Origin of the sequence: Nocardioides dubius (genome assembly GCF_039528155.1) — a bacterium.
GTDB lineage: Bacteria > Actinomycetota > Actinomycetes > Propionibacteriales > Nocardioidaceae > Nocardioides > Nocardioides dubius.
The window spans coordinates 310,774-361,004 of sequence record NZ_BAAALG010000003.1 but is presented as its reverse complement, the minus strand read 5'-3'; the positions used below and the strand labels follow the sequence as shown (position 1 = coordinate 361,004).

The 50,231-nt window shown below is 71.0% G+C and carries 46 protein-coding genes and 1 pseudogene; 19 read left to right on the top strand and 28 right to left on the bottom strand.

Translation table 11 applies throughout. The annotated features are described in order from the left end of the window. Positions 1 to 24 precede the first annotated feature (24 nt). The 5 genes and pseudogenes from ABD151_RS05910 to ABD151_RS05890 form a co-directional block, all read right to left on the bottom strand. Positions 25 to 606, bottom strand: coding sequence for a hemerythrin domain-containing protein (locus ABD151_RS05910; protein WP_343992276.1), 582 nt, complete (start codon positions 604 to 606; stop codon positions 25 to 27). A 45-nt stretch (positions 607 to 651) separates the two neighbouring features. Beyond that, a pseudogene (locus ABD151_RS05905) lies at positions 652 to 1,323 on the bottom strand (DUF6766 family protein). Positions 1,324 to 1,407: 84 nt separating this feature from the next. Then, on the bottom strand, positions 1,408 to 1,824 hold the full coding sequence (locus tag ABD151_RS05900) for a hypothetical protein (protein WP_343992273.1): 417 nt from the start codon (positions 1,822 to 1,824) through the stop codon (positions 1,408 to 1,410). Between the two features lie 42 nt (positions 1,825 to 1,866). Continuing rightward, on the bottom strand, positions 1,867 to 2,265 hold the full coding sequence (locus ABD151_RS05895) for an Rv3103c transmembrane domain-containing protein (RefSeq protein WP_343992271.1): 399 nt from the start codon (positions 2,263 to 2,265) through the stop codon (positions 1,867 to 1,869). Continuing rightward, entirely contained in the window at positions 2,262 to 3,161 is a 900-nt protein-coding gene (locus tag ABD151_RS05890) for a mechanosensitive ion channel family protein (RefSeq protein ID WP_343992269.1), read from the bottom strand. Before ABD151_RS05890 ends, ABD151_RS05895 begins: the two co-directional genes overlap by 4 nt. Before the next feature lie 65 nt (positions 3,162 to 3,226). Here ABD151_RS05890 and ABD151_RS05885 point away from each other — a divergent pair, with 65 nt between their 5' ends. After that, entirely contained in the window at positions 3,227 to 3,664 is a 438-nt protein-coding gene (locus ABD151_RS05885) for a hypothetical protein (RefSeq protein WP_343992267.1), read from the top strand. Between the two features lie 55 nt (positions 3,665 to 3,719). Then, a complete protein-coding gene (locus ABD151_RS05880; protein ID WP_343992265.1) occupies positions 3,720 to 5,207 on the top strand; it encodes a hypothetical protein in 1,488 nt (495 codons plus the stop codon). A 9-nt stretch (positions 5,208 to 5,216) separates the two neighbouring features. On the opposite strand, the gene ABD151_RS05875 is transcribed toward ABD151_RS05880, so the two are convergent. Beyond that, a complete protein-coding gene (locus tag ABD151_RS05875; RefSeq protein ID WP_343992263.1) occupies positions 5,217 to 6,176 on the bottom strand; it encodes a PfkB family carbohydrate kinase in 960 nt (319 codons plus the stop codon). Between the two features lie 82 nt (positions 6,177 to 6,258). Between ABD151_RS05875 and ABD151_RS05870 the strand changes: the two genes are divergently transcribed. Continuing rightward, positions 6,259 to 7,824: a peptide chain release factor 3 gene (locus tag ABD151_RS05870; protein ID WP_343992261.1), complete on the top strand. Its 1,566-nt coding sequence runs from the start codon at positions 6,259 to 6,261 to the stop codon at positions 7,822 to 7,824. Positions 7,825 to 7,834: 10 nt separating this feature from the next. Here ABD151_RS05870 and ABD151_RS05865 read toward each other — a convergent pair whose 3' ends face one another. Together ABD151_RS05865 and ABD151_RS05860 are read right to left on the bottom strand one after the other, a co-directional pair. Beyond that, positions 7,835 to 8,872, bottom strand: a complete 1,038-nt coding sequence (locus tag ABD151_RS05865; RefSeq protein ID WP_343992259.1) for an MEDS domain-containing protein — start codon at positions 8,870 to 8,872, stop codon at positions 7,835 to 7,837. Positions 8,873 to 8,978: 106 nt separating this feature from the next. Beyond that, positions 8,979 to 10,517, bottom strand: coding sequence for a chitinase (locus ABD151_RS05860; protein WP_343992257.1), 1,539 nt, complete (start codon positions 10,515 to 10,517; stop codon positions 8,979 to 8,981). Positions 10,518 to 10,657: 140 nt separating this feature from the next. On the opposite strand from ABD151_RS05860, the gene ABD151_RS05855 reads away from it, so the two are divergent. Continuing rightward, complete coding sequence (locus tag ABD151_RS05855; protein WP_343992255.1) at positions 10,658 to 12,973, top strand: glycosyltransferase family 2 protein; 2,316 nt, start codon at positions 10,658 to 10,660, stop codon at positions 12,971 to 12,973. Here the strand turns inward: ABD151_RS05855 and ABD151_RS05850 are convergent. The 7 genes from ABD151_RS05850 to ABD151_RS05820 all read right to left on the bottom strand — a co-directional run bounded on the left by ABD151_RS05850 (position 12,970) and on the right by ABD151_RS05820 (position 22,169). Then, on the bottom strand, positions 12,970 to 15,030 hold the full coding sequence (locus tag ABD151_RS05850) for a catalase (RefSeq protein WP_343992253.1): 2,061 nt from the start codon (positions 15,028 to 15,030) through the stop codon (positions 12,970 to 12,972). The genes ABD151_RS05855 and ABD151_RS05850 overlap by 4 nt on opposite strands. Positions 15,031 to 15,079: 49 nt before the next feature. Further along, complete coding sequence (locus ABD151_RS05845) at positions 15,080 to 16,258, bottom strand: alcohol dehydrogenase catalytic domain-containing protein (RefSeq protein ID WP_343992251.1); 1,179 nt, start codon at positions 16,256 to 16,258, stop codon at positions 15,080 to 15,082. A 37-nt stretch (positions 16,259 to 16,295) separates the two neighbouring features. After that, complete coding sequence (gene cls / locus ABD151_RS05840; protein ID WP_343992249.1) at positions 16,296 to 17,777, bottom strand: cardiolipin synthase; 1,482 nt, start codon at positions 17,775 to 17,777, stop codon at positions 16,296 to 16,298. After that, positions 17,774 to 18,280 carry a hypothetical protein gene (locus tag ABD151_RS05835; RefSeq protein WP_343992247.1) on the bottom strand — a complete coding sequence of 169 codons (507 nt, stop codon included), beginning with the start codon at positions 18,278 to 18,280 and terminating at the stop codon, positions 17,774 to 17,776. Before ABD151_RS05835 ends, cls begins: the two co-directional genes overlap by 4 nt. Before the next feature lie 15 nt (positions 18,281 to 18,295). Continuing rightward, positions 18,296 to 18,673, bottom strand: coding sequence for a PLDc N-terminal domain-containing protein (locus ABD151_RS05830; protein WP_343992245.1), 378 nt, complete (start codon positions 18,671 to 18,673; stop codon positions 18,296 to 18,298). Positions 18,674 to 18,783: 110 nt separating this feature from the next. Then, entirely contained in the window at positions 18,784 to 20,523 is a 1,740-nt protein-coding gene (locus ABD151_RS05825; RefSeq protein ID WP_343992243.1) for a SulP family inorganic anion transporter, read from the bottom strand. Beyond that, positions 20,520 to 22,169, bottom strand: coding sequence for a SulP family inorganic anion transporter (locus tag ABD151_RS05820; RefSeq protein WP_343992241.1), 1,650 nt, complete (start codon positions 22,167 to 22,169; stop codon positions 20,520 to 20,522). The genes ABD151_RS05825 and ABD151_RS05820 overlap by 4 nt, the downstream gene beginning before the upstream one ends. 209 nt (positions 22,170 to 22,378) lie before the next feature. On the opposite strand from ABD151_RS05820, the gene ABD151_RS05815 reads away from it, so the two are divergent. Genes ABD151_RS05815 through ABD151_RS05805 form a run of 3 tightly spaced genes read left to right on the top strand, consistent with a single transcriptional unit; the run spans position 22,379 to position 24,464 of the window. Then, positions 22,379 to 22,807: a hypothetical protein gene (locus ABD151_RS05815; protein ID WP_343992239.1), complete on the top strand. Its 429-nt coding sequence runs from the start codon at positions 22,379 to 22,381 to the stop codon at positions 22,805 to 22,807. 21 nt (positions 22,808 to 22,828) lie between these two features. Further along, complete coding sequence (locus tag ABD151_RS05810) at positions 22,829 to 23,791, top strand: DUF1214 domain-containing protein (protein WP_343992237.1); 963 nt, start codon at positions 22,829 to 22,831, stop codon at positions 23,789 to 23,791. A gap of 1 nt (position 23,792) precedes the next feature. Then, positions 23,793 to 24,464 carry a GAP family protein gene (locus ABD151_RS05805; protein WP_343992235.1) on the top strand — a complete coding sequence of 224 codons (672 nt, stop codon included), beginning with the start codon at positions 23,793 to 23,795 and terminating at the stop codon, positions 24,462 to 24,464. Here the strand turns inward: ABD151_RS05805 and ABD151_RS05800 are convergent. The 3 genes from ABD151_RS05800 to ABD151_RS05790 are packed head-to-tail and all read right to left on the bottom strand — an operon-like array spanning position 24,451 to position 27,535. After that, positions 24,451 to 25,491 (bottom strand): AI-2E family transporter, encoded by a 1,041-nt coding sequence (locus ABD151_RS05800; protein ID WP_343992233.1) that lies wholly within the window; start codon positions 25,489 to 25,491, stop codon positions 24,451 to 24,453. The two genes, ABD151_RS05805 and ABD151_RS05800, sit on opposite strands and share 14 nt — an antisense overlap. Then, on the bottom strand, positions 25,488 to 25,922 hold the full coding sequence (locus ABD151_RS05795; RefSeq protein ID WP_343992231.1) for a hypothetical protein: 435 nt from the start codon (positions 25,920 to 25,922) through the stop codon (positions 25,488 to 25,490). The genes ABD151_RS05800 and ABD151_RS05795 overlap by 4 nt, the downstream gene beginning before the upstream one ends. Then, positions 25,919 to 27,535, bottom strand: coding sequence for an alkyl sulfatase C-terminal domain-containing protein (locus ABD151_RS05790; protein ID WP_343992229.1), 1,617 nt, complete (start codon positions 27,533 to 27,535; stop codon positions 25,919 to 25,921). Before ABD151_RS05790 ends, ABD151_RS05795 begins: the two co-directional genes overlap by 4 nt. Positions 27,536 to 27,720: 185 nt before the next feature. Here ABD151_RS05790 and ABD151_RS05785 point away from each other — a divergent pair, with 185 nt between their 5' ends. After that, entirely contained in the window at positions 27,721 to 30,222 is a 2,502-nt protein-coding gene (locus ABD151_RS05785) for a LuxR C-terminal-related transcriptional regulator (protein ID WP_343992227.1), read from the top strand. A gap of 91 nt (positions 30,223 to 30,313) precedes the next feature. Further along, complete coding sequence (locus ABD151_RS05780) at positions 30,314 to 30,574, top strand: GlsB/YeaQ/YmgE family stress response membrane protein (RefSeq protein WP_343992225.1); 261 nt, start codon at positions 30,314 to 30,316, stop codon at positions 30,572 to 30,574. Here the strand turns inward: ABD151_RS05780 and ABD151_RS05775 are convergent. The 5 genes from ABD151_RS05775 to ABD151_RS05755 form a co-directional block, all read right to left on the bottom strand. After that, on the bottom strand, positions 30,531 to 31,511 hold the full coding sequence (locus ABD151_RS05775; protein WP_343992223.1) for an NAD(P)H-binding protein: 981 nt from the start codon (positions 31,509 to 31,511) through the stop codon (positions 30,531 to 30,533). The genes ABD151_RS05780 and ABD151_RS05775 overlap by 44 nt on opposite strands. Before the next feature lie 3 nt (positions 31,512 to 31,514). Next, a complete protein-coding gene (locus tag ABD151_RS05770; protein ID WP_343992221.1) occupies positions 31,515 to 32,132 on the bottom strand; it encodes a CPBP family glutamic-type intramembrane protease in 618 nt (205 codons plus the stop codon). Continuing rightward, the gene (locus ABD151_RS05765; RefSeq protein WP_343992218.1) at positions 32,129 to 33,493 is read right to left on the bottom strand and encodes a cryptochrome/photolyase family protein; all 1,365 of its coding nucleotides are present in this window, start codon (positions 33,491 to 33,493) and stop codon (positions 32,129 to 32,131) included. Before ABD151_RS05765 ends, ABD151_RS05770 begins: the two co-directional genes overlap by 4 nt. Further along, positions 33,490 to 34,182, bottom strand: coding sequence for a spermidine synthase (locus ABD151_RS05760; RefSeq protein WP_343992215.1), 693 nt, complete (start codon positions 34,180 to 34,182; stop codon positions 33,490 to 33,492). Before ABD151_RS05760 ends, ABD151_RS05765 begins: the two co-directional genes overlap by 4 nt. Before the next feature lie 155 nt (positions 34,183 to 34,337). Next, on the bottom strand, positions 34,338 to 35,573 hold the full coding sequence (locus ABD151_RS05755; protein ID WP_343992213.1) for a cytochrome P450: 1,236 nt from the start codon (positions 35,571 to 35,573) through the stop codon (positions 34,338 to 34,340). A gap of 207 nt (positions 35,574 to 35,780) precedes the next feature. On the opposite strand from ABD151_RS05755, the gene ABD151_RS05750 reads away from it, so the two are divergent. Continuing rightward, entirely contained in the window at positions 35,781 to 36,944 is a 1,164-nt protein-coding gene (locus tag ABD151_RS05750; RefSeq protein ID WP_343992212.1) for a steroid 3-ketoacyl-CoA thiolase, read from the top strand. 8 nt (positions 36,945 to 36,952) lie between these two features. Continuing rightward, positions 36,953 to 38,173, top strand: coding sequence for an acyl-CoA dehydrogenase family protein (locus ABD151_RS05745; RefSeq protein WP_343992211.1), 1,221 nt, complete (start codon positions 36,953 to 36,955; stop codon positions 38,171 to 38,173). Positions 38,174 to 38,286: 113 nt separating this feature from the next. On the opposite strand, the gene ABD151_RS05740 is transcribed toward ABD151_RS05745, so the two are convergent. Beyond that, entirely contained in the window at positions 38,287 to 38,880 is a 594-nt protein-coding gene (locus ABD151_RS05740; RefSeq protein WP_343992209.1) for a class I SAM-dependent methyltransferase, read from the bottom strand. A 133-nt stretch (positions 38,881 to 39,013) separates the two neighbouring features. Here ABD151_RS05740 and ABD151_RS05735 point away from each other — a divergent pair, with 133 nt between their 5' ends. Then, entirely contained in the window at positions 39,014 to 39,964 is a 951-nt protein-coding gene (locus ABD151_RS05735; protein ID WP_343992207.1) for an NAD(P)-dependent alcohol dehydrogenase, read from the top strand. Positions 39,965 to 40,033: 69 nt separating this feature from the next. On the opposite strand, the gene ABD151_RS05730 is transcribed toward ABD151_RS05735, so the two are convergent. Next, positions 40,034 to 40,912 (bottom strand): SDR family oxidoreductase, encoded by an 879-nt coding sequence (locus tag ABD151_RS05730; RefSeq protein WP_343992205.1) that lies wholly within the window; start codon positions 40,910 to 40,912, stop codon positions 40,034 to 40,036. 27 nt (positions 40,913 to 40,939) lie between these two features. Further along, positions 40,940 to 41,713, bottom strand: a complete 774-nt coding sequence (locus tag ABD151_RS05725; protein WP_343992203.1) for an SDR family oxidoreductase — start codon at positions 41,711 to 41,713, stop codon at positions 40,940 to 40,942. A 103-nt stretch (positions 41,714 to 41,816) separates the two neighbouring features. On the opposite strand from ABD151_RS05725, the gene ABD151_RS05720 reads away from it, so the two are divergent. From ABD151_RS05720 to ABD151_RS05700, 5 genes are all read left to right on the top strand, one after another. Continuing rightward, positions 41,817 to 42,587 carry an enoyl-CoA hydratase family protein gene (locus tag ABD151_RS05720; RefSeq protein ID WP_343992201.1) on the top strand — a complete coding sequence of 257 codons (771 nt, stop codon included), beginning with the start codon at positions 41,817 to 41,819 and terminating at the stop codon, positions 42,585 to 42,587. Continuing rightward, on the top strand, positions 42,584 to 43,471 hold the full coding sequence (locus tag ABD151_RS05715) for a CoA transferase subunit A (protein WP_343992199.1): 888 nt from the start codon (positions 42,584 to 42,586) through the stop codon (positions 43,469 to 43,471). Before ABD151_RS05720 ends, ABD151_RS05715 begins: the two co-directional genes overlap by 4 nt. Positions 43,472 to 43,484: 13 nt before the next feature. After that, on the top strand, positions 43,485 to 44,255 hold the full coding sequence (locus ABD151_RS05710) for a CoA-transferase subunit beta (protein ID WP_343992197.1): 771 nt from the start codon (positions 43,485 to 43,487) through the stop codon (positions 44,253 to 44,255). Positions 44,256 to 44,262: 7 nt separating this feature from the next. Continuing rightward, a complete protein-coding gene (locus tag ABD151_RS05705) occupies positions 44,263 to 45,333 on the top strand; it encodes an NAD(P)H-dependent flavin oxidoreductase (protein ID WP_343992194.1) in 1,071 nt (356 codons plus the stop codon). 98 nt (positions 45,334 to 45,431) lie between these two features. Then, a complete protein-coding gene (locus ABD151_RS05700; RefSeq protein WP_343992193.1) occupies positions 45,432 to 46,262 on the top strand; it encodes an alpha/beta fold hydrolase in 831 nt (276 codons plus the stop codon). Between the two features lie 12 nt (positions 46,263 to 46,274). On the opposite strand, the gene ABD151_RS05695 is transcribed toward ABD151_RS05700, so the two are convergent. Then, positions 46,275 to 47,159 carry a sigma-70 family RNA polymerase sigma factor gene (locus ABD151_RS05695; protein ID WP_343992191.1) on the bottom strand — a complete coding sequence of 295 codons (885 nt, stop codon included), beginning with the start codon at positions 47,157 to 47,159 and terminating at the stop codon, positions 46,275 to 46,277. Positions 47,160 to 47,235: 76 nt separating this feature from the next. Between ABD151_RS05695 and ABD151_RS05690 the strand changes: the two genes are divergently transcribed. Further along, a complete protein-coding gene (locus ABD151_RS05690; protein ID WP_343992189.1) occupies positions 47,236 to 47,616 on the top strand; it encodes a DoxX family protein in 381 nt (126 codons plus the stop codon). A 13-nt stretch (positions 47,617 to 47,629) separates the two neighbouring features. Here ABD151_RS05690 and ABD151_RS05685 read toward each other — a convergent pair whose 3' ends face one another. Then, on the bottom strand, positions 47,630 to 49,693 hold the full coding sequence (locus tag ABD151_RS05685; RefSeq protein WP_343992186.1) for a DNA gyrase/topoisomerase IV subunit B: 2,064 nt from the start codon (positions 49,691 to 49,693) through the stop codon (positions 47,630 to 47,632). 288 nt (positions 49,694 to 49,981) lie between these two features. Between ABD151_RS05685 and ABD151_RS05680 the strand changes: the two genes are divergently transcribed. Then, positions 49,982 to 50,224: a DUF7455 domain-containing protein gene (locus tag ABD151_RS05680; protein WP_343992185.1), complete on the top strand. Its 243-nt coding sequence runs from the start codon at positions 49,982 to 49,984 to the stop codon at positions 50,222 to 50,224. Positions 50,225 to 50,231 lie beyond the last annotated feature (7 nt).

The following is a 50,231-nucleotide window of genomic DNA, read 5'->3' as shown; positions in this document are numbered from 1 at the left end:
CGCGCCCGACGCCGGCGGTCCCGCCTAGCCGTCAGCCTGCTTGCGCAGCTCCTCCTGCAGGCTGGCCTTGTCCAGGCCCGACACGCCGGTGATCCCGGCGTTGTCGGCCTGGCGCCGCAGCTCGTCGCGGGTGATGTCGGCGGGCTGCTGACCCAGGTGCTCCTCCCGCGCCTTCAAGAAGGCGTCCCCGAGCTCCTCGCGGCGGCTCACATCCATCCGCTCGCGCATGTGGAGGAGGACGGTCTCCTCCTCCTCTTCGATGTGGTGGCTCACCGACTCGACGGCCTTGGCCAGGATCTCCTCGAACTCGGCCCCCTCCGGGTCGGCCTCGGCCAGCCTCTCGAGCAGCTCATCGGCCTCGATGTGCTCCTGCTGGCTGTGCTCCACGTCGTCGGCGCCACCGGCATCGGCCGCTGCCGGATAGACCTCCGACTCCTCGGCGCGGCTGTGCGCGGCGAGCAGCGTGGTGAGGACCGGGACCACCGTCGGCCGAGCCTGCGGATTGCTCTCGAGCTCGGCGAAGAGACGCTCCACCTCGCGGTGGTCCTGCATGATCAGATCGACGACGTCCGCCATCACGACCTCCTGGTTCGTAGTGTGGCCCATCTGTACCCCGCCGGGGCGCCTGGCATTCGCGCGCTTACGCGCTCATCACCCTTCGATCCCGGTGCTTTCGTGCGGGGCGCCGACCGGCTTGCTTTCCGGCGATCCGCGCTGCCGCAGATAGATCGCCAGCACCGCCATCGACCCGACTGCCAAGAACTCCGACTGCCAGTTCTGCAGAGTGCGGGACCAGAAGTCGGCGTTGCCGAGATAGTCGAGATAGGAGACCGGGTCCTGACGTCGCGCCAGGCGCTCCTCGTTGTAGGAGACCCGTCCGGCGATCGACTGGACCAGCCATGACAGCAGGAAGATCGCTCCCATGGTGAGCGTCAGCGAGTAGGAGAAGATCCGCGTCCGCCACCCTCCCGACTTGGCCCAAGCGGGACTGTCCGGCCGGGCATGGACGCCGACCATCTGGTCCTCGTCGGACTCCAGGCCGGCCTTCTCCGGCTCCTTCGACTCCGGCGATCCTCGCTGGATCAGCCAGATCGTGGCGGTGACGTAGAGAAGGAATTAGAGGTACTCGCTCTGCCAGTTCTCACTGACGTCCACCGCGAAGTCGGCCGAGACCAGGTAACGCCAGAAGGTGAGCGTGCCCAGCCCCTCCGCCGCTTGCTCCGCGTTGAAGGCGTGCCATCCCGCGCTAGCCTGACCGATCAGGCTAGCCAGGAAGATGATCCCGAAGAAGAGTCCCAGGGAATGCAGTCTCAGCCTGCCCATCAGAGCCTCCCGAGCGCGATCGCCATCAGGCATGCCAGACCGCCGAGGATCACCGCGAGGTAGGCGACGAAGATGACACGCATCTCAACCCACCTCGATGTCGCAGTCATAGGGCTTGTCGTCCGGCTGCCGAGCACAGCCAACGGCGACGACGCGCCAGCCGCTGTCGAAGCGGCTCAGGAACGCGGTGTCGTCCTCATGCCGAACCTGAGCCATCGACCCATAGCGGTGCACCTCGCCCGGACCGGGCGGTTCGGGAAGGCCAAGCTCCAGGATCGCCTCAGAGCAGGGCTTGCCCTCCTCCGACTCGAGGCTGCGCCGGGCCTCTGCGGCGAGATCCCCGCAGGCCCCCTCCCCATCGCCTGACGCGACCGCTCGATGGAAGTGCTCCAGGCGATCCGAGACCGGGTCGTCGGTCGCAGCGCCGCAGGCGACCAGGGCCAGCCCAGCGATGCTGACCAGGGCCGTCGCCGCCCGCCACGCTCTGCGCTGGTCGTTCATGCCGTGGCAGTACCCCGGCCCGCTGACCGCAAACGACGCGGCTCAAGGAGTGGCGTCGTCCTGCGGAACGGAGGTGCCCGTCGGCTCCGAGGTCGGCACCTCGCTCGGCTCCGGCTCGGGCGCCGGGTCGGTCGGGGTGGCCGACGGTGACCCACCACGGGTCGGCTGGTCGGAGGGCGACGGCGAGGGCGACGAGCCCTCGGGCTCGCTCGGCGTCGTCTCGGAGTCGGACGGCGTCGCGCTGGGGCGTTGCGACGGGCTCGGCGTCTCACTCGGCTCGGACGGCGACTCCTCCGGCTGCACCGGGCCGTACTGCTGGGTGGGCTGGGCCGGCTCGACCGGGTCCGGGCGGACGAAGAGGTAGAGCACCATCGCGGCCAGGAAGATCCCGGCCAGGACCATGGTGGAGAAGCGCGGACGCTCCAGCGTGAGCCCGTTCATCCCTCGCCTCCCGTCGTCCCCGCCTCTTCGGCCTGCACGTTGATCCCCTCCGCGCGCAGGGCGCGGGTGATCTGCATCCGCAGCGCCCGGCTCACCTCGAACTGGCGACCTGGCAGCGTCCTGGCCACCACCCGCACGGTGAACTGGTCCATCTCGATGGACTCCACGCCCATCACCGACGGCGCATCGAGCAGCAGCTCGTGCAGGGCCGGGTCCTCGTAGGCGGCCGCTCCGGCGTCACGCAGCAGCTTGCTGACCAGGTTCACGTCGAAGACGATCGGCACCGGCACGTCGATCACCGCTCGCGCCCAGTCCCGCGACAGGTTGGTCACCTGGACGATCTGGCCATTGGGCGTGATCACCACCTCGCCGGTCGGGGTGCGCAGCGAGGTGATCCGCAGGCTCACGTTCTCCACCGTGCCGAGGACCGGCGTGGCGACACCGGTCACCGAGATCCGCACCAGGTCACCGAAGCCGTACTGGCGCTCGGCGAGGACGAAGAAGCCCGCCAGCAGGTCCTGCAGGATCCGCTGCGCGCCGAAGCCGAGCGCCACGCCGGCGACCGTGGCGGCCGGGACGATCGCGCCGAGCGAGACGCCGAGGTTCTGCAGCACCGCGATGGTGGTCACGGTGTAGATCAGCACCACGATCGCCCAGGTGATCACCTGCGCGATCGCGCGCCGGTGCTTGGAGTCCTCCGAGCGCACCCGGCTGCCCCCGGGGGCACTCTCGGCACGCTCCGCGCGGGCCGAGAACTGGTCCGCCGACCACCGCACGAACCGCCCCAGCAGCATCGAGCCGGTGACCAGCATGACGATCTCCAGACCGTCGCCGCGCAGCCAACGACTCAGGTCGGTCAGAGGTTGCGTCGCCAGGACGATGACGTCGGGCGACATCGTCGATCCTCGAACGGCAGAAGGCAGGGGCATGCCCCCATCATGACCGGTGACAGGATGGAGCCGTGGCTAAGAAGCGCAGGCAGGGCAACGACGGTGCGTCCAAGCGCGGCGGCGCAGCGCCCGCGGGCAACCCGATGCTGATCCAGGTGGGGCCCGACTTCTACGACGAGGCGGCGCTGGCCGAGGCGCTGGTGATCGACGGCGCCCCGGCCGAGGTGGCCATGGTGCGGCGGCTGCGCGAGGAGGGCCGTCTGGTGGCACTCGGCACCGCGGACCAGCAGTGGATCCACCCGACCTGGCAGGTGCGCGACGGCGCGCTGCTGCCGGGCCTCGACGCCGTGTTGGCGGCCTTCGCCGGACAGCCGGCCTGGTCGGTCGCGCTCTGGCTGACCACCGCCCACGACGACCTCGACGGCGCGACGCCTGCCCAGGCGCTGGCCGACGGCATCGCGAGCGTCGCCGAGCTGGCGGCGGCGACCGCGCACCGCTGGGCGAACTGAGCCCGAGCCCCGCGGCTGCGGGGATTGTGTCGGAGGTCTGTTCGACGCTCGTCGCATGTCCTTCTCGACGCCCGACCTCGACGCCACCGCGGTGCTGCACGCCGCCGGCGCCGCGGTGGTCGAGCGACGACTGAGCGAGGTCCGTGAGCTCGAGCTGCTGGCCCAGTGGGCGGCACTCCACGGCGAGGTCGACGACGCCGGCCGTCGCCGGCGCCTGGCGATGGTGCGGCTCGGCGGCGAGGGCACCCCGCTGGTGCAGGACCACTGCCTGGGTGAGATCGCGCTGGCCCGCGGCACCCACGTGATCGCCACCAACCACGCACTCGCCGACGCGCTCGACCTCCAGCACCGGCTGCCGCTGATCTGGGGCACGGCCACCACCGGCATCGTCGACCTGTGGATCGTGCGCAAGGTCGCCAGGCTGTCCCGCCACCTCCCCCTGGCCCGGGTGGGCGTGGTCGACGCCGCGATCGCGCGGATGCTCGGCCGCGAGGGAGGCGGCCGGATCCTCGACGTCGCCGAGGCGGCGATCATCGAGGCCGACGTCGATCTCCACAACGCCCGGGTGGAGGAGGAGAAGCGGCGCCGCTACGTCGGCTTCGGCAGGACGAACGAATACGGCCTGCGTGCCCTGATCGCCCAGATCGACGCCGGCGACGCCGCCTGGATCGACGCCACCCTCACCCGCGTGGTCGCGATCCTGCAGAGCCGCGACGACGTGGAGCGGTGCCGGGACGAGTGGCGCGCCGTCGCCCTGGGCTACCTCGCCAGGCCCGCGGAGCTGCTGACGCTGCTCGCCGAGGAGGTCGCCGAGGAGGTCGCCGAGCAGCCCTCGAGCGACGCCGCCGCCGACGACGACGAGCAGGCCCCAGCCCCGTGCGCGTGCGGCCTCAACCGGGCGATCGCCTTCCCGCAGGAGCTTCTGGGCCACCTGCGCGCCATCGACTGGACGAGGCTCCGCCCCAAGGCCGTCCTCTACCTCCACCTGCACGAGGCCGCGCTCACCGGCCAGGCGGCGGGCGTCGCCCGGGCCGAGCCCACCGGCAACCACGGGCTGCGCGCACACACGCTCACTCAGCTGCACCGGCTGCTGCACCGCACGAAGGTCACCGTCAAGCCGGTGATCGACCTCAACAACCGGGTCCGCACCACCGCCTACGAGCACCCCGAGGCGCTCAAGGAGCGGGTCTACCTCCAGACCTGTGGCGACTACTGGCCCTATGCCGCCGCCACCAGCCGCAACGTCGACTACGACCACGTCACCCCCTATCGCAGCACCGGGCCCCCAGGCCCCCACCTCCACGACGAGCAGACCGGCACTCACAACTCCGGCCCGCTGGGGCGCACCCATCACCGCTGGAAGACCCACGCCGGCTACCAGGCTCGACAGGTGGGCGAGGGCCGCTACCTGTGGACGACGCCGCACGGTCTGGCCTTCCTCGTCGACCACACCGGCACCAGGCGGATCTCCCCCGAGGTCGCCGAGATGATCCGCCAGGCACCGCTCGGCGTGGACGTCTATCCGGGTCCGGTCAGCTACTGAGTCTCGCGCCTAGAGCTCGTCCGCCGACGGCGGATCGGCACCGTGCCGGGAGACCGTCACCGCCGCGGCCCGGACGGCGAAGGCCAGCGCGGCGCGCCACTGTTCGGCCTCCAGCCCGGCGAGCCTGGGTCCAGCTCCCGCGCCCAGGTGCGGCCACAGCCGGTCGATCAGCGCGGCGCTGAAGGTGTCGCCCGCCCCGATCGTGTCGACCACCACGACCGGCACGCCGGCCACGCTGCCGGCGCCGGAGGTCCCTGCCGCGCGCGTGTGCCAGCTCGCGCCCGCCGCACCCCGGGTGACGACCACCGCCGCCGCACCGGCCGCCAGCAGGCGCCACACGCCGCCCTCGACGCCGTCGGTCGGCCACAGGGCCGCCAGATCCTCGTCGGAGGCCTTCACCAGATCGGCCATCGCCGCCATCCGCTGCACCGCGGCGACCACCTCGGGCCCGGCCCCGGTGACCGCCGGGCGCAGGTTGACGTCGTAGCTCACCGCGCAGTGCGGCCTTAGCCGCTGCACCAGCTCCAGCACCTGCGCGGCACCCGGCGCCAGGAGCGGCGCGAAGGAGGTCACATGCACCACCCGGGGGCCGGTTCCCGCCGCCGACGACGACAACGCCGACAGCAACCCCGACAACACCGGCAGCCGCCAGTCGACGGTGATCTCGTAGTGCGCCGCGCCGGAGGCGTCGATCACCGCATCGGCTCGCGCAGTGCTCGCCACCACGTGGGGGTCGCCGGCGAGCGCCACGCCCGCACCCGCCAGATGGCGGACGATCTCGCGGCCACCGGCGTCGTCGGCGTAGCAGGTGGCCAGCCGGGTCGACCGGCCCAACCGCGCCAGCGCGACCGCGGTGTTGACCGCCGAGCCACCCGGGCGACTGCTCGGCGCAGCGTCCGGCACCCGCACCACGTCGAGCACCGACTCCCCCACCACCAACGCCGCGTCCGCCCACTCCGTGTCCCGCACGGCACCACTCTGCCCGTCACGGTGGGGCTCGGACCAGCCCGCGACTGTGTCCGCAGCCCCGACCCCGGGTAGATTCAGCACAGTGTCTGACACTCGCCCACGCCGCACCTTCGCCGTCATCAGCCACCCCGACGCCGGCAAGTCCACACTGACCGAGGCCCTCGCACTGCACGCTCGTGCGATCAACGAGGCCGGTGCCGTGCACGGCAAGGGCGACCGCAAGGCGACGGTGTCGGACTGGATGGCGATGGAGAAGGCCCGCGGCATCTCGATCACCTCCGCCGCGCTGCAGTTCGAGTACCGCGACCACGTCGTCAACCTCGTCGACACCCCCGGTCACAGCGACTTCTCCGAGGACACCTACCGGGTGCTTTCGGCCGTCGACTCCGCGGTGATGCTGGTCGACGCCGGAAAGGGCCTCGAGCCGCAGACCCTCAAGCTGTTCCGGGTCTGCGCCCTGCGTGGCATCCCGGTGATCACCGTGATCAACAAGTGGGACCGCCCCGGCCTCTCCGCGCTCGAGCTGATGGACAAGATCGAGCAGCAGATCAAGATCCGGCCCACCCCGCTGACCTGGCCGGTCGGCGAGGCCGGCGACTTCCGCGGCGTGCTGGACCGCCGCACCGGCGAGTTCATCAAGTACACCCGCACGGCCGGCGGCGCGACCCGTGCCCCCGAGCGGCGGATGGACGCCGACGCGGTGGAGGAGAACGACCGGCAGGTCTGGGCCGCCGCCGTCGAGGAGCATGAGCTGCTGGAGCTCGACGACGCCGACCACGACCAGGAGCGCTTCCTCACCGGCGAGACCACCCCGGTGATGTTCGCCTCCGCCCTGCAGAACTTCGGCGTCGCCCAGCTGCTCGACCTGCTCCTCGAGCTGGCCCCGGCGCCCGGGTCCACAGAGGGCGTGGACGGCTCCAGCCGTGAGCCGGGCGGCGAGTTCAGCGCGTTCGTGTTCAAGGTGCAGTCCGGCATGAACAGCTCGCACCGCGACCGGCTCGCCTACGCCCGGATCGTCTCCGGCGAGTTCGAGCGCGGCATGGTCGTCACCCACGCGGGCAGCGGCCGGCCGTTCGCCACCAAGTTCGCGCAGACCGTCTTCGGTCGCGAGACCACCTCGGTGGAGCACGCCTACCCCGGCGACATCATCGGCCTGGTCAACGCCAACGCGCTGCGGGTGGGCGACACGATCTACACCGGCAAGGCGATCGAGTACCCGCCGGTGCCGAGCTTCGCACCCGAGCACTTCATGGCTGCCTCGGCCGGCGACATCGGCCGCTACAAGCAGTTCCGCAAGGGCATCGAGCAGCTCGACCAGGAAGGCGTGGTGCAGGTCCTGCGCTCCGACCTGCGCGGCGACCAGAGCCCGGTGCTCGCGGCCGTCGGCCCGCTGCAGTTCGAGGTTGTCGAGGACCGGATGCTGCACGAGTTCAACTCGCCGATCCGGTTCAGCCGGCTCGACTACCAGGTCGCCCGGATCACTGACGCCGCCGGCGCCGCAGCACTGGCGGGCAAGCGCGGCATCGAGGTCCTGCAGCGCAGCGACGGCACGCACATGGCGCTCTTCGTCGACCAGTGGCGGGCCCAGGTCACCGCACGCGACAACCCGGAGATCATGCTGGAGGCCCTGCCGGCAGGCGGAGCCTGAGGCAGCATCCTCAGACCAGCGCTTCCGAGCGCACGTCGAGGTCGGCGCGCAGCCGCACGGTGAATCCGTCGGGGTCGTGGCGGAAGCTGAGGTCGTCGGTGAACTGCCGCGCGAGCCACAGGCCCTCGTGCTGATGGGCGACGCCGGACGCCGACGCGGTGGTGAACCCGCGGAACGGGTCGTCGAAGCCCGCACCGGAGTCGGTGACGGTGGTGATCACGTGGTCGTGGTCGACCCACATCCGCAAGGCGACCGGATCGGTGCCGTGGCGCACGGCGTTGGCGAGCACGGCGTCCACCGCGAGCACGTACTCATCGACCTCGATCAGCGCCGGGTCGGCCGGGAAGAGCAGGCCCGCGTAGGACTGCAGCGCCGTGTCCATGCTGGAGAGGACGTCGGCCAGGTGTTGGCCGGCGCGCTCCGCAGCCGGCTGGTCGGCGATGCCCCGTATCTCCAGCACCGGCCGCTCTGACTCCGCGGCGAGCACGGGCGGCGCCGACCATTCGCGCAGCAGCTCTGCGGGGTCGCGGTACTCGGGGTTCACCCGGGTTGCGCCGTCCCGGTACAGGTGGGCGTGCGTCTGGCGCACCGCGCGCAGGAGCTTCGGGTCGGCGCGCCGGGTGTCGTAGGTGCAGAGTGCGTCGAACGGCTGGTCGGCGAAGACGTGGTTGACCGCTGCCTCGTAGCGCGACCAGCGCGGCCAGCTCCTGGGCACGTCGTAGGTGCGGTCGGGCAGCGCCCCGACCACACAGAGCCCGGCACCGCCGTCGTCGCCGGCCTGGCGCACCTGCTCGGCGTAGAACTCGAGGGTCTCGCCGCAACTGAGGTAGGCGTCCGACTCGCCGAGCATCGCGATGCGCGGCAGCTCCGGGACGGCGTCACGGATCGCCCGGTTGCGTTGCGGCGCGCAGGCAAGCATGAGGGTCTGTCCGCGTTCGGCACCGGCACGCAGGTGCTGCGCCGCCGCTTCGATGAGGAGATCGTCATCGGCGTAGAGCACGGCGTCGTGGCATCCGCTTGCGCGGCTGTCCCTCTGCCGGTCGGTCATGCCTGAACCACGTCCTCTGGTCTGACGGCCCCTGCTGCTCCGTGCCGCCACGAGATGATCACAGCCTGGGTACCCGGTCACGCCCCAGGCAAACGGTCCGTCGGCCTCAGCTGCCCGCCTTCGCGCGGGCCTCCTTGAGCTCGGCGCCCTCGAGGCGCTTCCACGGGGACGGCGAGTCCTGGGTGGACGGCGCGTCGGGGCTGTTGCCCTGCGTCCACCACTTCGCGACGTAGGCGAGATCGCCGAGCTGCACGACGTCCCCGGCGACATAGGCGGCACCCGGGCGCCACTTCGCGAAGGTACCGGGCGCGACCGTGGGCAGCGGCTCCGGCTTCTCGCCCGGCAGCACCGGCCCGATCAGGCGCCACGGCGCCGAGTCGTCGGCCACGGTCGGGTCGTCCGGAACGTCCCCGCTGGTCCACCACTTGGCGACGTAGACGTTGCGGCGCCAGACCACCCGCTCGCCGGCCTGGTAGGCCTGCTCGGCGTTCCACACCTGGTACGGGCTGGTGGCGGGGTCGTCCTCGTCGACGGCGGTCGGCTCGTCGGTGGCCTCCGGCTCCGCGGTGACGCCGGGGCCGCTCTCCAGCTTCGCGCCCAGCAGCTGGGCGAAGGCGCCGGTCGCCTGGTTCAGGCCGCTGCAGGAGGTCGAGACCTTGGTGATGTCCGGCCAGTTGCCGCTGCAGGCCCGGTCCCGGTTCAGCGACCACATCGAGAGCCGGCCCAGCTTCTGCGCGGCGGCGAACTCCTTCAGCTCGGCGGCGTCGTCGAGCGAGAAGACCTCCCCCAGCACGTCGTTCTGGCCGAGCATCGGGGTCGCCCCGATCAGCCGCCACAGCTGGGCCGCGGTGCGCCGGTCGCCGACGCCGCGGTAGAGGTCGTCGAGCTGAGTGTGGGTCGCCTCCAGGGCCTTGATCGAGGCCTCAGCCATCGAGTCGCCCGGCTCCTTGCTGTCGGAGTAGTTCATCGTCATCACGTTGACGCCGCGCAGCCGGACCCCGGCCTCCAGCATCCCGGTGACCAGTTCGAGGCCCTCGTCGGTGAGCCCGTGCGGCGCGACCGGGAGGGTCACCCAGACCTCGGTGCCCTCCTCCTTCTGCAGCTGCGCGACCGCCTGCGCCCGTCGCTGGTTGGCCGCGTCGTCGGAGAGCGCCTCGCCCTCGACGTCGAGGTCGATCACGCCGATCTCGTAGCGCTGAACGACGTCGCGGTAGGCGTCGGTTAGCTCCTCGACGTCGTCACAGGCCACCGCGAGCTCGGTGTTGGCCTGACCGCCGAAGGAGATCATCGGAGCTCCGCCGAGCTGGCGCAGCCGGGCAACCCGACGGTCGAGGTCGAGCTGGTCGCGCGCCTCGTCGAGGGTGTAGGCACCGCCCCACGCAGGTGCGCACTCCTGGTCCGGGTCGGCGACCACGAAGGCGAGCACGGCGCTGTTGCCGGCGCCGGGCTCCGGGTCCTCGAACTCGTAGGAGGGCGTCGCGGTGACGTCGACGTAGCCGGCGAACCAGGACGGCTCGCCGACCTTGACCCGCGAGTCCTGGAACCACTGCCAGCCGCGCAGCGAGGTGAAGACGATCCCGGCCAGTGCGAGGACCACGACGCCAAGCCGGATCCACGAGAGCCGTCGTCCCGCTACCAAAGCCATCCCCGCAACTCCCTCAAGTTGTCCATCTGTGCACCCCCGGCAAGCGAGTAGCCTACGAGGGCTCTACCGTCGTCCTTGCAAAGTGTCCAAATTTGACCGGCCTCCAAACCTGGAGCATCCGGTGGCCGGGGAGGGAAACCGTGGCGACAACAGAGCTCGATGCGCGCCGTCGACGGCAATGGGGAGCCGAGCGGCGCAGCGAGCCGATGCCGATCGTGCACCCCCGGCCGACCCTCGCCAAGCTGACCTGGGGCCGGATCGCGATCACCGCCACCGTCCTCTTCTGGCTGGCCTACCTGATCACCACGGTGGCCCGGCACTTCCTCAACAACGCCGGCGGCTTCCGGTTCACCATGGAGGCGATCAGCTACGTCGCCGTGGTCACGATGCTGACCTTCTCCGCGCTGATGTACCTGATCGCGCGGCAGGGCGCGCTGCGCCGTTTCCGCGAGCACCAGCGGGTGCCACGCGGCCTGCTCGACGAGCACTACGCCACCTCCGGGCGACCGATGACGGTGCTGATCCCCTCCTACGCCGAGGAGCCGGACATCGTCCGGCTGACCCTGTGGAGCGCGGCGCTCCAGGAGTACCCGGACCTCCGCGTGGTGCTGCTGCTCGACGATCCGCCGTTCCCCACCGACCCGGACGACGCCGAGCGGCTCGAGGCCACCCGCGCCCTGGCCGGCCAGATCGAGACCGCGCTCGCCGTCCCGCTGCGCCGTGCCCAGGACACCTACGACGCCGCGGTGCTCGCCCTGGCCGAGTCGCCGCACGCCCCGATCGAGGTGGTCGCCTCCCTCGCCGACGAGTACCGCCGGGCCGCCGAGTGGCTGGAGGAGATGGCCGACACCGAGACCGTCAGCGACCACGTCTCGGAGTTCTTCGTGGACCAGGTGCTGATGGCCCTGGCCAGCGAGCTCCGGCTCAGCCTGCTGGCGCTGGAGGCGGCCGTCGAGCAGGACGCGCAGATCGACAGCGAACGGGTCCGCCAGCTCGGCCGGCGCCTGATCTGGATCTTCTCCGCGACGATGGAGAACTTCGAGCGCAAGCGCTACGCCTCGCTCTCCCAGGAGGCCAACAAGGCGATGAACATCAATTCCTACCTGGGGTTGATGGGCGGCACCTGGCGGCCGGTGGAGACCGCCGAGGGCACCGTGCTGCAACGGCTCTCCCCCGACGCCGCCGCCGCACCCGACGACCTGGTGATCCCCGACCCCGAGTACCTGCTCACCCTGGACGCCGACTCGCAGCTGCTGCGCGACTACTGCCTGCGCCTGGTCTACTTCCTCGAGCAGCCCGAGAACAGCGACGTCGCGATCACCCAGACGCCGTACTCCTCCTACCGCGGCGCCCCCACCCGGATCGAGCGGATCGCGGGTGCGACCACCGACATCCAGCACATCCTGCACCAGGGCATGACCCACTACGACGCCACCTTCTGGGTCGGCGCGAACGCGGTGATCCGCCGGCCCGCGCTGGAGGACATCGTCGAGGTGGAGACCGTCGGCGGCCACGAGATCCGCACCTACGTCCAGGACCGCACGGTGATCGAGGACACCGAGTCCAGCATCGACATCGCGGCGGCCGGCTGGCGGCTGGTCAACTACCCCGAGCGGCTCAGCTACAGCGCGACGCCGCCCGACTTCGGCTCGCTGATCGTGCAGCGCCGCCGCTGGGCCAACGGCGGCCTGCTGATCTTCCCGAAGTTCTGGCAGCAGCGCGGTCCGCGGGCCCGCGCCGGACGGCCGATCCGGCTCGGCGAATTCTGCCTGCGGCTCAACTACATGGTCTCGATCGCCTGGGCCAGCCTGGCGCTCTTGCTGCTGCTCTTCTACCCCTACGACAACCGGCTGCTCAGCCCGCTGGTGCTCGGTGCGGCGCTGCCCTACTTCCTGTGCATGGCCAGCGACCTGTACGCCTGCGGCCACCGGCGCCTCGACGTGTTCCGGATCTACGGCTTCAACCTGGTGCTGCTGCCGGTGAACCTGGCCGGCGTGCTCAAGTCGATCCAGCAGGCCTTCACCGGCGAGAAGATCCCCTTCGCCCGCACGCCCAAGGTCCGCAACCGCACCGCTGCGCCAGGCTGGCACGTCTTCGTGCCCTACGTGATCGTCATCTACTCGCTGATCACCGCCTGGCGCAGCTACCACCACGAGGACTGGGGCAACCTCTTCTTCGCCGTCTTCAATGCGGTGCTGGCCGCGATCGCGATCCGCGCCTACATCGGCATCACCAGCTCGCTGGTGGACATGGCGATGGGCGTCGTGAACTGGCTCTTCGTGCCCGTGCGCGCCCCCAAGGCGGCCGCACCCACGCCCGATCCGAACGCGCCGATCGACTGGGACGGCATCCTGTACCACGGCGACCGCCGCCTCAACCGCGACCTGCGCGGCAAGCGCGACCGGCGCCGGCGTGCGGCGGCCACCAGCGGGGGCAGCAAGGCGAAGGCGTCCTAGCCGGCCGCTCCCAGCCGCGCCCACACCCGGTGCTCGGCGAGTGCGGCGACCAACGCCTCGACCAGGTCGGCAGGCTCGGACCCGACGAACACCCCGGGCCCGTCCGGCTCGCCGAGGCCAGCCGCGTGGACGGCGTCGGCCCCCGCCTCGCCCCAGGCGGCGATCGCCTTGGCGTGCCGCCAGCTCTCCTGGACCATCAGGCTGATCCGCGGGTCGAGTGTCGGCGCTCCGTCGGCTCCCGCCTTCTCGTCGCGGCGCGGCAGCGCATCGGCCGCCGGCCGCGGGCAGCCCAGGAGGAGCAGTGCGTCGAACTCCACCGAGCGCGCGGTGGCGAAGGTGCCGTCGACGGCGACGCCCGCCACCTCGCCACCGTGGGGAGCGATCAGCTTCGGGGTCAGCCCGGCGTCGGTGACCGCATCGCGCGCCGTCTGCACGGCGTCGGTGTCGCCGTCGGGGTCGACGACGATTCCCACCACGCGTCCCGTGGTCGGCCAGCTCTCCCCCAGTTGCGAGAGCGCGGGGCTCGGCTCGACGTCGGCCAGCTCCTCGCTCGGCGCGGGGGCGTCCAGGCCGAGCGCCGTGGCGACCTCGCTGCAGAGCTCGGGGTCGATGTTCGCCAGGCACTGCAGCTGGCGCTCCTTGACCGAAGGATCGAGGCACTTGCCCAGCTCGAAGGAGTAGGCGCGGATGATGTGCTGGCGCTCGAGCGCGGACATGCTCAGCCAGAACAGGCGCGCCTGGCTGAAGTGGTCCTCGAAGGTGGCCGGGTTGGCGCGCACCTTCGTCGACTCGGCGATCGTCACCGCCGCCTCCTCGAACGCCCTGTCCTCGGCACCGGCGAAGAACGGACAACCGCCGTCGAGGGAGTTCTCCTGGTAGGGAGCGACACCCTCGTGCACCCGGTGCTGGTGGAAGCCGTCGCGGAACATGTCGTTGACCGGGGCGTGCGGCTGGTTGATCGGGAGCTGGGAGAAGTTCGGCCCCGCCAGCCGGGTGAGCTGTGTGTCCAGGTAGGAGAACAGCCGCGCGGCCAGCAGCGGATCGTCGGTGACGTCGATGCCCGGCGGGAGGTGACCGGGGTGGAAGGCGACCTGCTCGGTCTCGGCGAAGTAGTTGCTGGGGTTGGCGTCCAGCGTCAGCCGGCCGATGGGCTGCACCTCGGCCAGCTCCTCGGGGACCAGCTTCGTCGGGTCGAGCAGATCGATCCCCGCGAACATCTGCTCGGGGTTGTCCTCGAACACCTGGACGCCGAGCTCCCACTGCGGGAAGGCACCGGCCTCGATGGCATCGGCGAGATCGCGCCGATGGAAGTCCGGGTCCAGACCGCCGAGCAGCTGCGCCTCCTCCCAGGTCAGCGAGTGCACGCCGAGCAACGGCTTCCAGTGGAACTTGACCAGGGAGGTCTCGCCCTCGGCGTTGGTGAGCCGGAAGGTGTGCACCCCGAAGCCCTCCATCATCCGGTAGGAGCGTGGGATCCCCCGATCCGACATGTTCCAGATCGTGTGGTGCTGCGCCTCGGTCTGCAGCGAGACGAAGTCCCAGAAGGTGTCGTGCGCGCTCTGCGCCTGCGGGATCTCGCGATCGGGGTGGGGCTTGCCGGCGTGGATGATGTCGGGGAACTTGATGCCGTCCTGGATGAAGAAGACCGGCATGTTGTTGCCGACCAGGTCGAAGGTGCCCTCGGCGGTGTAGAACTTGGTCGCGAAGCCGCGGGTGTCGCGCACGGTGTCGGCCGACCCCCGGGAGCCGAGCACCGTGGAGAACCTGGTGAAGACCGGCGTCTGCACGCCCTTGCCCAGGAACGCGGCATGGGTGAGCGGGGTCGCCGTGCCATAGCCCTCGAAGACGCCATGGGCACCCGCCCCGCGGGCATGCACCACCCGCTCCGGGATCCGCTCGTGGTCGAAGTGGGTGATCTTCTCCCGCAGGTGGTGGTCCTGCAGCAGGGTGGGGCCGCGCTCGCCGGCCTTCAGGGAATGGTCGCTGTCACGCAGTCGCGCACCCTGCGCGGTGGTCAGGAAGTCGCCCTCCTGGCTCGTCGTCCGCTTGTCGTCCATGACGTCGCCTCCTCGGCTATGGGTCGTGTAGTCCGGGCTCGCGGTCGACTCAGGGCCGGAAGACCACCTTCACCGTGTTGTTCGCCTTCTGCTGGAAGTCCGCGTAGGCCTGCGGCGCTGCGTCGAGATCGAGGTGGTGCGTGGCGAACTGCTCGACGCCCAGCGGGTCGTCGTCCACCAGCAGCGGCAGGATGTCGCCGGCCCAGCGGTGCACGTTGGCCTGCCCCATGTGCAGGGCGATCTGCTTGTCGAAGAGGGTGAGCATCGGCATCGGGTCGGCCTGGCCCCCGTAGACGCCGGAGAGTGAGATGGTGCCGCCGCGGCGAACGGCGTCGATGGCGGTGTAGAGCGCGGCGAGACGATCCACACCGGCGCGCTGGATCATCGCCTGAGCCAACGGCTTGGGCATCATGCCGGCCGCCCGCTGGGCCAGGGCGGCCATCGGTGATCCGTGCGCCTCCATGCCGACCGCGTCGATCACCGAGTCCGCGCCGCGGCCCCAGGTCTTGCTGCGCACCTCCTCGGCGACGTCATCGACCTCGCGCAGGTCGATCACCTCGGCGCCGCGCGCGAACGCTCGCTCCAGGCGCTCGGTGACCAGGTCGACGGCGATCACCCGCACCCCGCGATGCAGCGCGATCCGGGTGGCCATCTCGCCGATCGGGCCGAGCCCGAGCACGAGCAGCGTGCCGTCGTGAGGGATCTGGGCGTACTCGACCCCCTGCCACGCAGTGGGCAGCACGTCGGAGAGGAAGAGGAAGCGGTCGTCCTCGGGGCCGTGCGGCACCTTGATCGGGCCGAAGTCGGCGTGCGGCACCCGCAGGTACTCGGCCTGGGCTCCGGCGACGGCGCCGTAGAGCTTGCTGTAGCCGAAGAGCGCGGCTCCGCTGCCGTGCTCGGTGACCTGGGTGGTCTCGCACTGGGTGTGCAGGCCGCGCTCGCACATCCAGCAGTGCCCGCAGGCGATCTGGAACGGGACCACCACCCGGTCGCCGACGGCGAGGTTCTGGGCGCCCGGGCCGACCTCGACGACCTCGCCGAGCGGCTCGTGGCCGACGATGTCGCCGGCCGTCATGAACGGGGTCAGGGTCTCGTACAGATGCAGGTCCGAGCCGCACAACCCCGACGAGGTGACCTTGATGATGGCGTCGTTGGGCTGTTCGATCTTGGGGTCGTCAACCTCTTCGACGCTGACCTTGCGATGTCCTTGCCAGGTAACTGCCTTCATGTCGCAGGCGGTACCCGGGGCCCGTGATCGCAAACGGCTACTGCAGCGCCGCCGTCAACCGCATCACGTTGTCGACGAACCTCAGCCGCGCCGGGCGCTGGCTCCACTCGGCCAGGGTCAGCTCGCTGCAGATCTTGCGGTAGTCGTCCTCGACCCGGCGCAGCTCGCCGACGATCGGCGCGCCGAGCATCATCAAGGAGACCTCGTAGTTGAGCGCGAACGAGCGCATGTCCATGTTGCTGGAGCCGATCACCGCGACGTCGTCGTCGATGGTGAAGTGCTTGGCGTGCAGGACGTACGGCGCGGGGTAGCGGTAGATCCGCACCCCGGCCTCGAGCAGCGCGCGGTAGTAGGAGGCCTGGGCATGTCCGACCATGAACTGGTCGGAGATCTCGCTGACGAAGAGCTCGATCTCGATCCCGCGCTGCGCGGCCGTGGTGACGGCGTAGAGCAATGACTCGTCCGGCACGAAGTAGGGGCTGGTCAACGAGATCCGGCGCTGGGCCGAGTAGATCAGCGTGGTGAACAGGCGCAGGTTGTTCTCGGTGACGTACCCGGGCCCGCTGGGCACCACCTGGCAGCGCACCTCGCGCACCGGCGAGCCGGTGGCGACCTCGGGTGCCCGGTACCCCTCGACGCCGTGCAGCTCGCCGGTCTCGGCGTACCAGTCGCCGACGAAGACCGCGTCCAGCTCAGCCACCGCCGGACCCTCGATCCGCACCATCAGCTCGACCCACTCGCGGCCCAGCTGGTGGTTCTTGGGCTTGTTGTAGCCGGGCTCGGTGAGGTTCTGCGAGCCCGCGAAGCCGACCTCGCCGTCGACGACGACGAGCTTGCGGTGGTTGCGCAGGTCCGGCCTGCGGAAGCGCCCGCGCAACGGCATGATCGGCAGCATCGGGTGCCACGCGACCTCGGTGCCCGCCAACCGCGCCTTCAGGTCGCGATAGCCCGGGATGCCGCGCGATCCGAGGTGGTCGAAGAGCAGCCGCACCGCCACGCCACGTTCGGCCGCACGTGCCATCGCCTCCAGCAGCGGAGCGGTGACGGCGTCCCACGCGGTGATGTAGAACTCCACGTGCACGTAGCGCTGGGCGCCGTCGACTGCCTCGGCCATCGCCTGGATCGACCGCACGTAGTCCGGCTCGATGGTGACGTCGTTGCCCGCGACCAGCGGCAGCGCGCCGAGCCGGTCGTTGAGCTGGACCACCGAGCTCAGGTAGGCCGGGGCGTCGTCGCCGACCTGCTGCGGCAGCTCACCGGCGCGCTCCAGGATCCGCGCGTTCACCTCGCGCTGCAGCTCGTGGCGCCGGCGTCCGACCCGCGCGCTGCCGAAGAGCAGGAAGATCCCGAAGCCCGGGATCGGCAGCACCACGATCAGCAGCAGCCAGGCCATCCCGGTCGACGGCTTGCGGTTGCCGGGGATCACGCCGAGTGCGATCACCCGCAGCACCAGGTCGGTCAGCACGACGGCAAGGCCGACCCAGGTGAACGGCTGGTTGAAGAACTCCTGGAAGCTCAATGCAGCAAGGCCTTCGCTGCGATCATCACGACGCCGAGCGAGCTCGCCAGCAGCCCCTCGCCGACGGCGAGTGCCAGTCCGGCACCGAGCCGGCGGGCGCCGAAGTAGCCCAGCCCGAACAGCAGGACCACGGTCACCAGCAGCGTGGTGCTGGCCGCGGTCGCTGGCTCGCCGTCGAAGAGTCCGACAAGGAGCACCACCACGAGACCGGGCAGTGCGCCGAGCACCACCCCGAACTCGCCGCGCAGCGCATCACGCAGCCGACGGCCCACCGACGACATCTGACCGGCCAGGTGGTGCGAGACGACGTGCACGTAGACGTGTGCCATCCAGTAGGTCCAGACCACGAAGGCCCAGACCGCGCAGAGCCGGCCGATCGTCTCGACGTGGAGCCCGACCGCGCCGATCGTGGCAGCCGAGACGATCGCGCCGTAGACGGCGTCGGCCGGGCTGGTGCCGGGCAGGAAGGTCCACGGGTGGCGCTTGGCCGGGCTCTGCGTCATGCGTTCCTCAGTTGCTCAGGCGAGCGCGCGTGCCTTGAGCACGGCGAACTCGTCCGAGGTGATGGCGCCCTGGTCGAGGAGCCGCTTGGCCGCCTCGATGTCGGCCGCCGGGGAGCTCGCGCCCGCGGCGTCCCTGATGTAGGCACGGGTGGCCTGCTCGACCTGCTCGGCCTGTGCACGTCCTCGCTCCGCCATCCCCTTGCCACGCACCACAAGGTAGACCAATGCGGTGATCGCGGGAACCACCAGCAGCAGGACCACCCACAGCGCCTTCTTGCCGCCCGAGGTCTCCGGGTCGCGGAGCAGGTCACCGATGATGTTGAACAGCACCATCAGGTAGGAGATGAAGAAGAAGGACCAGATCAGCAGCCACAGGACGTCCCAGAAGCTCATTGTTTTCCCCTCGTTGCGATGGCGATGGCATCGCTACGGCAGCGATCCCCATCGAGGCTATGCCGCAGGCGGCGCCCAGCGCGCCGTCCGAGGGCGGCGAGCCGGAGAAGTCACCCCCCAGGGGTGATGTCCGGGTCTGGATCGGGGCGCGAGCGCCGGCGCTCCTCGATCGCTGCCAAGGCGGTGCCGACCGAGGCACCGAGACGATCGGTGGCCGCGAAGACGTTCTCCTCGTCCAGGGCCCGCATCCCGCCGGTGACCCGCAGCTGCTCGAGGACCCGCTCCCCCACCCCGACCAGCAGCAAGGTCGCCCCGGCCGCCCGGCAGCGCTCCGCGTAGCGGGTCAGCACGCCGAGCGAGGTGGCGCCCAGGTCGTCGGAGCCACGCAGCCGCAGCACCACGAACGCGTCGTCCGCGACGGCGGCCGGCGCCGGGAGCTGTTCCTCCAGGCGGGCCGCGGCGGCGAAGAACAGGCTGCCGTAGGGCACCAGGACGACGACCTCGCCGGCGTCCAGCCGGGCCGGCGGCGGCACCTCCCGAGGCAGCACCTGCCCCTCGTCGAAGACCCAACGGACTACCGCGATCCGGTTCGACTGGCTCGTCACGTGCAACAGCACCGCGAAGGCGACGCCAGTGAGGACCGCGTACTGCAACGGGATCAGCAGGGTGAGCACGAAGGTCAGGGTGAGCACGGTGGCCTGGGTGATGCCGGTGCGCCAGACCATCAGCATGGTCGCCGGCCGCAGGGTGCGCACGCCCACGATCACCAGCAGCGCACCGAGCGCTGGCATCGCGGTCGCGGCGATCACCGGGGCAGCCAGCAGGATGGTCGCCGCCATCACCACGGCTGCCACCAGGTTCGCCAGGGCGGTCGCCGCGCCGGCGTCGCGCACCAGCGCGGTGGCCGACATCGACCCGCCGACCGGCATCCCCTGCGCGACGCCGGCGAACAGGTTGGCCACCCCCTGGCCGCGGAAGTCGGCGGAGGCGTCCGGATAGGCGCCGTCGGGGTTCGGCATCGAACCGGAGATCGCGGCTCCCTGCACCAGGCCGACCAGGGCCAGGGAGAGCGCGGGCACCAGCAGTGCCGGCACCAGGTCGAGTGCCGGCAACGCGAGGTCCGGCAACGAGTCCGGGACGGCGGCGGCGTCCGAGATCGACGCCACGTCCAAAGCCGGGATCCACCAGGCGGCAGCCGAGGCCGCGGCGACCGCGACCAGCATCGCCAGCGGGCCCAGCCGGGTCCGCTCCAGGCCCAGGGTCAGCAGCACGGTGATCGCCGCCACCGTCACCGCCGGGCCGGAGAGCTCGGCGACGTGCAGCACGGTGTCGACGGCGCGCAGGATCCTGTTGCCGGCCTCGGAGTCGAACCCGGTCACGTTGCCCAGCTGGCCCAGCACGATGTTGATCGCCACCGCGTTCACGAAGCCGACCAGCACCGCGGTGGGGATGAACCGCACCAGCGAGCCGAGGCGGGCCAGCCCGAGCCCGAGCATCACCATGCCGCTGAGCAGGGCCAGCGTGCTCAGCGCCTGGGCGCTGGTGGCGGCGTCCTGGGTCTGCGGCACGTCGGAGATCAGCACGCCCATCGCGCCGGTGGTCTGCACCGTCATGAAGACCGACCCGGTCGCCAGCGCGCCGCCGAGGGTCCCGGCCAGATAGGCGTAGAGCCCGTGCACCGGGTTGACCCCGGCCAGCAGCCCTGCAGCCAGCCCGTCGGGCACCGACTCGGTGCCGAGCACGACGCCCGCCTTGAGGTCGCGGCGCACCGTCGCCCGGCCGCCGAAGCGGCGCAGGTAGCGCCGGGTCGCCGTGCGGGCCCGGGTACGGGCGGAGAGGCGCTCGGTCATCGTGCCCGGCCGTCGCGCCCGGTCAGCGCGGCCAGCGCCGTCGGGGTGTCGCGATAGCGCGGGACGGCGTCGAAGAGCTCGAGGTGGCGCAGCCGGTCCTCGAGGGCGTCGTCGACGCGCGACAGCGCGAGCTCCAGCCCGGAGCCGGTCACCTCCGCGCCCACCCGGCGCCACCCCTCCGCTGCGGTGACGTCGATGTCGGTCACCGCGCCGAGGTCGAAGAGCACCGCCCGCGTCGCGGGCCTGTCCGCCGTGGCGGCGCCCGCCTCGGCGACAGCAGCGCGGACCGCGGTGGCGAACCCGGTGGCGTTGGCGAAGAAGACCGGCCCGGCAGGGCGGAGCACCAGCACCCCGGGCTCCGCCTGCACCAGCACGTGGGTGAGCGCCGCGCGGCGGGTCAGGTTGACCAGGGCCAGCACGAAGGCGAGCAGGATGCCGCCGATCGGCCCGATCACCAGCACGCCCAGCATTGCGATCATCGCGATCGCGAACTCGTCGCGCGAGATCCGCCAGAGCTCGCGCAGCTCGCCGACCCCGACCAGCCCGAGGACCGCGACCGCGACCGTGGCGCCGATCGCCGGCGAGGGGATGTCGGCAAGCAGGTCGGCGCCGAAGAGCAACAGCAGCAGGGATCCCAGCGCCAGGACGACCGACGGCAGCTGGGTGCGCGAGCCGGCCGCGTCCATCGCCGCGGTGCGCGAGGTGGACGAGCCGACGCTGAACGACGAGGAGAGTCCGGCACCGATGTTCGCCAGGCCGAAGGCGGTCAGGTCGCGGTCCGGGTCGTGCGGCTGGCCGTTCTGGTCGGCATAGCTGCGCCCGACCAGCAGCCCCTCCGCGACGGTGACCGCGGTCAGGGCCAGCGCGGAGGGGACCAGCGCGATCCAGACCGTGAGCGGCAGGTCGGGGACGGCGAGCTCGGGCAGCCCGGAGGGCACCGCGCCGAGCACCGCGATGCCGGCCTCGGCAGCGTCGAGTGCCATCCCGGCAGCGGTCGCCCCGACCACGACCACCAGCGCCCAGGGAACCGCCGGCAGCAGCCGCCGTCCACCGATCAGCAGGGCCAGCGAGACCGCGCTGAGCAGCGCCGACCAGCCGTGCGTCGCACCGAGGCCGCCCGCCAGCTCCACGACCCGCTCGAAGAAGCCCTCCTCAGCGAGCTTGATGCCGAGCATCTTCGCGACCTGGCTCAGCAGCACCTCCAGCGCCAGCCCGCCCACGAAGCCGATCAGGATCGGCCGGGAGAGGAAGTCGGCGAGGAAGCCCAGCCGGAGCCGGCCGCAGAGCAGGAACAGGCCGCCGCCGATCACCGCCTGGGCGGCGGCCATCGCCGGATACGCCTCCGGGCCGACCGCGCCCATCGCGCCCACCCCGGCCAGGCTGGAGGCGACCAGGGCAGCGGCAGCGGCGTCCGGCGCCACCACCACCTGCCGGGTGGAGGCGACCAGGGCGAAGAGCAGCGAGGGCACGATCAGCGCGTAGAGGCCCGCTGTGGCGGGCAACCCGGCGATCTGGGCGTAGCCGATGTTCAGCGGCACCGAGAGCGCGAGCAGGGTGACCCCTGCGCTGAGCTCGCGGGCGAGGTTGGCGCGGCTCAGGCCGGGGATCAGCCGAAGTCGCCCGGTGGGCTTCGAGGTGTCGGACACGGTGCGCTGGCCAGCCTGTCGTCGGGGGTCTGCAGCGACCCTCCCAGCGGTCACGCACGCAGGGCAAAGGACTGGGCCTCGGCTCATCCTTTGCGGGTGATTCTGGCCCTCACGCCCACAGCTGTCCTAGACACCCGCCCGGGCGCGCACGAGTCTCGGAGACGGCCGCACCCCGCGGTCCGTCCGCTCTGCTCGAAGGGAACCTCCTGATGTCGTTCACGACTCGACCGCTCGCCCTGTCCATCGCCGCCTTCGCCACCATCGGTCTCACCCTCACCGGATGCTCCGACGACGACGAGAAGGCGGCCGACAACGAGGCCAAGGCCTGTGTCGCGATCGCCGACTTCCAAGACGCCGTGAGCGAGATCAGCGGGCTGACCGCCGCCTCCACCCTCGAGGAGATCCGCGAGGTCCGCGAGGGCGTGCGCGAGGCCTACGAGGACCTGGCCGAGAAGATGGACGACGTCGCCGGTGACCGTGAGGCGGCGCTGAAGTCCTCCTACGACTCGTTCAACGACGCCGTCGACGACCTGCCCGACGACGCCACCCTGCCCGAGGCCATCGCCTCGCTGCAGGAGGAGTCGGCCGCCATCGACGCTGCCCAGGTGGCCGTCGCCGACGACCTGTCCTGCGACTGATCCGGACGAGGAGCCAGCTCCATGAGCATCCACGTCAACACCGACAACTTCACCCGGGCCGAGTCCGACCTGATGTTCTCGCGGCTGCGCTCGCAGAGCGAGGGCGTCAACACCTGGACGCACTACCGCGCCCCCTCACCGCTCGACCAGCAGCCGATCGTCCGGCAGAACCGCGACACGCTGTACAGCTCGTGCATCGCGGACCTCAGCGAGCCGGTCACCCTGGTGCTGCCGGACGCGGGTGAGCGCTACCTCTCGGTGATGGTGGTCAACCAGGACCATTACATCCCGCGGATCTTCCACGCGGCCGGCGAGTACGAGCTGACCCAGGAGGAGTTCGGCAGCCAGTACGTGCTGCTGGCCGCGCGGATCCTGGTCGACCCCGCCGACGAGGCGGACGTGGCCGAGGTGAACCGGCTCCAGGACGGGATCGAGATCCGGGCCACCCGGACCGAGGAATTCGTCCTGCCCGACTACGACGAGGCCTCGCTGACCAAGACCCGGACGGCGCTGCTCAGCCTCGCCGACGGCCTGCCGGACTTCCGCGACGCGTTCGGCACCTCCACCGAGGTCGACCCGGTCCGCCACCTGGTCGGCACCGCGGCGGGCTGGGGCGGTCTGCCCGGGTACGAGGCGCACTACCTGAACGTGGTGCCGGGGCTCCCGCTCGGCGAGTACGAGCTGCGGATGATGGACCCGCCCGTCGACGCGTTCTGGTCGATCTCGCTGTACAACGCCGACGGCTTCTTCGAGGGCAACGAGCTCGGCGTGAACAACCTCAACAGCATCACCGCGACCAAGGACCCCGACGGCGCCACCACGGTCCGCTTCGGCATCGCTCCCGACGGGCACCCGAACTACCTGCCGATCATGGACGGCTGGAACTACATGGTGCGGCTCTACCGGCCGCGTCCGGAGGTGCTCGACGGCAGCTGGGAGCCGCCGGCAGTGCGCCGGCTCGACGCGGCGGAGAGCGGCCGCTGAGGTGAACGAGGCCATCGGCGGCATCCTGCCGCTCGCTCTGGGCGTCGCGATCAGCCCGGTCCCGGTGATCGCAGCGATCCTGATGCTGCTCTCCCCCGCTGCCGGCCGGACGGGAACCAGCTTCCTGCTCGGCTGGTTGGTCGGGATCGCCGGCGCGGTGACGCTGTTCACCGCGCTCGGCGGCCTCGTCCCCGATGACGGCTCGGACTCCTCCCGTCCGGTTGTCGCCGCGATCCAGGGCGTGCTCGGCCTCGCCCTGGTCGCACTCGCGGTGCGCCAGTGGCGCAGTCGTCCCACCGGGGACGACGAGCCCGAGCTGCCCGCGTGGATGAACGGCATCGCGTCGTTCACCGCTGCCAAGGCCTTCGGGCTGGGTGCCGTCCTGGCGGCGGCGAACCCGAAGAACCTCTTCCTGGCGATCGCGGCCGGCGTCGCGGTCAGTCAGGCGGAGCTGGAGACCAGTGCCACGGTGCTGGTGCTGGTGATCTGGGTGGCCATCGCGGCCTGCTCGGTGGCGGTCCCGGTGCTGATCGCCCTGGCCGCTCCCGGCCGGGTGGCCGCACCGCTGGACCGGCTCCGCGCATGGCTCGCGGTCAACAACGCCACCGTGATGTGCGTGCTGATGCTGGTGATCGGGGTCAACCTGATCGGCAAGGCGATCAGCGCGCTGTAGCCGCGCCGTCCTCCCTGGCGGCCATCAGATGACGGGCGACGACCACCAGGGAGGCGGTCACCGGGAGTGCGGCGATCGCCCCCAGCACGCCGGCCAGCCCACCGCCGATCAGGATCGCCACGAAGGTCGTCAACGGCGACAGGTGGATCACCGAGGAGAAGACCCGCGGCGCGATGAGGTAGTTCTCCGCCAGCTGGTAGATCGCGAAGAAGACGGCCACGGCCAGGGCGGTCCCGATGCCGTCGGTCAGGCTCGCCGCGACCGCCACCACCGCGCCGAGGAAGGCGCCGATCTGCGGGATCGCGTCGAGGAACATCACGATCACCGCGAGCACCGCCGGGTAGGGCACGCCGAGGATCAGGAAGACCACGAACGAGATGCTGCCCGCGGCCACGCAGACCAGCGCCTGGCCGCTGACGTAGGCACCCACCTTGGCCAGCACGTCGTCGAGCACGGCCGCGCGCTCCGTGCCAAGGAGGACCGCTGCACGCTGCTTGAGTCGCGGCAGCGCCAGGCTCATGTAGACCGCCACCGCGGCCACGGTGCCCGCGCTGACCACGAAGCCGAGCAGCCCACCGGCTGCGTCGAAGAGCGAGCCGAAGACTCCGTCCAGGTTGGCCAGCACGGCCAGGGCCAGGTCCTTGGCCTGGGACTGGACCTCCGGGTCCTCCAGACTCGCCGCCAGCTTGGTGTCACCGACCGCGTCGGCCACCCCGTCGAGGACCTCGGGGGTGGCGTCGATCAGCCGTCCCAGCTGGTGCGCCAGCGGCACCGCGATCAGCAGCACGATGCCGGTCAGTGCGGCGAGCAGGCCGAAGGCCATCGCCACGATCACCCAGCCGCGCCGCCAGCCCCGTCGCTCGAGCCTGCTCACCCAGGGGTCGATGCCGACCGCGACGAAGGCACCGATGAAGATCAGCACCAGCACCGAGGCGATGTCGGCCACCGCCTGCATCAGCGCGATGGTGCCCACCACCAGGACCGTGGCACGCACGATCCACAGCGCCGAGGGCCACGACGGGTTCATCCCAGCACCTCCGGTGCGCGCCGGCGTCCGCCCGTCTCCTTGCTCTCGCGCAGCGCCTCGATGCCGGCCTTGACCAGCACCAGCGGCAACAGCAGCGTGGCCAGTGCGGTCACCAGCCAGACGATCACCGTGGCACCGACCCAGACCCAGAGCCCGCCGTCGATGGTCACCGCGTCGCCCCAGGCCACCGCGATCGCCAACGCGATGAACGACGCGACCAGCCCGGTGCCGCCCAGGAACGCGGTGGCGCGGGTGGCCGCCATCTTCGTGATGAACGGCGTCAGCACCGACTGCAGCACGGCGTAGACGACCACCACGGCAAGGAAGCCGACCGGCTCCACCTGGACCTGGTCCAGCAGCACGGAGGCGGCCAGGATGCCGAGTGCAGCGGAGCCGAAGTAGATGAGGATGCGCAGGACCAAGCGGATCATGGGGTCTCCTGACGGGTGGTGTCGGGTAGGGGGACGCCGCCGGTGGCGGCACAGCTCCAGGCAACGAGCAGGGAGGTGAAGCGCTCGAACAGGTGCAGGTCGCCGGTCACGCGGAGGTCGCCGGCATGCAGCGCCTGCCCGGCATCGCGGTGGCCGCAGGCGATCGCGCCCAGCACCTCGCGGCTGCTGGCCACCTCGACGTCGGCGATCGTCGTCGCTGCGTCGACCGGCACGGCGAAGAGCACGCCGTTGCGCAGCGAGAGGAGCTGCTCCTCGTCGTCGTCCACACGCCAGGGGAAGGAGAAGGCGTCCCCGGCCGCGCGCGGACCGTGCAGACGGACCGCCAGCAGATCGAACAGCTCCTCGGCCGTGCCCTCGGCGCGGCAGGGCATCAGCGGCGCGGCTGCGCGCGCGGCGGGATCTCCGGCCAGGCTGCGCGACCGCGTCGTGAAGCGCTGGTAGCGCACCAGGTTCTCCTCCTGGAAGGCCAGCTGCTGGTAGGCCTGCGCGGTGATCTCGCCCAGTGCGGGGGTGGGCTCGACGCGGAGCAGCATCTCCCCCAGCTCTGCGGCCGCCCGGTAGTCGCCCTCGTCCAGTGCCGTGCGGACGACAGAGGCCGGCTCGATCGCGCTGCCCAGGGCATGCACCAGCCGGGCCTCGCTGGCGGCGGAGAGCGCCGAGGAGCCGCTCGCCTCCTCCGCGCGCCGCGGAAGGAGCATCGCGGCATAGTCCGCGAGCGTGGCGTCGTAGCCGCGGACCTGCCACTTGGCGGTCAGGGTGGGCGGGAGCTGCAGGCCGGCCAGCACCTCCTCGACGCCGGCGCCCGCGGCGGCGAGCCGGAGCACCTCGTCGTGCAGGTAGCGCAGCAGGTCCCGTCCGTCGGCGAGGACCTGACGCGACCGGGAGCTCCCCCAGGTCGGCCAGTCCTGCGCGCCCACCACCACGCTGAGCTCGTCGCGGTAGGAGGTCAACGCGCGGTGCAGGGCCTTCGCCCGGGCCAGCGGGTCGGCGGTCCGCCCCTCGACGCTGACCGAGGGCAGGGTGTGGGCGACGGCGCCGGCGGTGTGGAGCATGCCGTGCTGGGGGAACCAGCGCAGCAGCTCCCCGTCGGGCTCCGCGCCGTCGGGGACGACCGGCAGGCTCTCGATGACGACGCCGTCGATGACGCTCATCCCGATCCCCTGCTGTGCGGCGACGGCGCTGTGCAGCACCGCCGTCACCGGCTGCGGGCCGAGCACCTCGTCGAGGAGCCGGAGAGTCGCCTCGCTCAGCCGCTGCTCGCGCGGCGGGTCGATCAACAGCCGGCCCTGATCGCCGGCGACGACGGTGACGTTGCGCCAACCGTTGCGGATCTGCCAGACCCCGGGCACCACCGCGAAGAGCCCGCGCACGGCCCGCAGGTCGCGGATCCGTTGCAGGCTGGGGTGCAGCGCCTCGTCCGGCAGGTCGGCCAGCGGAGCCGCCGGCGAGCTCAGCGCGGGCGGCAGGTCGGCGAGCCGCCCCTTGCGGACGTCGGCCCAGTCCTGCCCGTCGCGGAACGGCAGCTGGGCGAGCGCACGTTCGAAGACCAACCGGGTGTGCCGGGAGATCGCACCCCACGGAGTGTCAGTCATGGGCCGAGAGTGGCAGCCCGGGACATTCGCGAACCAGTGGACGGGGCCGAACTCATCCTTTGCGGATGACGCCGATGTCGGCTCTCTCCGTTTCGTCTGATCTTTCCGTTGGTCGTCCACCTCCACTAGGCTCCTCGACCATGGTGCAAGCGCCTCCGGGGTCCTGGGCAAGCCTGCCGTGGTTCATGGCGTCGATTCCCACGCTGCGCGTCGAGGTGATCGCCCGTCCGCGCCTGGACTCCCTGCTCGATGACGCCCAGGTGCGCAGCCCGCTGACCCTGGTCACCGCGCCGTCCGGCTACGGCAAGACCGTCGCAACCGCGATGTGGGCGCGATCGCGCGCGGACGTCGTCTGGGTCTCCGCGTCGGCGGCCACGGACAGCTTCACCATCGTCCGCGGCGCCCTGCTCGAGGCGCTGCCCGCGGACCTGCGTGGACGACTCGCCCTGCTCGACCCCGAGGAGAGCGCACCCGACCCGCTCCAGCTGATCGCCCGGATCGCCACGCCGACGACCGTGATCATCGACGACGCGCACCTGCTCGACCGCGAGGCGGTCCGGCACACCATCGCCTCCGAGCCCGCCCTCTCCTCCGGGCTGCTCCAGGTGGTGCTGATCGGCCAGCCCGCGCTGGAGACCGCCTACTCCCGCGAGCTCGGCACCGGTCTGGCCACCGCGATCACCGCCGTCGATCTGGCCTTCACCCTCGACGACGTGGAGACGCTGCTCGCCGAGCGGGACGCGCCCGCCGACCCCGAGCGCTCGCGTCGGCTGCACGCGGCCTCCGGCGGGTGGCCGGTCGGGGTGCGGATGCTGCTGCTCGGCGGCGAGAGCGACACCGAGGAGCTCGAACATGCCTGGGACGGCCGGCTCGCCGACTACGTGGAGCACGAGGTGCTGGCCCGGCTCCCCGAGGAGCTGCGCACCTTCGTGCTGGAGGCCTCGACCTGCGCGCGGGCCACGCCGTCGCTGGTCTTCCTGCTCACCGGGCGCGACGACTCGCGCGCGCTGCTCGCCCAGTGCCGCGAGCAGGGCCTGTTCATCGACGCCTACGCCGACGCCCGCGCCGACGAGCACGAGGTGATCTACCGCTGGCACGACACCTTCGTGAACCTGACCCACACGATCCGGATGCGCCAGGACCCGGACCGGGCCCGCGCCCTGCACCGGGTCGCGGCCCAGGCGCTGCGCCGCGCCTTCCCGGGTGCCGCCGTGGAGCAGGCGCTGCTCGCCGACGACCCCGACCTGGCCGCCGACGTGATCCGCTCCAGCTGGCTCGGGATGCTGCTGAGCTCGCAGACCACCAGCCTCGACCAGCTCTGTCTCTCGCTGCCCGAGGAGCTGCAGAGCCAACCCGACATCCTGCTGATCCGGGCCTGCTGCTGCGACATCCTCGGCGAGCAGAGCGCGGCCAGCGCGCTGCGCCATCGTGCGCAGAGCATGGCCGATGCGGACGGCGGCTCCGAGTTCGTGCGCCGCTTCTCCGACCTGTACCTGCACAGCGATCCGGTCGCCAAGGCCGAGGCGGCCGACCGCGCACAGGAGCTGCTGGCCGGGCTCGCCGAGGCCGGCGAGCACCCGCACGCGGTCTTCCTGCTGGGCTGGGTGGAGCTGCGGCTGCGCCGCGACCCCGAGCGTGCGGTGGAGGTGCTGGGCTCCGCGGTCCGTGCCGCCCACGCCGCCGGAGAGTCCGCCCTCGCCGCCCGCGCGCACGCCAACCGGGCGTTCGCGCTGACCTACGGCGGCCGGTTCAACGAGGCGCTGGCCGCGCTCGACACGATCGACGCCGCGAACCTCCTCGACAGCCAGTGGGAGAGCTTCGACGGTGGCCTGTCGCTCTTCTCGCGAGGCTATGCGCACTTCTACCGCGGCGAGCTGGTGCAGGCCTATGACGTCTTCGACCGGATGGTCAAGGAGGGCGGCACCGACGGCTCCTTCCTGGACCTCGGCCGGGTCTACTTCGCGTTGAGCGCCTCGGTGCTGGAACGGGCAGCCGTCTACGACGAGGCCGAGTACCACCTGAGCCGGCTCAGCAACCACGACCGGCACGGCGTACCGTGGGAGTCCTACAAGCGGCTGGCCGCAGCCCGCCTGCTGGAGGCACGCGGGAAGGCCGGCGCCGCCCTGGAGGTCGCCGAGCCGCTGCTCAACCGCGGTGGCCTGCCGGCCACCCATTCCCTGCTCGCGGAGATGTACCGGCGCCTCGACGAGCCGGCGCTCGCGAAGGTCGCCCTGCAGCGCATCGAGCGACGGGCCCGGCCCCGCTACGTCCATGTGGGGGCTCTGGTCACCACCGCCGCGCTGACCGCGGCCCAGGGCCAGAGCGAGGACGCCCACAAGTACCTCGAGCGGGCGCTGCTGGTCGCCGAGCCGGACCAGGCCTGGTACCCGTTCCTGGCCCGCGACAGCGTCGTCACCGAACTGCTCGACGCCCACCCCCGCTCGGGAAGCGCGGAGCTCCTGCTGGCCGAGATCTCCCGGCGCCGCAGCGCCTTCCACGAGGCCCCCGGCGGCACGCTGACGCCGCGCGAGCAGGAGATCCTGCACCTGCTGCGGACCACCATGACCACCCAGGAGATCGCCGCCGAGCTGCATCTTTCGCTGAACACGGTGAAGACCCACCTGCGCGCGATCTACCGCAAGCTCGGGGTGCCGAACCGGCGCAGCGCGGTGCGGTTGATGTCCTAAGCCCGGCCGCCTCATCCGTTCCGGGTGAGATCCCCGCGCGTCGGCGCCTGTCCCGCGCGCGCTGGGGCCCGCAGTGCTCTAGCGTTCGAGCATGCTCATTATCGCTCTCATCCTGTTCGGCATCGTGGCCGGCGGCGTCGCCCAGATGATCCTCGGCGCCTCGATGAAGGACGTCGACTGGACGACCGCCCTGGTCACCGGTCTGATCGGCTCCTTCGTGGGCGGCCTGGTGCTGAGCCTGGCCACCGGCAACGGCCTCGACCTGCACGCCACCGGGCTGCTCGGCTCGATCGGCGGCGCGCTGCTGGTCACCTGGGGCTGGGGTCTGTTCCAGCGCTCCCGGGCCGCCTGAGCACCACGAACCGATCCGGGCCCACCCGGGCCATCGCGGCCCGCACGGCATCGTCGTAGCCGGTGGGCTCGGGCGGCGCGCCCAGCACCTGGTCGGCGTCGTCGCGGCAGACCACCTCATGCACCAGGCTGTCGACCAGCGGGCGCGCGACCTTGGTGTCGAGCGGCGTGACCAGTCCGATCCAGCGACTCGCCAATCCTGGGGTGAGCACCGGCACGGTGATCACCCAGCGTGAGCGCAGCCCGGTGACGGCGGCGAAGCGCTGGATCATGTCGGCGTAGGTGAGCACCTCCGGGCCGCCGACGTCGAAGCTGCGGTTCACCTCGTCGGGCAGGTCGGCCGCCCGCAGCAGGTAGTGCAGCAGGTCCTCGATCCCGATCGGCTGGATCCGGTTGCGCAGCCAGCGCGGCGCCAGCATCACCGGCAGCCGGTCACTGAGGTAGCGCAGCATCTGGAACGAGATCGACCCCGCGCCGAGCACCACTGCCGCCTGCAGCACCGCGGCGGGCACCGGCGTGCGCAGGAAGATCTCGCCGACCTCCACCCGTGAGGCCAGGTGCGGCGAGAGCTCCTCGCCGTCGGGGTGCAGCCCGCCCAGGTAGACGATCCGGCGCACGCCCTCGGCGTCCGCGACCGCGGCGAAGCTGTGCGCGAGCTCGCGATCCCGGCTGGCGAAGTCACTGCCGCCGGCCATCGAGTGGATCAGGTAGTAGGCGACCTCGGCGCCACGCAGCGCCTGCTCGAGGATCTGCGGGTCGTCGGCGTCGCCCTCGACGATCTCGACCGCACTCCCCCAGGGCCGGTCGCGCAGCGACGCGGCGTTGCGAGTGATCACCCGGACCTTCCAGCCGGCGTCGAGCAGGCGTGGCACCAGCTCCCCGCCGACGTAGCCCGAGGCGCCGGTCACCAGCGCTGTGCGTTCTTCGGTTGCGGACATCGTTCACCTTCCGATCGCCAGGACGTCGGGCAGCAGCGTGATCATCGCCACCGACCAGGTCAGATGGGTGAGCACCGGGGCGAGCACGCCTCCGGTGAGTCGCCGCAGCCCGGCCGTGATCAGCCCGAGCAGGACGGCGGCGACGGTGAGCAGCAGGACGCCACTGCCCAGCGTGGTCAGGGCGTACGCGGCGGTGGTCAGCGTGATCGCGAGCCGGCGGGGCACCGCATCGTAGAGCGCACCACGGAAGAAGATCTCCTCGGCGATCGCATTGACCAGGGCCATCGCCACCACCAGCGCGGTGTCGGCGCGGGCGTGGTCGAGGACGTCGCTGGCCGGCTCGCGGAGCACCTCGACGTGCGCCACCACGAAGCCTGCCGCCAGGCAGACGCCGGCCGCCGCGGCGCCGGCACCGACACCGAGCAGGGCCGCGCGCAGCGTCGTCCCGTCATGGGCGACCCGGACCCCGCCCGCGGCGAGGGCGCCACCCACCCAGAGCAGGGCCACCGCCAGGCCTCCGGCGACGAAGAACGGGTCACCGGGCTCGAGGCGCAACAGCACCGCGAGCGCACCCGTGCCCAGGACCAGCGTCGCGAGGGCGACCGCCTGGGCCCGGCTCATCCCTGGCTCCGGACCGCTTCGTAGCGCGCCAGCGTCTCCCGGCGCTCGGCGTCGTGGTCGACGATCGGCTCCGGGTAGCCGTGCGCGTAGCCGTCACGGTGCTTCCACGGCTCGTGCGCCGCCTTGCCGCTCAGGTGTGCCAGCTCGGGCACCCAGCGGCGCACGTAGGCGCCGTCCGGGTCGAACCGCTTGCCCTGGGTGACCGGGTTGAAGACCCGGAAGTAGGGCGAGGCGTCGGTGCCGGTGCCGGCCACCCACTGCCAGCCGTGGTTGTTGGCGGCGATGTCGCCGTCGATCAGCTGGTCCAGGAAGTGCCGGGCGCCCAGCGGCCACCACACGTGCAGATCCTTGACCAGGAAGCTGCCGACGACCATCCGGACCCGGTTGTGCATCCAGCCGGTGGCGGCGAGCTGGCGCATCCCGGCGTCGACGAAGGGGAAGCCGGTGCGGCCCTCGCGCCAGGCGGCGACCAGCTCCTCGGTGGCGTCGCCGTCGTCGTACTCCATCCCGGCCAGCGCGGGCTTGAGGTCCGCCCAGGCGGAGTCCGGGTGGTGCCAGAGCACGTCGCCGTAGAACTCGCGCCAGGCCAGCTCGGTGACGAAGGTGCGTGCGCCCTCGGTGTCGGCGTCGCGGTGGGTGCGGACGTCGGCGAGCAGCGTGCGCGGGTGCAGCGCGCCCACCTTGAGGTGCCCCGACAGGCGGCTGGTGCCGTCGAGGTCCGGGCGGTCGCGCAGCTCGGCGTAGTCGGCCAGGCCGTCGTCGAGGAAGGCATGCCAGCGCTCCAGCGCCTCGGTCTCCCCCGCCGCGCCGAGGGCGCGGCCCTGCTCGGCCAGCGCGGCGTCGACCTGCTCGCTCCGCACGCCCGCGTGCCAGCGGGGCTGGCCGGGTGCAGTGAGCGGCGGCTGCTCCGCCTGCTCGCGCCAGGCGCGGGCGAACGGGGTGAAGACCTGGTAGGGCGTGCCGGAGCCGGTCAGCACCGTCCCCGGCGCGACGGCGTAGGGGGTGCCCCGCGAGGTCAGCCGGACGTCGCCGGCGCTCAGCGCCTCGGCCACCGCGCGGTCCCGGCGTCGCGCGTACGGCGTGAACTCGCCGCTCACGTAGACGGTCGGGGCGCCGACCTCCGCCGCGAGCTCGGGCAGCACCCGGCGCGGGTCGCCGGAGCGGATCACCACCGCGCCGCCGGAAGCCTCCTGCAACGCGGCCAGCGCCGCCTCCAGGTGCGCGCGACGCGGCGCGCCCGCCCAGCGCAGCCCCGGGTCCCGGACGAAAACCGGCAGCACGTCGCCGTCCTCCAGCGCGGCCAGCAGTGCCGGGTTGTCGGCCAGCCGCAGGTCGCGGCGCAGCCACCAGATCGCCGTCATCGGCCACCGCCGAAGGAGTCGGAGACCGCGCGCCCGGCATAGACCCGGTACTCCATCGGCGACGGCACGCCCCAGGGCTCGGTGGGCAGCGCACCGGCGGCCACCAACAGGTTGCCCGGGCGCCGTCCCTTGAGTGTGGCGGGCTCGGCGCCGACCATCACCTCGCCGAGCGTGCGCACGCTTGCGACGAAGGAGCGGACGCCGGCGAACGGTGCCCGGTCCACGAGGTTCGCCACGAAGACGCCGCCGTCGGCGAGCACTCGCTGCACCTGCTCGACGAAGGCCGGCGTGGTCAGCTCGCTGGGCACCACGCCGTGCTCGAACGCGTCCAGGATGACCAGATCCTGGGAGCTGTCGCGGATCTGGGCGATGCCACGCAGCCCGTCGACCGGCCGGACCTTGATCCCGCTGCGCGGCGGCAGCGGCAGCTCGGCGCGGACCCGGTCGATCACCTCGGCCGCGGGCTCCAGCACGATCTGCGCGGAGCCCGGACGCCGGGCCGCCAGGAAGCGCGGCAGGCTCATCGCGGCCCCGCCGATGTGCAGCGTGCGCAGCCGCCCGGGCGGCATCGCATCGATCAACCGGCCGATCCGGACCATGTAGTCGAAGGCAAGGTAGGTGGGATCGGCAGGATCGACGGCGGACTGTTGCATGCCGTCGAGGTCGAGGACGTACAGGTCGCGGCTCATCAGGTCTCGAGCCTATCGAGAACGACAACGAGGCCGGCACCCCAACGGGATGCCGGCCTCGCGTGAGCCCTGGATCAGACGTGACGACTCGCCTCACCAGATCTCACGATGGGTAACGCAAGAACTCGCCTGTCGTCACGGGTGAACTCCTGGAATCAGGAGTAGTCGGCGTGCAGCTCCTTGACGCCGTTGATCCAGCCGCTGCGCAGGCGACGGATCTGGCCGGTGGGCTTCAGGTTCGGCATCTTGTCGGCGATGGCGTTGAACATCAGGTCGACCTCGCGCCGGGCCAGGTTGGCGCCGATGCAGTAGTGCGCGCCGTGGCCGCCGAAGGCGACGTGCGGGTTGTTCTCCCGCTTGATGTTGAAGGAGAACGGGTCCTCGAAGACGTCCTCGTCGAAGTTGGCCGACGAGTAGAACATCAGCACCCGGTCGCCCTCCTTGACCGTCACGTCGCCGACCTGGACGTCGTTGATCGCGGTCCGCTGGAAGACGGTGACCGGGGTGGCCCAGCGGATGATCTCGTCGACCGCGGTCGCCGGACGCTCGGCCTTGTACAGCTCCCACTGGTCCGGGTTCTCGAAGAACGCCTGCATGCCGTGGGTGATCGCGTTGCGGGTGGTCTCGTTGCCGGCCACCGCGAGCAGGATCACGAAGAAGCCGAACTCGTCGTCGGTGAGCGCGCCCTCGCCGTCCTCGCCGACGGTCACCAGCTTGGTGATGATGTCGTCCTTGGGGTTCTTGCGGCGGTCGTCGGCGAGCATCATCGCGTACCCCAGGATCTCGGCGGCGGCGACGGCCTCGTCGCCCTCCACCTCCGGGTCGTCATAGGCCAGCATCTGGTTGGACCAGTCGAAGAGCTTGCCGCGGTCCTCCTGCGGCACGCCGAGGAGCTCGGCGATCGCCTGCAGCGGCAGCTCGGCGGCGAGGTCCTCGACGAAGTTGCCCGAGCCCTTGGCCAGCGCGGCCTCGACGATCTTGTCGGCACGCTCCTTGAGCGCGCCCTCGATCGCGGCGATCGCACGCGGCGTGAAGCCGCGCGAGATGACCTGGCGCATGGCGGTGTGCGACGGCGGGTCGTGGTGGATCAGCATCGCGCCCTGCAGCTCGACCTGGTCGCGGGTCATGTCCGGCGCGAAGCGGACGATGACGCCGTTGCGCTGCGTCGAGAAGTCCTTGCTGTTCTTGGAGATCGCCGCGACGTCCGCGTGCTTGGTCACAGCCCAGTAGCCGGTGTCGAGGAAGCCGGCGCGCGCCTCGGGCTCCTGCTCGACCCAGATCACCGGAGCGGTCTCGCGCAGGTGCCGGAAGGCGTCGTGCGGGACGGCCTTCTCCATCTGCTCGGGGTCGGTGAGGTCGAGACCGTCGTAGGTCAGGGGGGTGGTCGTCACGGGGCTCCTCCAGGAAAGAATCTGCAACACGTTCTAGTGATGATGGTTACATACCGTCGGAATGTTTGGAAGCGCTTTCCGGACTATTTCTGCACGAGTTTCAATCAGGCGGGACCGCGGTTTGCCGGATGGGGAGAACCTGTTCTACTTTCCCCAGACAGGTCCCGGCATGGGCCGCGGGCCGTGGTAGCAGGAGTGAGGCTGAGCATGGGCAACCCCGTCATCGTCGAAGCGGTCCGGACCGCGCAGGGCAAGCGCCGCGGCTGGCTGGCCGGGGTCCACCCCGCCGAGCTGCTCGGTGCCGCGCAGACCGAGGTGCTCAAGCGCGCCGGCGTCGACTCCGCCCTGATCGAGCAGGTCATCGGTGGCTGCGTGACCCAGGCGGGCGAGCAGTCCAACAACATGGTGCGCCGTGCCTGGATGCACGCCGGCCTGAACAACTCCACCGCCTCCACGGTGATCGACGCCCAGTGCTCCTCGGCGCAGCAGGCGACCCACCTGATCAACGCGATGATCGCCGGCGGCGCGATCAAGGCCGGCGTGGCCTGCGGCGTCGAGTCGATGTCGCGCATCCCGCTGGGCAGCAGCGTGCCCAAGGGCTTCGGCGACCCCCGCCCGGCATCGTGGAACATCGACCTGCCGGACCAGTTCACCGCCGCCGACCGGATCGCGAAGAACCGTGGGATCACCCGCGAGGACCTGGACGCCTTCGGCCTGCGCTCGCAGCAGCGCGCCCGCGTCGCCGTCGACGAGGGCCGCTTCGAGCGCGAGATCTTCGCCGTCGAGGCCCCGATCCTCGACGACGAGGGCAACCCGACCGGCGAGACCCGCACCGTGACCACCGACCAGGGCCTGCGCGAGACCACCCTTGAGGGCCTCAACTCGCTCAAGCCGGTGCTCGAGGGCGGCCTGCACACGGCAGGCTCGTCGTCGCAGATCTCGGACGGCGCCTCCGCGCTGCTGCTGATGGACGAGGAGCTCGCCGCCAGCCTCGGCCTCAAGCCGCGCGCTCGGATCATCACCTCCGCCCTGGTCGGCGCCGAGCCGTACTACCACCTCGACGGCCCGGTCCAGGCGACCGAGAAGGTGCTCAAGGACTCCGGCATGTCCATCTCCGACATCGACCTGTTCGAGGTCAACGAGGCGTTCGCCTCCGTGGTGATGTCGTGGGCCCAGGTGCACAACGTCCCCGAGGACAAGTACAACGTCAACGGCGGCGCGATCGCGATCGGTCACCCGGTCGGCTCGACCGGCACCCGCCTGCTCACCACCGCGCTGCACGAGCTCGAGCGGCGCGACGCCTCCACCGCCCTGATCTCGATGTGTGCGGGCGGCGCCCAGGCGTCGGGCACCATCATCGAGCGGATCTGAGGCCCGTCGTGTACCAGTGGAGTGACGAGGAGCTCGCGATCCGCGACGCCGTGCGGGCGTTCGTGGACAAGGAGATCCGCCCACTGCAGGACGAGCTCGAGCACGAGGGCCTGCCGCCCTACGACATCGCGCGCAAGTACTACGCGGCGTTCGGTCTCGACGAGGCCGGCGGCGAGCTCTTCGACTGGCAGATCCGTCGCGACGAGGCCGCCGAGGCCGGCCAGCCCTTCGACGAGCCGCAGCCCGACGGCGTCGGCATCGGCGGCGGACCGGTCGCCAACGTCGAGCTGGTCAAGGCCGGGATGGGCATCCCGACCGCGATCGGCGTCTCGATCGGCATGGCCGCCGGCACCATCAACGGCCTGGGCAGCATCGAGCAGCGCAAGCGCTGGGCACGGCCGCTGATGACCATGGAGAAGATCGGCTCGTGGGCGATCACCGAGCCGGACGCCGGCTCGGACGCCTTCGGCGGCATGCGCACCACCGCCAAGCCCGACGGCAACGGCGGCTGGGTGCTCAACGGCCAGAAGACCTTCATCACCAACGGTCCGTACGCCGACACCATCGTCGTCTACGCCAAGCTCGACGACGGCAGCGAGCCGGACCGTCGCAAGCAGCCGGTGCTGATCTTCGTGCTCGACTCCGGGATGGAGGGCCTGACCCAGTCCAAGCCCTTCAAGAAGATGGGGATGGCCTCCTCCCCCACCGGGCAGCTCTTCTTCGACCATGTCGCGGTCGGCCCCGAGCGGCTGCTGGCCGGCAAGCCCGGCACCGACGGTCGCGAGTCGGCCCGCAAGAACTTCATCGGCGAGCGGGTCGGCATCGCCACCTTCGCGCTCGGCATGATCGAGGAGTGCCAGCGGATCGCGATCGACTACGCGAAGACGCGTGAGCTGTGGGGCCAGCCGATCTCGGAGTTCCAGCTCATCCAGCTCAAGCTGGCCGAGATGGAGATCGCCCGGGTCAACGTGCAGAACATGGTCTTCAAGGGCCTGCACGCCCAGCGCACCGGCACCATGGACATCGCCGAGGCGTCCGCGATCAAGCTCTACTCCTCCCGAGCCGCCACCGAGGTGGCGATGGAGGCCGTGCAGCTGCTCGGCGGCAACGGCTACATGGCCGAGTACCGGGTCGAGCAGCTGGCCCGCGACGCCAAGTCCCTGATGATCCACGCCGGCTCCAACGAGGTCCAGGTGACCCACGTGGCCAAGGGCCTGCTCCGCCGCTAACCCGAACCCGCGCTTGTTCACACCCGAACCTGCGCTTGTTCACACCCGAACCTGCACCAAACGGAACGGGGCGGCACCACACGGTGCCGCCTCGTTTCGCATTTCTGCCTCTGCTAGGCCCCGACGCGCAGCACGGAGACGGCGAACTCCGACTCCCGGGAGAAGGGCTCCAGGTCCCAGGTGGAGAAGCGCTGCTCCAGGCGCAGGCCCGCGCCGGTGATGTCGGCGTCGAAGCGGCTGTAGGAGTACTCCTCGGCGCGGCGGAAGCCGATCACGATCCGGCCGCCCGGACGCAGATGCGCGGCCAGCCGCTCCAGCACCCGGCGCTCGGTGCCGGGCGCGACGAAGAGCAGCACGTTGCCGGCCACGACGACCAGGTCGAACGGGTCCTCGTCCAGGTCGAGGGTGGCCAGGTCGGCGACCAGCCAGCGCGGGCCGGGGTGGTCCTCCTCGGCGGCGGCGATCAGCACCGGGTCCACGTCGACGCCGACGACCTCGTGCCCCCGCTGGTGCAGGGCTCCCCCGACCCGGCCCGGGCCGCACCCGGCGTCCAGGATCCGTGAGCCGCGCGGAAGCATCGCGTCCACCAGCCGCGCCTCGCCGTCGAGATCCTTGCCCTCGGCGGCCATGGTCCGGAAGCGCTCCACATAGCGCTGCGAATGGCCGGCTTCGGTATCGGTGAACCAACGGGGCTGAACAGAGGTCATGGCTCCATCCTGCCTGGCCGCCCGGAGGCCTCCACCTCGGGGATCGCTCAGGGTCGTTCCCGGTGTCGCTCAGGCTCCCTCCTCCCTACTCTCGAAGGACCAAGGTCCGAGCACGAGCGTGAGGAGAGGCCCGATGAAGGCAGCAGTGATCGACCGCTACGGACCGCCCGAGGTCGTCGAGCTCCGCGACGTCGAGGAGCCACGCCCGACCGCGAAGCAGATCCTGGTCAGGGTCGAGTCGGCCACCGTGGACAGCGCAGACGCCCGGATCCGCGGGGCTCGCTTCCCGCGCGGGTTCGCGCTCGGGGCGCGGCTGGCGTTCGGGGTCCGCCGCCCGCGCCGCCCGATCCTGGGCACCGCGTTCGCGGGCACCGTCGTCGAGGTGGGCAGTGCGGCGACCGGGGTCCGGGTCGGCGACCGGGTCGCCGGCATGTCGGGGTTCAGGCTCGGCTGCCATGCGGAGCTGGTCGCGGTGCCGGCGACGAAGGTCGCCCCTGTCCCGGACGCCGTCAGCGCGGCCGACGCTGCCGGCGTGCTCTTCGGCGGCACCACCGCGCTGCACTTCCTGCGGGCCTGCCGGGTCGTCCCCGGGCGGCCGGGGCACGCACCGCGGGTGCTGGTGGTCGGCGGCGCGGGAGCGGTCGGCGTCCAGGCGATCCAGCTGGCGCGGGCGAGCGGCGCCACCGTGCGGGCGACGGCGGGCCCGGGGCGCGCCGCCCTGCTGGCCGAGCTCGGGGCCGAGCATCTCGACCACAGCCGCGACGAGCTGTTCGACGGGTCGCGCTACGACGCCGTCCTGGACACCGTCGGCCTGTTGGATGCCCGATCCGCGCGCCGGCTCCTCACCGACGACGGCCACGCGGCGCTGATCGCGGCCGACCTGCCGCAGACCCTGCGCGCCCGGGGTCGCGTGCACACCGGCACCGCATCCGAGCGCGCCGAGGACGTCGCCCACCTGCTGGAGCTGCTGGCAGACCGGACCGTGCGCGTCGTCGGCGACCGGCTCGGCTTCGACGAGATCGTCGAGGCGCACCGCCGGGTGGACAGCGGGCACAAGACCGGAAGCCTGGTCCTCACCTGGTGAGCGCGACCCGCAACGACGAACGGACCCCGGCCGCCGAGGCGACCGGGATCCGATGCGTGCGTGTGCGGCTCAGGCGCCGTAGACCGGGTCCGGCTTGGGGGCCTCGGCGATCAGGGCGTCGACGACCTCGCCCAGCTCGGCGGCCTCCCAGCGGCGGCCGGCGTCACGCGATGCGGCGTGCAGGTAGCCGGACTCCAGGGTGAGCAGCCCGCCGTCGATCTCGAAGATCCGGCCGGTGACGTGACCGGCGGCCTCCGAGGCCAGCCACGCCACGATCGGGCTGTTGTCCTCCGGCAGGGCCATCGCCGAGGTGTCGAAGGCACCCTCGGTCATCCGGGTCTTGGCGACCGGTGCGATCGCGTTGACGGTGACGCCGACGCGGCCCAGCTCGGCCGCGGCGACCAGCGTCATCGAGGCGATCCCACCCTTGGCTGCGGAGTAGGCGACCTGGCCGATGGAGCCCTGCAGGCCGGCACCGGAGGTGGTGTTGATGACGCGGCCGACGCGCGGGCGACCGGCCTTGGACTCGGCGCGCCAGTAGGCGGCCGCGTGGCGCAGCGGGGCGAAGTGGCCCTTCATGTGCACCCGGATCACGGCGTCCCACTCGTCCTCGGTGGCGTTGACCAGCATCCGGTCGCGCACGAAGCCGGCGTTGTTCACCAGGATGTCGAGGCCGCCGAAGGTGTCGATCGCCTGCTGCACCATCGCCTCGGCCTGGGCGAAGTCGGCCACGTCGGCACCGTTGACGACGGCCACGCCGCCCAGCGCCTCGATCTCGGCGACGACCTGGTGCGCCGGCGAGTCCTCCTTCTCCCCGTTGTTGGAGACGCCGAAGTCGTTGACGACGACCTTGGCGCCCTGGCGGGCCAGCTCGAGCGCGTGCGCGCGACCGATGCCGCGACCGGCACCGGTGACGATGGCGACGCGTCCGTCAAGGATCTTGCTCATGGTTGCTCCTAGAGGTGAGGGGTGGCCTCAGGCCTGGGCCTGGAGGGAGTCGACGACGTACTGGAAGACGGGCGGCTCGCCGCCGCCGTGGCACTCGATCGCGGCACCGGTGACGTAGCTCGCGAGGTCGGAGCCCAGGAAGAGTGCGACCTGGCCGATCTCCTCGGGCCGAGCCATCCTGCCCAGTGGGATCGTCTGCTCGATCGCCGCCACCGTGGCGTCGCCGCCGTAGTGCTCGGCGGTGTTCTCGGTCCGGCACAGGCCGACGTTGATCGCGTTGATCCGGACCTTGGGCGCCCACTCCTGACCGAGCGAGACGGTGAGCTGGTCGACGGCTGCCTTGGCGGCACCGTAGACCGCGGTACCCGGCGAGGGGCGCAGCGCGGAGATGGAGGAGATGTTGACGATCGCGCCGCCGCTCTCCTGGGTCTGCATCACCTTGTTCGCCGCCTGCGCGACCAGCAGCGCGGAGGTGAAGTTGAGGTCCATCACCTTGGCGTGGAAGCGCGGCGAGGCGTCCGCGGCGAGCGCGTAGGGAGCGCCACCTGCGTTGTTGATCGCGACGTCGAGGCGGCCGTGCAGGGCGACGACCTTGTCGATCAGCTCCTGGACCGAGTCCGGGTCGCGCACGTCGCAGGTGAAGTGGGTGGTCCCCGGCTCCGGGACGTCGACCTCCGAGCGGGCGCAGGTGACCACGTGGGCCCCGGCCGCTACGTAGGTGCGCGCGATGCCCAGGCCGATGCCCTTGGTCCCGCCGGTCACCAGGACGACACGTCCGGTGAGGTCGATCTGCACTGCCATCGGATTCCTTCCTCGCTACAAAACCAAGCAAGTGTTAGGGTACCAAGCAAGTGTTTGGTTTGGTGGACCGCAAGGCCATCAATGGACGGGAGGCACTCCCCCGATGACGATTTCCTCCGTACTGCGCGACGACCACATCCGCGTCGTCACCATGGAGCACGGCAAGGTCAACGCCCTTCCGGTCGCCGACTGGTTCGGCGTCGCAGAGGCGCTCGACGAGGCCAGCCGCGACCCGCAGACCCATGTCGTGGTGCTCCGCGCCGAAGGCCGTGGCTACAACGCCGGCGTCGACATCAAGGAGATGCAGAACACCTCCGGCATGGAGGCCCTGCTCGGCGCCAACGCCGGCTGCTACGCCGCGTTCAAGGCGATCTACGAGTGCTCCGTGCCGGTGATCGCCGCCGTCAACGGGCACTGCATCGGCGGCGGCGTTGGCCTGGTCGGCAACGCCGACGTGGTGATCGCCTCCGAGGACGCCTACTTCTCCGTCCCCGAGGTCAACCAGGGCGCCCTCGGCGCGGCCACTCACATGGCCCGCCTGGTCCCCCAGCACATGATGCGCACCCTCTACTTCACCGCCGGCCGGATCCCCGCCAAGGACCTGCTGCAGTTCGGCTCGGTCTACCGCGTGGTGCCCCGCGAGGAGCTCGACGCCGCTGCGCTCGAGGTCGCCGCGGTGATCGCCGGCAAGAACACCAAGGTCATCCGTGCGGCCAAGGAGGCCATCAACGGGATCGACCCCATCGACGTCAACAAGAGCTACCGCTTCGAGCAGGGCTTCACCTTCGAGTTGAACCTCATGGGTGTGGCTGACGAACTCCGCGATGACTTCGCGGGTACCGACAAGTCTGGTTCCAAGGAGAGCAACAAGTGACCCGACCCACCAACAAGGAGATGACCATCGACCAGGTGGTCGAGCACCTCTCCGACGGCATGACCATCGGCATCGGCGGCTGGGGCCCCCGGCGCAAGCCGATGGCGCTGATCCGCGCGATCCTGCGCTCCGACCTCAAGGACCTCACCGTCGTGGCGTGGGGCGGCGCCGACGTCGGCCTGCTGGCCGAGGCCGGCAAGATCAAGAAGCTGGTCTACGCCTTCGTCTCGATGGACACCGTCCCGCTCGAGCCGAACTTCCAGGCCGCTCGCCAGAACCGCACGATCCCGGAGATCTGCGAGTGGGACGAGGGCATGTTCCAGACCGGTCTGAAGGCGGCCGCCGAGCGGCTCCCGTTCCTGCCGATGCGGGCCGGGCTGGGCTCCGACGTGCTGGTCAACAACCCTGACCTCAAGCTGGTCAAGAGCCCTTACGCCGACGAGAACGGCGACTACGAGGAGTTCGTGGCGGTGCCCGCGCTCAAGCTCGACGTCGCGCTGGTCCACCTGAACCGCGCCGACGTGCACGGCAACGCCAGCTACCTGGGCCCGGACCCGTACTTCGACGACCTGTTCGCGATGGCCGCCGAGAAGACCTTCGTCTCGGTCGAGAAGATCGTCGACACCGCCGCATTGACCGCCGACACCCCGATCCAGCGCCTGCTGCTCAACCGGATGATGGTGACCGGCGTCGTCGAGACCCCGAACGGTGCGCACTTCACCAACTGCGTGCCGGACTACGAGCGCGACGAGAAGTTCCAGAAGCACTACGCCAAGTCCGCCGCCGACCCCGAGGCATGGGCCGCCTTCAAGGAGCGGTTCCTGTCGGGCGATGAGGCTGCCTACCAGGCCGCCGTCGAAGCGTTCCGCGCCGAGCAGGCCTGAGGAGAGATCAACGATGACTGAGATTACTCGCGCAGAGGTCTGCGCCGCCGCCGTCGCCGACGCGTTCGCGCAGGACGGCGAGATCTTCGGCTCCCCGATGGGCACGATGCCGATGATCGGCGTCCGCCTGGCCAAGCTCACCTCCAACCCCGACCTGGTGATCAGCGACGGCGAGTCGCTCTTCCTCGGCGGCGTGCCGCCGATCTTCGCCAAGGCCGACGTCGTGGAGGGCTGGATCCCGTTCCGCCGCGTCTTCGACGTGGTCGCCTACGGCAAGCGTCACGTGATGATGGGCGCCACCCAGGTCGACAAGCACGGCAACCAGAACATCTCCGCGATCGGCGACTTCGCCCAGCCGAAGCGTCAGCTGCTGGGCTCGCGCGGCGCGCCGGGGAACACGGTCAACAACCGGACGTCGTACTGGGTGCCCAAGCACAACACCCGCGTCTTCGTGGAGAAGGTCGACATCATCTCCGGCGTCGGCCCTAAGGCTGCCAAGGAGGCCGGCCCGGGTGCGTCGAAGTACAACGACATCCACCGGATCATCTCCAACCTCGGCGTCTTCGACATGGGCGGCCCGGACGACACCATGCGGATCGTCTCGCTGCACCCGGGCGTCACCCTGGAGGAGGTCCAGGAGGCGACCGGCTTCGAGCTGCACGTGGACGGCGAGGTGGCCACCACGCGTCTGCCCAGCGACGCCGAGCTGACGATCATCCGCGAGATGCTCGACCCGAAGAACTTCCGTGACCGCGAGGTCCCGCCGGTCGACGCAGGCAAGTGAGTCGCTGATGTCCACTGAGCAACTGCTGCGCACGCCGCTGACCGAGCTGGTCGGCGTGAAGCACCCGGTCGTGCAGACCGGGATGGGCTGGGTGGCCGGGCCGAGGCTGGTCAGCGCGACCGCCAACGCCGGCGGCCTGGGCATCCTGGCCTCGGCGACGATGACCTTCGAGGAGCTCGAGAAGGCCATCGTCGAGGTCAAGAGCCGCACCGACAAGCCGTTCGGCGTCAACCTGCGCGCCGACGCCGCCGACGCGCCGGCCCGATGCGAGCTGCTGATCGAGCACGGCGTGAAGGTTGCCTCCTTCGCGCTGGCACCGAAGCCGGAGCTGATCGCGAAGCTCAAGGAGAACGACATCGTCGTGATCCCGAGCGTGGGTCTGCCCAAGCACGCCAAGAAGGTGGCCTCCTGGGGCGCCGACGCGGTGATGATCCAGGGCGGCGAGGGCGGTGGCCACACCGGCTCGACCCCGACCACCCTGCTGCTGCCGTCGGTGCTCGACGCCGTCGACATCCCGGTGATCGCGGCCGGCGGCTTCTTCGACGGCCGTGGTCTGGCGGCGGCGCTCTCGTACGGCGCTGCCGGCATCGGCATGGGCACCCGCTTCCTGCTCACCTCGGACAGCGCGGTCCCGCAGTCGGTCAAGGAGCTCTACCTGGGCTACGGCCTGGACGGCACCGTGGTGACCGCGAAGGTGGACGGCATGCCGCACCGGATGCTGCGCACCCCGTTCGTGGAGGAGATCGAGGAGACCGGCACGATCCGCCGCCTCGCCCCCACGATCAAGCGGACGCTGGAGTTCAAGAAGATGGCGGGCATGTCCTGGCTGCAGCTGGCCAAGGACGGGCGCGAGATGAAGAAGAACCAGGGCCGCACCCTGGCTCAGATGACGCTCGCCGCCAACACCCCGATGATGCTCAAGGCCGGCCTGGTCGACGGCGACACCAACGCGGGCGTGCTGGCCTCGGGCCAGGTCGTCGGCGTGCTGGACGACCTGCCGACCTGCGAGGCGCTGATCGACCGGATCGTCCTCGAGGCGGCCACCCAGCTGAAGAAGGCGCACACCTACCTGGTATGAGCCACCCCGAGAGCCCCGGGACGTCACGCGTTGCGAGGGAGCACCCGCTCCCTCGCAGGACGGCCCGGGGCTCTTGCTGCGCTAGGGTGCGGTGCTCCGTGACCCGCGCTCCCGCGCTCGCCCGAAAGGCCGCCATGACGACGTCGTCACCTACTCCCGTCGTGCTGATCGCTCCGGCGATGGGGATCGGCGCCCGCTTCTACCGGCCGCTCGTCGAGACCTTCTCCGAACGCGGCTGGACGGCGATCGCGCTGCCCCGGCGCGGGTTCGAGCTGGACCACCCGCCTGCCAGCCGGGCCCACGACTGGTCGTACCAGGACGAGATCGACGAGATCGCCCGCGCCGTCGCCGCCCAGCGCGCCGCCGAGCCGGAGCGCCCGGTGCTCGTGCTCGGGCACAGCCTGGGTGGCCAGATGGCGGTCGGGCACGCGCTGAACGAACCGCCCGCCGACGGCCTCATCACGATCGGCACCTCGCTCCCCTACCACCGCGACTTCCCGTTCAACGGCCCGCACCTGGTGCTGATGGCGGGACTGATCGTGCCTGCCCTCACCGCTGCCTTCGGGTACCTGCCCAAGCCCGCCTTCGGCGGCCCGGGCGCCAAGACGCTGATGCGGGAGTGGGCGCGAATGGTGCTGACCGCCCGCCCGCCCTATCCGGTCCGGGGCAGCGTCACCACTCCCTCGCTGGTGATCAGCCTGGACGGCGACACCTATGCCCCGCGCGACGCCGTCGACGCCTTCGTCGAGCGGCTCTTCACCCCGAGCACCAGCACGCGGCTGCACGTCACCGAGCAGCCCACCGACCACGTCGGCTGGGTGCGCTCGCCCGGCGCGGTGGTGGACGGCGTCGTCGCCTGGTGGCATCGCTCCCTGGCCCCAGCTCCCGACGTCCTGCCCGCCGGGGATGCGGCTGCTCCGTCGGCGTGACGTCCGCCGGCGTCACGGCGCCGGCGGCAGCTCCTGCGCGTCGAGCCAGCGACGATCCAGGAACGAGGCGACCTTCGTCATCCGGCCGTCCTCGACGGTGCAGCTCATCACGCTGACCGGCTTGCCGGTCGGGCCATAGGCCACGATGCCCGGCTGGCCGTCGACCAGCACTCGCCGCGCGCTGAACCGGGTCCGGTCGCCGCGCGCGATCGCTTCGAGCAGGTGCTGCGCGCCGACCTGGGTCCGGACCGCTCGGGCGCTGTGGATCTCCCAGACCAGGTCCGGGTGCAGGATGTCGAGCAGCGCCGCGAAGTCTCCGTCGCGGGTGGCGGCGAGGAACGCGTCGACGACGGCGCGCTGCTGCCTGCGCTCCTCAGCACTCGCCACCTGGAGATCGTGGCCACGGACCTTGCGGCGCGCCCGGCTCGCGGACATCTTGGCGGCGTCGGTGGACTTGCCGAGGATGCTCCCGATCTCCGCGAACGGGACAGCGAACAGATCGTGCAGGACGAACGCCATCCGCTCGTCGGGCTCCAGCGCACCGAGCAGGACCAGCAGCGCCAGGCCGACCTGGTCGGCCTGCACCGCGGCCTGCTCAGGCCCGTCGCCCAGCGCGTGGTCCTCGTTCGCCTCGCTCTCATCCAGGGTGATCGACAACGGGGCCTCGGCCTTCGCCGTGCGCGTCCGAAGCGTGTCGACGCACAGCCGGCCGACGACGGTGGTCAGCCAGGCCGCCAGGTTCTCGATGCTGCCCGACTCCTGCCGGATCAGCCGCAGCCACGCCTCCTGGACGACGTCCTCGGCGTCCGTGCGCACGCCGAGGACCCGGACGGCGATCGCCGTCAGCCGTCCACGTTCGGCCTCGAATGCCTCAGCCAGCTCGCCCTGCGCGTCCATCGGTTACCTCTTCCCTCGCGGATCCGTCATCAACTCGACGGGCCCGCACGGGCCAAGGTAACCACGAAGGAGAGTCATGGACACCGCACTCTGGATCCTCGCCGGAGCACTCGCCGTCGCCTTCGGCGCGGGCGGGCTCACCTTGCTGGCCACGAGCCAGGCGCGCTACCGCGCCCTGGGCGCCAGCCAGCACTGGGTGGACGACTTCGACCCAGGCCAGCTCAAGCTGATCGGCGCGATCAAGCTGCTCGGCGCACTCGGCCTGGTGCTCCCCGCACTGCTCGGGGTGCTGCCGGTGCTCACCCCGCTGGCGGCCTGCGGGCTGATGCTCTTCATGGCAGGCGCCGGCACCACCCGGTTCCGCCGCAAGGAGTGGACCTACCTGCTCGGCGACCTGGTCTTCGTGAGCCTCTTCGCCCTGCTGGCGTGGGGCCGCTTCGACCTGGCGCCGTTCTGAGGTGCCCTGCCGCTCAGGCGTCCAGCTCCTCCAGGCTCAGGTTGCCGCCGTTGGCGACGATGAACTCCTTGCGCGGCGCGACCTCGGAGCCCATCAGCAGCTCGAAGACCTTCGCGGCGTCGTCGGCGTCGTCGACGGTGATCCGGCGCAGGGTCCGCTGGCGCGGGTCCATCGTGGTCTCGGCCAGCTGGTCGGCGTCCATCTCACCGAGGCCCTTGTAGCGCTGGACCGGGTCCTTCCAGCGGACGTTCTTCTTGGACAGCTCGGCGAGCTTGCGCTGCAGCTCCGCGTCCGAGTACGTGTAGACGTACTTGTCCATGCCCTTCTTCGGGTTGGAGAGCTCGATCCGGTGCAGCGGCGGGACGGCCGAGTAGACCCTGCCCTCCCGGATCAGCTCGGGCATGTACTTGAAGAACAGCGTGGCCAGCAGGCACCGGATGTGGGCGCCGTCGGAGTCGGCGTCGGCCATGAAGATGATCCGGCCGTAGCGCCGTGCGTCGAGGTCGAACGTGCGCCCGGAGCCCGCACCCACCACCTGGATGATCGAGGCGCACTCGGCGTTCTTGAGCATGTCGCCGACCGAGGCCTTCTGCACGTTCAGGATCTTGCCGCGGATCGGCAGCAGCGCCTGGAACTCGGAGTTCCGGGCCAGCTTGGCGGTGCCGAGGGCCGAGTCACCCTCGACGATGAAGAGCTCGGACATCTCGTTGTCGCCGGAGCGGCAGTCGGCCAGCTTCGCCGGCAGCGTCGAGGACTCCAGCGCGTTCTTGCGGCGCTGCGTCTCCTTCAGCTGGCGTGCGGAGATGCGGGTCTTGGCGGCACCGGCCACCTTCTCCATCACCAGCTTGGCCTGGGCCTTCTCGACTCGCTTGGTGGAGGTCAGGAACTCCTTGAGCTCGCGCGCCACCACCTTGCGGACGACGGTGCGCGCGGCCGGCGTGCCGAGGATCTCCTTGGTCTGACCCTCGAACTGGGGCTCGGCCAGGCGCACGGTGACGACGGCCGTCATGCCCTCCATCACGTCGTCCTTGATCACGTCGGCGTCGTTGACCTTGAGCGCCTTGCTCTGCCGCATGATCTCGTTGAAGGTCTTCGTCGCGGCCGCCTCGAACCCGCTGACGTGGGTGCCGCCCTTGGGGGTGGCGATCACGTTCACGAAGGAGCGCATCTCGGTCTCGTAGCCGCTGCCCCAGCGCACCGCGATGTCGACGCCGAGCTCGCGCTGCACCTCCTGCGGGGTCATGTGGCCCTTGTCGTCGAGCATCGGCACCGTCTCGGTGAAGGTGTCGGTGCCCTGCAGCCGGATCACGTCGGTGACCGGCTCGCCGGTGGCCAGGTAGTCGACGAACTCGCCGATGCCGCCGTCATGGCGGAACTTCTCCTCGGTCGGCTCGGGGCCGCGCAGGTCCCGGATCACCAGCTCGAGGCCGGGCACGATGAAGGAGGTCTGCCGCGCGCGGCCGAGCAGGCCGTCGATCAGGTAGGTGGCGTCCTTGGTGAAGATCCGGCGATCGGGCCAGAACCGCACCCGGGTGCCGGACTTGCCCTTGGCGACCCGCTTGCCCTTGCGGGAGAGCCCGGACTGCGGCGTGAAGCCGGCGTCGGGGCCCTCGCCGTCGAAGACACCCGGCATGCCGTGCTTGAAGCTGATGCCCTGGGTGGCCGGCGAGCGGTCGACGTCGATGTCCATCCGCGCGGAGAGCGCGTTGACCACCGAGAGGCCGACGCCGTGCAGGCCACCGGTTGCCACATACGAGGAGCCACCGAACTTGCCACCCGCGTGCAGCTTGGTGGCGACCACCTCGACGCCGGGCAGGCCGGTGCGCGGCTCCTTGTCGGTGGGGATGCCGCGGCCGTCGTCGTAGACCTCGACGGAGCCGTCGGGATGCAGGGTCACCTCGACCGACGACGCCGCGCCGGCGAGCGCCTCGTCGACGCCGTTGTCGATGATCTCCCAGACGCAGTGCATCAAGCCGCGGGTATCGGTGGACCCGATGTACATACCCGGTCGCTTGCGGACCGCCTCCAGGCCTTCGAGGACCAGGAGATGCGCTGCGTTGTACGTGTTGTCGGCCATGCGTTCCTTCGTCGTTCGTGCTCCAGGAGCAATCTAACCCGCTGCTCCGACACGACGACGGCGGCTCGCGGACGGGCGGGCGAAGTGTCGGTCGCTCCTCCCGGCTCCGATCACGGTGAACGGCGTCACGAACCGGTCACGCCTGCGTCACATGTACACACCGGATTCCACGGTATGGAGAGTCGGCGCGTCACCTTTGGCACTTCGTGATTGGATGGTGACCACCGAATGGTGAGACATGGACCACGACGGGAATCTTTCCCGCCAACGGGTCGTTGATCCGGACGTATGCGAAACGAAAGTGAGGCCGACGTGACCACTGCAGTTGCCCCGAGCACCTCCCTGACCGCCGAGGACCGTTGCGACCGCTGCGGCGCTCAGGCCTACCTCCGAGTCCAGATGGCCTCCGGCTTCGACCTGCTGTTCTGCGCGCACCACGCTCGCGAGCACGGGGACAAGCTCCGCGAAGTCGCCACCACCGTCGTCGACGAGACGCACAAGCTCACCGCGAAGCCGACGCCGGTCGACTGACACCGCG

Bases quoted from the DNA above. Each gene is read 5' to 3' on its own strand.
- ABD151_RS05910 (WP_343992276.1), bottom strand. From the start codon at position 606: ATGGGCCACACTACGAACCAGGAGGTCGTGATGGCGGACGTCGTCGAT.
- ABD151_RS05900 (WP_343992273.1), bottom strand. From the start codon at position 1,824: ATGAACGACCAGCGCAGAGCGTGGCGGGCGGCGACGGCCCTGGTCAGC.
- ABD151_RS05895 (WP_343992271.1), bottom strand. From the start codon at position 2,265: ATGAACGGGCTCACGCTGGAGCGTCCGCGCTTCTCCACCATGGTCCTG.
- ABD151_RS05890 (WP_343992269.1), bottom strand. From the start codon at position 3,161: ATGTCGCCCGACGTCATCGTCCTGGCGACGCAACCTCTGACCGACCTG.
- ABD151_RS05880 (WP_343992265.1), top strand. From the start codon at position 3,720: ATGTCCTTCTCGACGCCCGACCTCGACGCCACCGCGGTGCTGCACGCC.
- ABD151_RS05865 (WP_343992259.1), bottom strand. From the start codon at position 8,872: ATGACCGACCGGCAGAGGGACAGCCGCGCAAGCGGATGCCACGACGCC.
- ABD151_RS05860 (WP_343992257.1), bottom strand. From the start codon at position 10,517: ATGGCTTTGGTAGCGGGACGACGGCTCTCGTGGATCCGGCTTGGCGTC.
- ABD151_RS05850 (WP_343992253.1), bottom strand. From the start codon at position 15,030: ATGGACGACAAGCGGACGACGAGCCAGGAGGGCGACTTCCTGACCACC.
- ABD151_RS05845 (WP_343992251.1), bottom strand. From the start codon at position 16,258: ATGAAGGCAGTTACCTGGCAAGGACATCGCAAGGTCAGCGTCGAAGAG.
- ABD151_RS05835 (WP_343992247.1), bottom strand. From the start codon at position 18,280: ATGACGCAGAGCCCGGCCAAGCGCCACCCGTGGACCTTCCTGCCCGGC.
- ABD151_RS05830 (WP_343992245.1), bottom strand. From the start codon at position 18,673: ATGAGCTTCTGGGACGTCCTGTGGCTGCTGATCTGGTCCTTCTTCTTC.
- ABD151_RS05825 (WP_343992243.1), bottom strand. From the start codon at position 20,523: ATGACCGAGCGCCTCTCCGCCCGTACCCGGGCCCGCACGGCGACCCGG.
- ABD151_RS05815 (WP_343992239.1), top strand. From the start codon at position 22,379: ATGTCGTTCACGACTCGACCGCTCGCCCTGTCCATCGCCGCCTTCGCC.
- ABD151_RS05810 (WP_343992237.1), top strand. From the start codon at position 22,829: ATGAGCATCCACGTCAACACCGACAACTTCACCCGGGCCGAGTCCGAC.
- ABD151_RS05800 (WP_343992233.1), bottom strand. From the start codon at position 25,491: ATGAACCCGTCGTGGCCCTCGGCGCTGTGGATCGTGCGTGCCACGGTC.
- ABD151_RS05795 (WP_343992231.1), bottom strand. From the start codon at position 25,922: ATGATCCGCTTGGTCCTGCGCATCCTCATCTACTTCGGCTCCGCTGCA.
- ABD151_RS05790 (WP_343992229.1), bottom strand. From the start codon at position 27,535: ATGACTGACACTCCGTGGGGTGCGATCTCCCGGCACACCCGGTTGGTC.
- ABD151_RS05785 (WP_343992227.1), top strand. From the start codon at position 27,721: ATGGCGTCGATTCCCACGCTGCGCGTCGAGGTGATCGCCCGTCCGCGC.
- ABD151_RS05780 (WP_343992225.1), top strand. From the start codon at position 30,314: ATGCTCATTATCGCTCTCATCCTGTTCGGCATCGTGGCCGGCGGCGTC.
- ABD151_RS05775 (WP_343992223.1), bottom strand. From the start codon at position 31,511: ATGTCCGCAACCGAAGAACGCACAGCGCTGGTGACCGGCGCCTCGGGC.
- ABD151_RS05770 (WP_343992221.1), bottom strand. From the start codon at position 32,132: ATGAGCCGGGCCCAGGCGGTCGCCCTCGCGACGCTGGTCCTGGGCACG.
- ABD151_RS05765 (WP_343992218.1), bottom strand. From the start codon at position 33,493: ATGACGGCGATCTGGTGGCTGCGCCGCGACCTGCGGCTGGCCGACAAC.
- ABD151_RS05760 (WP_343992215.1), bottom strand. From the start codon at position 34,182: ATGAGCCGCGACCTGTACGTCCTCGACCTCGACGGCATGCAACAGTCC.
- ABD151_RS05750 (WP_343992212.1), top strand. From the start codon at position 35,781: ATGGGCAACCCCGTCATCGTCGAAGCGGTCCGGACCGCGCAGGGCAAG.
- ABD151_RS05740 (WP_343992209.1), bottom strand. From the start codon at position 38,880: ATGACCTCTGTTCAGCCCCGTTGGTTCACCGATACCGAAGCCGGCCAT.
- ABD151_RS05735 (WP_343992207.1), top strand. From the start codon at position 39,014: ATGAAGGCAGCAGTGATCGACCGCTACGGACCGCCCGAGGTCGTCGAG.
- ABD151_RS05730 (WP_343992205.1), bottom strand. From the start codon at position 40,912: ATGAGCAAGATCCTTGACGGACGCGTCGCCATCGTCACCGGTGCCGGT.
- ABD151_RS05725 (WP_343992203.1), bottom strand. From the start codon at position 41,713: ATGGCAGTGCAGATCGACCTCACCGGACGTGTCGTCCTGGTGACCGGC.
- ABD151_RS05720 (WP_343992201.1), top strand. From the start codon at position 41,817: ATGACGATTTCCTCCGTACTGCGCGACGACCACATCCGCGTCGTCACC.
- ABD151_RS05710 (WP_343992197.1), top strand. From the start codon at position 43,485: ATGACTGAGATTACTCGCGCAGAGGTCTGCGCCGCCGCCGTCGCCGAC.
- ABD151_RS05705 (WP_343992194.1), top strand. From the start codon at position 44,263: ATGTCCACTGAGCAACTGCTGCGCACGCCGCTGACCGAGCTGGTCGGC.
- ABD151_RS05695 (WP_343992191.1), bottom strand. From the start codon at position 47,159: ATGGACGCGCAGGGCGAGCTGGCTGAGGCATTCGAGGCCGAACGTGGA.
- ABD151_RS05690 (WP_343992189.1), top strand. From the start codon at position 47,236: ATGGACACCGCACTCTGGATCCTCGCCGGAGCACTCGCCGTCGCCTTC.
- ABD151_RS05685 (WP_343992186.1), bottom strand. From the start codon at position 49,693: ATGGCCGACAACACGTACAACGCAGCGCATCTCCTGGTCCTCGAAGGC.
- ABD151_RS05680 (WP_343992185.1), top strand. From the start codon at position 49,982: ATGCGAAACGAAAGTGAGGCCGACGTGACCACTGCAGTTGCCCCGAGC.